General features: G+C 60.5%; 54 protein-coding genes (1 of these 54 only partly in view). 24 read left to right on the top strand and 30 right to left on the bottom strand.

Annotation, left to right across the window (positions count from 1 at the left end; genetic code table 11):
* Nucleotides 1–52: 52 nt before the first annotated feature.
* From JH25_RS06780 to arcD (JH25_RS06730), 11 genes are all read right to left on the bottom strand, one after another.
* Nucleotides 53–274 (bottom strand): cold-shock protein, encoded by a 222-nt coding sequence (locus JH25_RS06780; RefSeq protein ID WP_014719702.1) that lies wholly within the window; start codon nt 272–274, stop codon nt 53–55.
* Nucleotides 275–668: 394 nt separating this feature from the next.
* Nucleotides 669–1,793 (bottom strand): glycine cleavage system aminomethyltransferase GcvT, encoded by a 1,125-nt coding sequence (gene gcvT / locus JH25_RS06775; RefSeq protein ID WP_005790848.1) that lies wholly within the window; start codon nt 1,791–1,793, stop codon nt 669–671.
* Nucleotides 1,794–1,832: 39 nt separating this feature from the next.
* Complete coding sequence (locus JH25_RS06770; protein WP_005790847.1) at nt 1,833–3,209, bottom strand: L-serine ammonia-lyase; 1,377 nt, start codon at nt 3,207–3,209, stop codon at nt 1,833–1,835.
* Between the two features lie 159 nt (nt 3,210–3,368).
* The gene (gene gcvP, locus JH25_RS06765) at nt 3,369–6,206 is read right to left on the bottom strand and encodes an aminomethyl-transferring glycine dehydrogenase (RefSeq protein WP_032879721.1); all 2,838 of its coding nucleotides are present in this window, start codon (nt 6,204–6,206) and stop codon (nt 3,369–3,371) included.
* 10 nt (nt 6,207–6,216) lie between these two features.
* Nucleotides 6,217–6,600, bottom strand: a complete 384-nt coding sequence (gcvH, locus tag JH25_RS06760; RefSeq protein ID WP_032879722.1) for a glycine cleavage system protein GcvH — start codon at nt 6,598–6,600, stop codon at nt 6,217–6,219.
* A gap of 410 nt (nt 6,601–7,010) precedes the next feature.
* Nucleotides 7,011–8,519 (bottom strand): sigma-54-dependent transcriptional regulator, encoded by a 1,509-nt coding sequence (locus JH25_RS06755; RefSeq protein ID WP_005790844.1) that lies wholly within the window; start codon nt 8,517–8,519, stop codon nt 7,011–7,013.
* A 185-nt stretch (nt 8,520–8,704) separates the two neighbouring features.
* Nucleotides 8,705–9,067 carry a DUF5064 family protein gene (locus tag JH25_RS06750; protein WP_005790842.1) on the bottom strand — a complete coding sequence of 121 codons (363 nt, stop codon included), beginning with the start codon at nt 9,065–9,067 and terminating at the stop codon, nt 8,705–8,707.
* Between the two features lie 18 nt (nt 9,068–9,085).
* Nucleotides 9,086–10,015 (bottom strand): carbamate kinase, encoded by a 930-nt coding sequence (arcC, locus tag JH25_RS06745; RefSeq protein WP_032879723.1) that lies wholly within the window; start codon nt 10,013–10,015, stop codon nt 9,086–9,088.
* 151 nt (nt 10,016–10,166) lie between these two features.
* The gene (locus JH25_RS06740) at nt 10,167–11,177 is read right to left on the bottom strand and encodes an ornithine carbamoyltransferase (RefSeq protein WP_005790837.1); all 1,011 of its coding nucleotides are present in this window, start codon (nt 11,175–11,177) and stop codon (nt 10,167–10,169) included.
* Between the two features lie 12 nt (nt 11,178–11,189).
* Nucleotides 11,190–12,446, bottom strand: coding sequence for an arginine deiminase (arcA, locus tag JH25_RS06735; protein WP_005790835.1), 1,257 nt, complete (start codon nt 12,444–12,446; stop codon nt 11,190–11,192).
* A 25-nt stretch (nt 12,447–12,471) separates the two neighbouring features.
* Complete coding sequence (gene arcD / locus JH25_RS06730) at nt 12,472–13,899, bottom strand: arginine-ornithine antiporter (protein WP_032879725.1); 1,428 nt, start codon at nt 13,897–13,899, stop codon at nt 12,472–12,474.
* A gap of 404 nt (nt 13,900–14,303) precedes the next feature.
* Here arcD (JH25_RS06730) and arcD (JH25_RS06725) point away from each other — a divergent pair, with 404 nt between their 5' ends.
* The gene (gene arcD / locus JH25_RS06725) at nt 14,304–15,731 is read left to right on the top strand and encodes an arginine-ornithine antiporter (RefSeq protein ID WP_005790831.1); all 1,428 of its coding nucleotides are present in this window, start codon (nt 14,304–14,306) and stop codon (nt 15,729–15,731) included.
* Nucleotides 15,728–16,591 (top strand): DNA-3-methyladenine glycosylase family protein, encoded by an 864-nt coding sequence (locus JH25_RS06720; RefSeq protein ID WP_032879726.1) that lies wholly within the window; start codon nt 15,728–15,730, stop codon nt 16,589–16,591. Before arcD (JH25_RS06725) ends, JH25_RS06720 begins: the two co-directional genes overlap by 4 nt.
* A 572-nt stretch (nt 16,592–17,163) precedes the next feature.
* Here the strand turns inward: JH25_RS06720 and JH25_RS06715 are convergent.
* The 6 genes from JH25_RS06715 to JH25_RS06690 form a co-directional block, all read right to left on the bottom strand.
* Nucleotides 17,164–18,513 (bottom strand): CoA transferase, encoded by a 1,350-nt coding sequence (locus JH25_RS06715; RefSeq protein WP_032879727.1) that lies wholly within the window; start codon nt 18,511–18,513, stop codon nt 17,164–17,166.
* 40 nt (nt 18,514–18,553) lie between these two features.
* A complete protein-coding gene (locus tag JH25_RS06710) occupies nt 18,554–19,897 on the bottom strand; it encodes a sensor histidine kinase (RefSeq protein ID WP_032879728.1) in 1,344 nt (447 codons plus the stop codon).
* 65 nt (nt 19,898–19,962) lie between these two features.
* Entirely contained in the window at nt 19,963–20,421 is a 459-nt protein-coding gene (locus JH25_RS06705; protein ID WP_005790823.1) for a hypothetical protein, read from the bottom strand.
* A 103-nt stretch (nt 20,422–20,524) separates the two neighbouring features.
* Nucleotides 20,525–21,202, bottom strand: coding sequence for a response regulator transcription factor (locus JH25_RS06700; RefSeq protein WP_032879729.1), 678 nt, complete (start codon nt 21,200–21,202; stop codon nt 20,525–20,527).
* A 100-nt stretch (nt 21,203–21,302) separates the two neighbouring features.
* Nucleotides 21,303–21,602: a YciI family protein gene (locus JH25_RS06695; protein WP_005790820.1), complete on the bottom strand. Its 300-nt coding sequence runs from the start codon at nt 21,600–21,602 to the stop codon at nt 21,303–21,305.
* Between the two features lies 1 nt (nt 21,603).
* Nucleotides 21,604–22,200, bottom strand: coding sequence for a septation protein A (locus JH25_RS06690; RefSeq protein WP_005790819.1), 597 nt, complete (start codon nt 22,198–22,200; stop codon nt 21,604–21,606).
* 87 nt (nt 22,201–22,287) lie between these two features.
* On the opposite strand from JH25_RS06690, the gene JH25_RS06685 reads away from it, so the two are divergent.
* The 6 genes from JH25_RS06685 (at nt 22,288) to rluB (ending at nt 27,226) form a co-directional block, all read left to right on the top strand.
* Nucleotides 22,288–23,151 carry a PHP domain-containing protein gene (locus JH25_RS06685; RefSeq protein ID WP_032879730.1) on the top strand — a complete coding sequence of 288 codons (864 nt, stop codon included), beginning with the start codon at nt 22,288–22,290 and terminating at the stop codon, nt 23,149–23,151.
* Between the two features lie 13 nt (nt 23,152–23,164).
* Nucleotides 23,165–23,794 (top strand): L-threonylcarbamoyladenylate synthase, encoded by a 630-nt coding sequence (locus tag JH25_RS06680; RefSeq protein WP_003193796.1) that lies wholly within the window; start codon nt 23,165–23,167, stop codon nt 23,792–23,794.
* 120 nt (nt 23,795–23,914) lie between these two features.
* Nucleotides 23,915–24,613 carry a segregation and condensation protein A gene (locus tag JH25_RS06675; RefSeq protein WP_164365898.1) on the top strand — a complete coding sequence of 233 codons (699 nt, stop codon included), beginning with the start codon at nt 23,915–23,917 and terminating at the stop codon, nt 24,611–24,613.
* Nucleotides 24,614–24,625: 12 nt separating this feature from the next.
* Nucleotides 24,626–25,540, top strand: coding sequence for an SMC-Scp complex subunit ScpB (gene scpB / locus JH25_RS06670; RefSeq protein WP_032879731.1), 915 nt, complete (start codon nt 24,626–24,628; stop codon nt 25,538–25,540).
* A 129-nt stretch (nt 25,541–25,669) separates the two neighbouring features.
* Complete coding sequence (locus tag JH25_RS06665) at nt 25,670–25,861, top strand: DUF1289 domain-containing protein (RefSeq protein WP_032879732.1); 192 nt, start codon at nt 25,670–25,672, stop codon at nt 25,859–25,861.
* A gap of 144 nt (nt 25,862–26,005) precedes the next feature.
* Nucleotides 26,006–27,226: a 23S rRNA pseudouridine(2605) synthase RluB gene (rluB, locus tag JH25_RS06660; RefSeq protein ID WP_005790814.1), complete on the top strand. Its 1,221-nt coding sequence runs from the start codon at nt 26,006–26,008 to the stop codon at nt 27,224–27,226.
* Between the two features lie 190 nt (nt 27,227–27,416).
* Here the strand turns inward: rluB and JH25_RS06655 are convergent, their stop codons facing one another.
* Nucleotides 27,417–28,376 (bottom strand): hypothetical protein, encoded by a 960-nt coding sequence (locus JH25_RS06655; protein ID WP_032879733.1) that lies wholly within the window; start codon nt 28,374–28,376, stop codon nt 27,417–27,419.
* Between the two features lie 73 nt (nt 28,377–28,449).
* Nucleotides 28,450–28,587: a hypothetical protein gene (locus tag JH25_RS28745; RefSeq protein ID WP_003237751.1), complete on the bottom strand. Its 138-nt coding sequence runs from the start codon at nt 28,585–28,587 to the stop codon at nt 28,450–28,452.
* 647 nt (nt 28,588–29,234) lie between these two features.
* Here JH25_RS28745 and JH25_RS06645 point away from each other — a divergent pair.
* Together JH25_RS06645 and arfB are read left to right on the top strand one after the other, a co-directional pair.
* Entirely contained in the window at nt 29,235–30,653 is a 1,419-nt protein-coding gene (locus tag JH25_RS06645; protein ID WP_032879735.1) for an amino acid permease, read from the top strand.
* 109 nt (nt 30,654–30,762) lie between these two features.
* On the top strand, nt 30,763–31,176 hold the full coding sequence (gene arfB / locus JH25_RS06640) for an alternative ribosome rescue aminoacyl-tRNA hydrolase ArfB (protein ID WP_003193787.1): 414 nt from the start codon (nt 30,763–30,765) through the stop codon (nt 31,174–31,176).
* Here arfB and JH25_RS06635 read toward each other — a convergent pair.
* The 3 genes from JH25_RS06635 to JH25_RS06625 all read right to left on the bottom strand — a co-directional run bounded on the left by JH25_RS06635 (nt 31,173) and on the right by JH25_RS06625 (nt 33,400).
* The gene (locus JH25_RS06635; protein WP_032879736.1) at nt 31,173–32,369 is read right to left on the bottom strand and encodes an MFS transporter; all 1,197 of its coding nucleotides are present in this window, start codon (nt 32,367–32,369) and stop codon (nt 31,173–31,175) included. The two genes, arfB and JH25_RS06635, sit on opposite strands and share 4 nt — an antisense overlap.
* A gap of 103 nt (nt 32,370–32,472) precedes the next feature.
* On the bottom strand, nt 32,473–32,655 hold the full coding sequence (locus tag JH25_RS06630) for a hypothetical protein (RefSeq protein WP_032879737.1): 183 nt from the start codon (nt 32,653–32,655) through the stop codon (nt 32,473–32,475).
* Nucleotides 32,656–33,088: 433 nt separating this feature from the next.
* A complete protein-coding gene (locus JH25_RS06625) occupies nt 33,089–33,400 on the bottom strand; it encodes a DUF962 domain-containing protein (RefSeq protein ID WP_005790802.1) in 312 nt (103 codons plus the stop codon).
* A 161-nt stretch (nt 33,401–33,561) separates the two neighbouring features.
* Between JH25_RS06625 and JH25_RS06620 the strand changes: the two genes are divergently transcribed.
* Nucleotides 33,562–34,620, top strand: coding sequence for an AraC family transcriptional regulator (locus tag JH25_RS06620; protein WP_032879739.1), 1,059 nt, complete (start codon nt 33,562–33,564; stop codon nt 34,618–34,620).
* Here the strand turns inward: JH25_RS06620 and JH25_RS06615 are convergent.
* The 6 genes from JH25_RS06615 to JH25_RS06590 all read right to left on the bottom strand — a co-directional run bounded on the left by JH25_RS06615 (nt 34,577) and on the right by JH25_RS06590 (nt 41,738).
* Nucleotides 34,577–36,031, bottom strand: coding sequence for a TrkH family potassium uptake protein (locus JH25_RS06615; RefSeq protein WP_032879741.1), 1,455 nt, complete (start codon nt 36,029–36,031; stop codon nt 34,577–34,579). The two genes, JH25_RS06620 and JH25_RS06615, sit on opposite strands and share 44 nt — an antisense overlap.
* Nucleotides 36,032–36,267: 236 nt before the next feature.
* Nucleotides 36,268–37,596 carry an imelysin family protein gene (locus JH25_RS06610; protein WP_032879743.1) on the bottom strand — a complete coding sequence of 443 codons (1,329 nt, stop codon included), beginning with the start codon at nt 37,594–37,596 and terminating at the stop codon, nt 36,268–36,270.
* 126 nt (nt 37,597–37,722) lie between these two features.
* A complete protein-coding gene (locus tag JH25_RS06605; RefSeq protein ID WP_032879745.1) occupies nt 37,723–39,774 on the bottom strand; it encodes a putative bifunctional diguanylate cyclase/phosphodiesterase in 2,052 nt (683 codons plus the stop codon).
* 229 nt (nt 39,775–40,003) lie between these two features.
* Nucleotides 40,004–40,213 carry a hypothetical protein gene (locus tag JH25_RS06600; RefSeq protein WP_146097885.1) on the bottom strand — a complete coding sequence of 70 codons (210 nt, stop codon included), beginning with the start codon at nt 40,211–40,213 and terminating at the stop codon, nt 40,004–40,006.
* Nucleotides 40,214–40,363: 150 nt separating this feature from the next.
* Nucleotides 40,364–40,960, bottom strand: coding sequence for a superoxide dismutase (locus tag JH25_RS06595; protein ID WP_003212997.1), 597 nt, complete (start codon nt 40,958–40,960; stop codon nt 40,364–40,366).
* A gap of 178 nt (nt 40,961–41,138) precedes the next feature.
* A complete protein-coding gene (locus JH25_RS06590; RefSeq protein WP_032879749.1) occupies nt 41,139–41,738 on the bottom strand; it encodes a LysE/ArgO family amino acid transporter in 600 nt (199 codons plus the stop codon).
* Between the two features lie 100 nt (nt 41,739–41,838).
* Here JH25_RS06590 and JH25_RS06585 point away from each other — a divergent pair, with 100 nt between their 5' ends.
* The 10 genes from JH25_RS06585 to JH25_RS06540 all read left to right on the top strand — a co-directional run bounded on the left by JH25_RS06585 (nt 41,839) and on the right by JH25_RS06540 (nt 53,086).
* The gene (locus JH25_RS06585) at nt 41,839–42,732 is read left to right on the top strand and encodes a LysR family transcriptional regulator ArgP (protein ID WP_032879751.1); all 894 of its coding nucleotides are present in this window, start codon (nt 41,839–41,841) and stop codon (nt 42,730–42,732) included.
* Between the two features lie 52 nt (nt 42,733–42,784).
* Nucleotides 42,785–43,783: an NAD-dependent epimerase/dehydratase family protein gene (locus JH25_RS06580; protein WP_032879753.1), complete on the top strand. Its 999-nt coding sequence runs from the start codon at nt 42,785–42,787 to the stop codon at nt 43,781–43,783.
* Nucleotides 43,784–43,909: 126 nt separating this feature from the next.
* The gene (locus JH25_RS06575; RefSeq protein WP_032879754.1) at nt 43,910–44,734 is read left to right on the top strand and encodes an ATPase; all 825 of its coding nucleotides are present in this window, start codon (nt 43,910–43,912) and stop codon (nt 44,732–44,734) included.
* A gap of 185 nt (nt 44,735–44,919) precedes the next feature.
* Entirely contained in the window at nt 44,920–46,179 is a 1,260-nt protein-coding gene (locus JH25_RS06570; RefSeq protein ID WP_032879755.1) for a D-mannose isomerase, read from the top strand.
* Nucleotides 46,180–46,283: 104 nt separating this feature from the next.
* Nucleotides 46,284–47,570 carry an ABC transporter substrate-binding protein gene (locus JH25_RS06565; protein ID WP_032879756.1) on the top strand — a complete coding sequence of 429 codons (1,287 nt, stop codon included), beginning with the start codon at nt 46,284–46,286 and terminating at the stop codon, nt 47,568–47,570.
* A gap of 166 nt (nt 47,571–47,736) precedes the next feature.
* Nucleotides 47,737–48,645, top strand: a complete 909-nt coding sequence (locus JH25_RS06560; protein ID WP_003193765.1) for a carbohydrate ABC transporter permease — start codon at nt 47,737–47,739, stop codon at nt 48,643–48,645.
* Nucleotides 48,638–49,483 (top strand): carbohydrate ABC transporter permease, encoded by an 846-nt coding sequence (locus JH25_RS06555; protein WP_005790778.1) that lies wholly within the window; start codon nt 48,638–48,640, stop codon nt 49,481–49,483. The genes JH25_RS06560 and JH25_RS06555 overlap by 8 nt, the downstream gene beginning before the upstream one ends.
* Nucleotides 49,484–49,485: 2 nt before the next feature.
* A complete protein-coding gene (locus JH25_RS06550) occupies nt 49,486–50,649 on the top strand; it encodes an ABC transporter ATP-binding protein (protein WP_032879757.1) in 1,164 nt (387 codons plus the stop codon).
* A 137-nt stretch (nt 50,650–50,786) separates the two neighbouring features.
* Complete coding sequence (locus JH25_RS06545; RefSeq protein ID WP_032879758.1) at nt 50,787–52,142, top strand: carbohydrate porin; 1,356 nt, start codon at nt 50,787–50,789, stop codon at nt 52,140–52,142.
* A 98-nt stretch (nt 52,143–52,240) separates the two neighbouring features.
* On the top strand, nt 52,241–53,086 hold the full coding sequence (locus tag JH25_RS06540; RefSeq protein WP_005790774.1) for a D-hexose-6-phosphate mutarotase: 846 nt from the start codon (nt 52,241–52,243) through the stop codon (nt 53,084–53,086).
* Between the two features lie 121 nt (nt 53,087–53,207).
* On the opposite strand, the gene JH25_RS06535 is transcribed toward JH25_RS06540, so the two are convergent.
* Nucleotides 53,208–54,068 carry a MurR/RpiR family transcriptional regulator gene (locus JH25_RS06535; protein WP_169856377.1) on the bottom strand — a complete coding sequence of 287 codons (861 nt, stop codon included), beginning with the start codon at nt 54,066–54,068 and terminating at the stop codon, nt 53,208–53,210.
* Between the two features lie 219 nt (nt 54,069–54,287).
* Between JH25_RS06535 and zwf the strand changes: the two genes are divergently transcribed.
* Genes zwf through JH25_RS06520 form a run of 3 tightly spaced genes read left to right on the top strand, consistent with a single transcriptional unit; the run spans nt 54,288 to nt 57,137 of the window.
* Entirely contained in the window at nt 54,288–55,754 is a 1,467-nt protein-coding gene (gene zwf / locus JH25_RS06530; RefSeq protein ID WP_032879759.1) for a glucose-6-phosphate dehydrogenase, read from the top strand.
* Entirely contained in the window at nt 55,741–56,454 is a 714-nt protein-coding gene (pgl, locus tag JH25_RS06525) for a 6-phosphogluconolactonase (protein ID WP_032879760.1), read from the top strand. The genes zwf and pgl overlap by 14 nt, the downstream gene beginning before the upstream one ends.
* Nucleotides 56,455–56,471: 17 nt before the next feature.
* A complete protein-coding gene (locus tag JH25_RS06520) occupies nt 56,472–57,137 on the top strand; it encodes a bifunctional 4-hydroxy-2-oxoglutarate aldolase/2-dehydro-3-deoxy-phosphogluconate aldolase (RefSeq protein ID WP_032803689.1) in 666 nt (221 codons plus the stop codon).
* Nucleotides 57,138–57,339: 202 nt separating this feature from the next.
* On the opposite strand, the gene JH25_RS06515 is transcribed toward JH25_RS06520, so the two are convergent.
* Nucleotides 57,340–57,417, bottom strand: the 3' end of a protein-coding gene (locus JH25_RS06515; protein WP_032879761.1) for an aminotransferase class V-fold PLP-dependent enzyme. Its footprint extends 1,098 nt past the window's final position; only the last 78 of its 1,176 coding nucleotides appear in the window; its start codon lies beyond the right edge, outside the window; its stop codon occupies nt 57,340–57,342.

Consider the following 57,417-nt stretch of genomic DNA (forward strand, 5'->3'; position numbering starts at 1 on the left):
CCCATAAAAAAGCCCCTGATGTCATATCAGGGGCTTTTTGTCGCAGCAAGGATCAGCCTTCTGCTTGAACTTCGTCAGCTTGCAGGCCTTTCTGGCCCTGAACTGAAACGAAGGTGACCTTCTGGCCTTCCTTCAGGCTCTTGAAGCCATTGCCCTGAATAGCGCGGAAATGCACGAACAGATCCGGGCCGCTTTCAGGAGTGATAAAACCAAAACCTTTTTCGTCGTTGAACCACTTGACGGTACCGCTCTGACGTCCACCTTTATCCGACATTTTCTTCTTTCCTTTGACGCTAAAAATTAATGACAGCCCCTTTCACACGAAAGAGTACTGGGCTGGGTTGCAGGAAAGTTAAGAGACGTCGAACGGGTTGTAGCAAACTACTTGAGCTACTGCCCAGGTCCAGGTTCCAAGCGACCCATGCAAACACAGTGAGCAAACTCTACGCCAACTAATATGAAAAAAACAAGCCCTGCGCAAGGCCCCGGTTTTACTGGGGTGCATGACACTTTGTTGAATACTGAGCAGCTGACTTATTCGATAGAGTAGTTCACTTGTTATAGGGCTATTCCTTTAAAAATGACTATCGCAAATGCACTGTTTTATGGCGGTTGCGTTACAGTTTAGTGCACGTTCACGCAACCGCGTTACTTATGGAAACAATCCGTCAGCCGCGATAGTAACGTTGCGGCACAAATGGCATTTTACTTACACGTAGTGGCACCTTTTTCCCACGCACCAACGCAGACACTTCGGTATCAAGCGCAGTGAAGGCCGTGTCCAGGTAACCCATGGCCAGCGGGCCCCCCAGGCTCGGGCCAAAACCGCCGCTGCACACGGTGCCGATCACGGTGCCGTGTTCGTCGACAATCTCTGCACCTTCACGCACCGGGGTGCGCTCCTGAGGCAGCAGGCCCACGCGCTTGCGGCTGACGCCAGCTTGTTGCTGAGTGAAGATCCGGTCGGCGCCGGGGAAAGCGCCGGCACGCGGGCCATCGGCACGCCGGGCCTTGGAGATCGCCCACAACAGGCTGGCTTCGATCGGGGTGGTGTCGGTGTTCATGTCGTGGCCGTACAGGCACAGGCCGGCTTCCAGGCGCAGAGAATCGCGGGCGCCCAGGCCGATAGCCTGTACTTCGGCTTCGGCCAGCAGGCTGCGTGCGAGGCTTTCGGCATTTTCAGCCGGCACGGAGATTTCGAAGCCGTCTTCACCGGTATAGCCGGAGCGGCTGACATAGCAGTCCACGCCCAGCAAACGCAGGGTGGCGAATTGCATAAAGGTCATCCGGGTGACTTCAGGTGCCAACCGCGCCAGCACCTTCACCGCAGCCGGGCCTTGCAGGGCCAGCAGGGCGCGTTCTTCGAACAGCGGTTCGATGGTGCATTGGTCGCCGATGTGTTGACGCAGGTGTGCCAGGTCCTGGTCCTTGCAGGCGGCATTGACCACCAGGAACAGTTCGTCGTTGCCCAGGTTGGCCACCATCAAGTCGTCGAGGATGCCGCCTTGCTCGTTGGTGAACATGGCGTAGCGCTGCATGCCCACCGGCAGGTCGATGATGTCGACCGGCACCAGGGTTTCCAGGGCCTTGGCGGCATTGGCACCGGTCAGGCGGATCTGGCCCATGTGCGACACGTCGAACAACCCGGCCTGATCACGGGTGTGCTGGTGTTCCTTCATCACACCCAGCGGGTACTGCACCGGCATGTCGTAGCCGGCGAAGGGCACCATGCGTGCGCCCAGTTCGAGGTGCAGGGCGTGCAGAGGGGTTTTCAACAGGGTTTCGGTGGACATATTCAGCTCCTGAAAAACGTGCCGACGCGCTTGTGGGCGTCAGCACTCGATAATGTTGACCGCCAAACCGCCACGGGCGGTTTCCTTGTATTTGCTTTTCATATCGGCGCCGGTCTGGCGCATGGTGCGGATGACCTTGTCGAGGGACACAAAGTGCTGGCCGTCGCCGCGCAGGGCCATGCGCACGGCATTGATCGCCTTCACCGAGCCCATGGCATTGCGCTCGATGCACGGCACCTGCACCAGCCCGCCAATCGGGTCGCAGGTCAGGCCGAGGTTGTGTTCCATGCCGATCTCGGCGGCGTTTTCCACTTGGGACACGCTGCCGCCCAGCACTTCGCACAGGGCGCCCGCGGCCATGGAACAGGCCACGCCCACTTCACCCTGGCAGCCGACTTCGGCGCCCGAGATCGAGGCGTTTTCCTTGTACAGGATGCCGATGGCGGCGGCGGTGAGCAGGAAGCGCACCACGCCGTCTTCGTTAGCGCCCGGGATAAAGCGCATGTAGTAATGCAGCACCGCCGGCACGATCCCCGCTGCACCGTTGGTGGGCGCGGTGACCACGCGCCCGCCATTGGCGTTTTCTTCGTTGACCGCCAGGGCGTAGAGGTTGACCCAGTCCAACACCGACAGCGGGTCGCGCAGGGCGGACTCGGGGTTCTTGCACAACTGCCTGTGCAGCGCCGCCGCCCGGCGCTTGACCTTCAAGCCTCCGGGCAAGATGCCTTCGTTGCGACAGCCGGCGTCGACGCAGTCCTGCATGACCTGCCAGATTTTCAACAGGCCGCTGCGGGTTTCGGCTTCAGGGCGCCAGGCGCTTTCATTGGTCAGCATCACCTGGCTGATAGACAGGCCATAGGTGGTGCAATGGCCGAGCAGGTCCTTGGCGTGCTTGAACGGGAAGGTCAAGGGCGTGGCGTCTTCGACGATCCGGTCGGCGCCGGCAGCGTCTTCATCCACCACAAACCCACCACCGACCGAGTAGTACTCGCGGCTGCGAATCTGGATACCGGCGGCGTCAAAGGCGCGGAAGATCATGCCGTTGGGATGATAGGCGAGGGGTTTGCGAATCATCGCCAGGTGTTCTTTCTCGTTGAACGCAATGCTGTGTTCACCGAGCAGGTTGAGGCGCCCGTCACTGCGCATCTGCGCCAGGCGGGCAGCTACGGTTTCGGTATTGACGGTGTCCGGGTGTTCGCCTTCCAGGCCCAGCAGTACGGCCTTGTCGCTGCCGTGGCCTTTGCCGGTGGCGCCGAGCGAGCCATAGAGTTCCACTTTGATGCCGGTGGTGGCGCTCAGCAGGTTGTCACGCTTGAGGCCCTCGACGAATCGAGCCGCCGCACGCATCGGGCCGACGGTGTGGGAGCTGGAGGGGCCGATGCCAATCTTGAACAGGTCGAACACGCTAAGGGACATGGTTGTTCTCCGGTTTCTTATTATTCTTGAGGCCGTACTCGGTCAAGTGTGGGAGGGGGCTTGCTCCCGATGGCGGTGCGTCAGTCACCAGATCTAATAACTGACCCTCCGCTATCGGGAGCAAGCCCCCTCCCACATTTAGACTGAGTACCTCTTCAGTTATGCATAGCTCTCGATCGACGGGCACGCACACACCAGGTTGCGATCGCCAAACACGTTGTCGACCCGGCCAACCGGTGGCCAGTATTTGCCTTCGATCAATGACGGCACCGGGTACACCGCTTGTTCGCGGGTGTATGGATGCGTCCACTCGCTCACCAATTCAGCCGCGGTGTGTGGTGCGTTTTTCAGCGGGTTGTCGTCCTTGTCCAACGTGCCGTTTTCCACTGCACGGATCTCTTCGCGGATGGCGATCATGGCATCGCAGAAGCGGTCCAGTTCTTCCTTGGATTCACTTTCGGTCGGCTCGATCATCAAGGTGCCGGCCACCGGGAACGACATGGTCGGCGCATGGAAACCAAAATCGATCAGGCGCTTGGCCACGTCGTCCACACTGATGCCGCTGCTGTCTTTCAACGGGCGCAGGTCGAGGATGCATTCGTGGGCCACCAGGCCGTTGCTACCGGTATAGAGCACGGGGTAATGCTCTTCGAGGCGACGGGAAATGTAGTTGGCATTCAGGATCGCCAACTGCGACGCGCGCTTGAGGCCGGCGCCGCCCATCATGCTGATGTACATCCAGGTGATCGGCAAAATGCTCGCGCTGCCGAACGGTGCGGCGCATACCGCGCCTTCCTTGCGTTCCATGGCCGCGTGGCCGGGCAGGAACGGCGTGAGGTGCGACTTGACGCCAATCGGGCCAACACCCGGGCCGCCACCGCCATGGGGGATGCAGAAGGTCTTGTGCAGGTTCAGGTGGGACACGTCGCCGCCGAACTTGCCCGGTGCGCAGAGGCCGACCATCGCGTTCATGTTGGCGCCGTCGATGTACACCTGGCCGCCGTTGTCGTGGATGATCCCGCAGATTTCGCGGATGCCTTCCTCGAACACACCGTGAGTGGACGGGTAGGTGATCATCAGCGCGGCGAGGTGCTCACGGTGTTCGATGGCCTTGGCGCGCAGGTCTTCGATGTCCACGTTGCCGCGCGCATCGCAAGCGGTCACCACTACGCGCATACCGGCCATGTTGGCGGTGGCGGGGTTGGTGCCGTGGGCCGACGACGGGATCAGGCAGATGTCGCGACGTTCTTCGCCACGGCTCTGGTGATAGGCGCGGATGGCCAGGAGGCCTGCGTATTCACCCTGGGAACCAGCGTTGGGCTGCAAGGAGATCGCATCGTAGCCGGTGGCCGCGCAGAGCATGGCTTCCAGTTCGGTGGTCAGTTGCAGGTAGCCGGCGCTTTGTGCGGCGGGGGCGAAAGGGTGCAGGGCACCGAACTCGGCCCAGGTCACCGGGATCATTTCGCTGGCCGCGTTGAGCTTCATGGTGCACGAGCCCAGCGGGATCATGGTGCGGTCCAGGGCCAGGTCCTTGTCGGCCAGCTTGCGCAGGTAGCGCATCAGCTCGGTTTCCGAGTGATAACGGTTGAACACCGGGTGGCTGAGGATCGGCGACTGGCGCAGCAGGGCGCTCGGCAGGGTGCTTTGGGTTGCAGCAAAGGCCGGCAGGGTTTTGCCGTCGGCGAAGATGGCCCACAAGGCCTGGATATCAGCCTGGGTGGTGGTTTCGTCGACCGACAGGCCAACACGCTCGGCGTCCACGACACGCAGGTTGATGCGCTGGGCGCGGGCCTTGTCATGCAGGGCGGCGGTGTGGGTGCCGGTGTTGATTGTCAGGGTGTCGAAGAAGTGTTGCTGCTCGACTTTCAAGCCTAGGGCCGTCAAGCCCTTGGCCAGGATCGCGGTCAGTTGGTGAATGCGCTGGGCGATCTGGGTCAGTCCCTTGGGACCGTGGTACACGGCGTACATGCTGGCGATGTTGGCGAGCAGCACTTGGGCGGTGCAGATGTTGCTGGTGGCTTTCTCGCGGCGGATATGTTGCTCGCGGGTCTGCATCGCCAGGCGCAGGGCCGGCTTGCCGAAGCGGTCGACGGAAACACCGACCAGGCGCCCTGGCATATCACGCTTGAATGCATCCTTGGTGGAGAAGTACGCCGCGTGCGGGCCACCGAAGCCCAGCGGCACGCCGAAGCGTTGTGCGCTGCCAATGGCGACGTCGGCGCCGAATTCACCCGGCGGGGTCAGCAGGGTCAGGGCCAGCAGGTCGGCGGCCACGGCTACCAGTGCGTTGGCGGCGTGGAAGCGCTCGGTCAGTTCGCGGTAGTCGAATACATCGCCGTTGCTGGCCGGGTATTGCAGCAGGGCGCCAAAGAACGCGCTGACATCGGTCAACTCGCGCTCATCGCCGACCACCACCTCGATGCCCAAGGGTTCGGCACGGGTGCGCAATACGTCGAGGGTTTGCGGGTGGCTGTGCACCGAGGCGAAGAAGGCGTTGCTGCCTTTGTTCTTGCTCAGGCGCTTGCAGAAGGTCATGGCTTCGGCGGCGGCGGTGGCTTCGTCGAGCAGGGAGGCGTTGGCGATCGGCAGGCCGGTAAGGTCGCTGATCAGGGTCTGGAAATTGAGCAGCGCTTCCAGGCGGCCCTGGGATATCTCGGGTTGATATGGCGTGTAAGCGGTGTACCAGGCCGGGTTTTCCAGCAGGTTGCGCAGGATCGGCGACGGTGTATGGCAGTTGTAGTAGCCCTGGCCGATGTAGGTTTTGAACAGTTGGTTCTGCCCGGCAATGGCCTTGATCTTGGCCAGGGCCTCGGCTTCGCTCAAGCCGTCTTCCAGGCCGAGCACGCTGGTGCCCTTGATGCTTTCCGGGATCACGCTGGCGCTGAGGGCTTCGAGGGAATCAAAGCCCAGGCTGGCGAGCATTTGCTGCTCATCTTCCTGGCGCGGGCCGATGTGGCGGGCGATGAATTCGTTGGCGGTGGTCAGATTAACGGTCATGGCGCGCTCCTCAAGCTTCAGCGTTGGCTTTGATCAGGCGGTCGTACGCATCCTGATCCAACAGCTTAGCCACTGCCTCGGCGTCGGCTGGTTTAAAGCGGAAGAACCAGCCTTCGCCCATCGGGTCTTCGTTGACCAGTTCCGGGCTGCCATCGAGTTTGTCGTTAACTTCCAGCACTTCACCGTCCAGCGGCATGTAGACGCCGCTGGCGGCTTTGACCGATTCCACGGTGGAGGCTTCGGCGCCCTTGTCGTAAGCCTGCAACTCCGGCAGTTGCACGAAAACCACATCACCCAGCGCGTTCTGCGCAAAAGCGGTGATACCCACGGTGACGCTGCCATCGGCTTCGGCGCGCAGCCATTCGTGATCTTCAGTGAAACGCAACTCGCTCATGGAAACTCCTCAGGGCCAGAATCGTCTGGTGGACGGGATTGGAATAATGGGGAGTTGCTTAGCAATATTGCGGCCAAGGTTATTAATTCGTTATAAATCAACAGGTTAATAAAATCGGTTATGACGTTAGTGCATTTTGCTGTAGCGATTTCGCTACAGTCGAGTGCTTGAAAAAAAGCCTATGTGGATCAAAGCCTTGCATGGCGCGTAAAAAACAGGGTTGTAGCGATATCGTTACGCTGTAGCGCTTTCAGTACACTGAATGTCGTTCCTGGACCAAATTTTGGAATGCTCTCCAAATGTGGGAGGGGGCTTGCTCCCGATAGCGGTGTATCAGTCAAAGATTTATGGCTGACACACCGCTATCGGGAGCAAGCCCCCTCCCACATTTGTTTGTATTCCAACTTGAATCAGGGCTTGTTGGGGATGCCGTACTTGCGCAAGCGATGGGCAATCGCCGTGTGGGAAGTCTGCAACCGGCTGGCGAGCTGGCGCGTCGAGGGGTAGCTGGCGTAGAGCTTTTCCAGCAGATCGCGCTCGAAGTCTTCCACCGCCTGTTCCAGGCTGTCGACTTCGCCATCGCTCTGGCGCGCCACCGACGTACCGGCGATGTCCAGGTCGCCGATGTCTACCAGGCTGCCCTCGCAGATGGCGGCGGCGCGGAAGATCACGTTTTGCAGCTGGCGCACATTGCCCGGCCAGCGGTTGCCCAGCAGCGCTGGATAGGTGCCGGGCGCCAGGCGGCAGACCGGGCGCTGGATCTGCGCGCAGGCTTGCTGCATGAAATAGCGGGCCAGCAGCAGGATGTCCTGGCCGCGTTCGCGCAGTGGCGGCACTTCAACGTTAAGCACGTTGAGGCGGTAGAACAGGTCTTCGCGAAAGGTGCCCTCACTGACCATTTTTTCCAGGTCGCGGTGGGTGGCGCTGAGGATGCGCACATTGACCTTCACCTCACGGTCACCGCCCACCCGACGAAAGCTGCCGTCATTGAGAAAACGCAGCAACTTGGCTTGCAGGTACGGTGACATCTCGCCGATCTCATCGAGAAACACCGTGCCCTGGTTCGCCAGTTCCATCAGCCCTGGCTTGCCACCGCGCTGGGCGCCGGTAAAGGCGCCAGGGGCGTAACCGAACAACTCGCTTTCGGCGAGGTTTTCCGGCAGCGCCGCGCAGTTCAACGCCAAAAACGGTGCACTGTGGCGCGTGCTGATCGCGTGACAGGCGCGGGCCACCAGCTCCTTGCCGGTGCCGGTTTCGCCCTGGATCAGCAGCGGTGCATCCAGCGCCGCCACCCGTTGTGCCCGTGCCTTGAGGGTGCGGATCGCCGGGGATTCGCCCAGCAGAGCATCAAAACCTTCGGCATGGTCGTGGTGCAGCGCCGATAGCTGTTCGCCGATGCGGTTGGGCTGGTAGAGGGTGAGCAGGGCTCCGGCGTCGGTGATCGGCGTGGCGTCCAGCAGCAGGGTCTGGCCATTGACGCTGATCTCGCGCAACGGCAAGCGAAAGCCATGCTCCAGCAAGGTCTCCAGCAGCGCGGGGTCGTTGAACAGCTCGGCGATGCTTTCGCCGGCCGGTTCGCGCCCGTACAGCGCGATCAATGCCGGGTTGGCCAGCAAAATCTTGCCCGCGCTGTCCAGGGCCAGCACCGGGTCGGTCATGGCTGCCAGCAGGGCGTCCAGTTGCAGGTGGCGGCGTTGGCCCGGAAGGATGTCGACCACCTTCACCGCTTGCACGCCGTGCACGCTGAACAGCGCATCGCGCAGTTCTTCAAGCACCTCGGCGCTGAGGGTGGGTGCGTCGATATAGACGTTGGGCGGCACCATCTCCACCGCATCCAGGTTGAGATTGCGCCCACCGAGCAAGGCCAGGACTTCCTGGGTGATGCCGACGCGGTCGATGAAGCTGACGTGGATACGCATGGGGTGCTAGCAATTCTGGAGAGCAGAGGCGGCAAGTATGCCTTGGCGCGGGGCGCAGGTGAAATCTGACAAATGATGGAGATCAAAATGTGGGAGGGGGCTTGCTCCCGATATAGGTGGATCAGCCAATCAACCTGTGGCTGACACACTGCTATCGGGAGCAAGCCCCCTCCCACATTTTGAACTTACTCCAGGTGTTCGGGTTTGACCGGGTCGCCTGGCTTCACATCCAACTGATGCCGCACGTCCTCAAACATCAAGTCGTACTGCTTGTGCATCGAGCCGTTCAACACCGCGACCTTCGGCATGCCGTATTTCTGCGCGATGTTCATCGCATGCCGCGCAAAGTCGAATGCCTGGTCCTTGGGCAGGAAGAACTCCTCCTTGAGGTCCTTGCCCTGCACCGAACCGTGCAGTTTGAATAACATGCCTTTGCCTTCCTTGGGGTCCTGGCTGACTTCATAGTCGATGCACAGGTTGTAGCTGTAGTCGTCCTTGTTGAGCGCGTGACGTTCGACGTGCAAGTGACCGGGTTCAAAGATAGCCATAGGCGTTTCTCCTCTACTTCACAGATAGGTGATGCCAGGTTTGGCCGTGCTGATGCGAGTGCCGGCGCTGCCCTGGACGATGGCTTCGATATCCGAGAGTGAACCGATCACCGCAGTTTTGCCAGTCTGGCGGGCGAACTCGCAGGCTGCCTGTACCTTGGGGCCCATGGAGCCCGCGGCGAAGCCGAGTTTTTCCATGTCGTCCGGGTGGGCCTGGCCGATGGCCTTCTGGGTTGGCTTGCCGAAGTCGATAAAAGCGGCATTGACGTCGGTGGCGATTACCAGCAGGTCGGCGTCCAGTTGCGCGGCCAGCAAGGAGGAGCACAGGTCTTTGTCGATCACCGCTTCAATGCCGCGCAGCTTGCCGTCTTCGCCATACATCGTCGGGATGCCGCCGCCGCCGGCGCAGATCACGATGGCTTTTTTCTCCAGCAGCCACTTGATCGGGCGGATTTCAAAGATGCGTTTGGGGCGCGGGCTGGCAACCACACGGCGGTATTTGTCGCCATCGGGTGCGATGGCCCAGCCTTTTTCGGCGGCGAGTTGTTCCGCTTCGGCTTTGGTATAAACCGGGCCGATAGGCTTGGTGGGGTTCTGGAAGGCGGGGTCCTTGGCGTCCACTTCCACCTGGGTAAGCAGGGTGGCGAACGGCACTTCAAAGTCCAGCAGGTTGCCCAGTTCCTGTTCGATGATGTAGCCGATCATGCCTTCGGTTTCAGCGCCCAGTACGTCCAGCGGGTAGGGTGAGACGCTGGTGTAGGCCGCCGCCTGCAACGACAGCAGGCCGACTTGCGGGCCATTGCCGTGGGCGATCACCAGTTCGTTGCCGGCGTGGATCTTGGCGATCTGTTCGGTAGCGATGCGGATATTGGCGCGTTGGTTGTCCGCGGTCATGGGTTCACCACGGCGCAGGAGGGCGTTGCCGCCCAGGGCTACGACGATGCGCATAATGCAATCCTTTTAGGGTGTGAGCAGAGCCCAATGTGGGAGGGGGCTTGCTCCCGATGGCGGCAGGACAGTCAATCTATCTATAGCTGAGCCACCGCTATCGGGAGCAAGCCCCCTCCCACATTTTTGAACCCTGTTCCGACAGTGAGAGTTAGATATCCGCCAACGCCGACACCAGGATCGCCTTGATGGTATGCATGCGGTTTTCCGCCTGCTCAAACGCGATATTGGCCGGCGACTCGAAGACTTCCTCGGTCACTTCCACACCATTGGCCAGGTGCGGATAGCGCGCAGCGATGTCCTTGCCGACCTTGGTTTCGCTGTTATGGAACGCCGGCAAGCAGTGCATGAATTTCACCCGGGGGTTGCCCGAGGCTTTCATCATCTTGGCGTTGACCTGGTACGGCAGCAGTTGCTCGATACGCTCGTCCCACGCTTCCACCGGCTCGCCCATGGACACCCAGATATCGGTGTGGATGAAGTCCACGCCCTTCACTGCTTCTTTCGGGTCTTCGGTGATGGTGATGCGCGCGCCGCTTTCCTCGGCAAAGGCCTGGCACTGTTTGATGAAATCTTCATGGGGCCACAGCGCTTTCGGCGCGCCGATGCGCACGTCCATGCCGAGCTTGGCGCCGATCATCAGCAGCGAGTTGCCCATGTTGTAGCGGGCGTCCCCCAGGTAGGCGTAGCTGATGTCATGCAGCGGCTTGTCGCTGTGTTCGCGCATGGTCAGGGTGTCGGCGATCATCTGGGTCGGGTGGAATTCGGCGGTGAGGCCGTTGAACACCGGCACACCGGCGAACTTGGCCAGCTCTTCGACGATTTCCTGTTCAAAGCCACGGTACTCGATGGCATCGAACATCCGGCCCAGGACGCGGGCGGTGTCTTTCATGCTTTCTTTGTGGCCGATCTGCGACGACACCGGGTCGATATAGGTGACGTGGGCGCCCTGGTCATGGGCCGCGACTTCGAAGGCGCAGCGGGTGCGGGTCGAGGTTTTTTCGAAGATCAACGCGATGTTCTTGCCTTGCAGGTGCGGACGCTCGGTGCCGGTGTATTTGGCGCGTTTGAGGTCGCGGGACAGGTCCAGCAGGTAGTTCAGTTCGCGAGTAGTGTGGTGCATCAGCGACAGCAGGCTGCGGTTGCGCATATTGAAAGCCATGATGGAATCTCCTTAATAGTCGATAGGGTCGCGGATGATCGGGCAGGTCATGCAGTGGCCGCCGCCACGGCCACGGCCGAGCTCACCGGCGCTGATGGTGATGACTTCCACACCGGCCTTGCGCAGCAAGGTGTTGGTGTAGGTGTTGCGGTCGTAACCGATCACCACGCCGGGTTCCACGGCCACTACGTTGTTGCCGTCATCCCACTGCTCGCGTTCGGCGGCGAAGCTGTTGCCGCCGGTCTCGACCACGCGCAGGGCCTTGAGGTTGAGCGCTGCGGCGACGGTTTCGAGGAAGTTGGTTTTCTCCCGTTGAATGTCGATACCGTGAGGCTTGCTTTCGTCAGGGCGCAGGGTGAACGGCACGATCTGGTTGACCACTTCCGGGAAGACGGTGACCAGGTCGCGGTCGCAGAAGCTGAACACGGTGTCCAGGTGCATCGCTGCGCGGGATTTGGGCAGGCCGGCCACGATGACGCGCTCCACCGCTTTGTTCTTGAACAGGTTGCGCGCCAGTTGGCCGATGGCTTGGTGGGACGAGCGCTCGCCCATGCCGATCAACACCACGCCATTGCCAATCGGCATCACGTCGCCGCCTTCCAGTGTGGCAGCGCCGTGCTCCTGGTCGGGGTCGCCGTACCAGATCTGGAAGTCCGCGTTGGTGAACTCCGGGTGGAACTTGTAGATGGCGGAGGTCAGCAGGGTTTCCTGGCGTCGGGCCGGCCAGTACATCGGGTTGAGCGTTACGCCGCCATAGATCCAGCAGGTGGTGTCGCGGGTGAACTGGGTGTTGGGCAGCGGCGGCAGGATGAAGCTGGCGTGGCCGAGGAAGTCGCGGAACATCTCGATGGTCTTGCCACCAAAGCTGCTCGGCAGGTCATCGGCCGATACGCCACCGATCAAATACTCGCTGATCTTGCGCGGCTCCAGGCTACGCAGCCACGAGCCGACTTCGTCGACCAGGCCCAGGCCCACGGTGTTGGCGGTGATCTTGCGTTGCAGGATCCAGTCCAGCGCTTCGGGGATGGCGACGATATCGGTGAGCAGGTTGTGCATTTCCAGCACATCAATATCCCGCTCGCGCATCTTGGTCACGAAGTCGAAGTGGTCGCGTTTGGCCTGGGCCACCCACAGCACGTCATCGAACAGCAGCTCGTCGCAGTTGTTGGGGGTCAGCCGCTGGTGGGCCAAACCTGGGGAGCACACCATGACTTTGCGCAGTTTGCCGGCTTCGGAATGTACGCCGTACTTAACTTTTTCCGTGGTCATTACAGATCCTCCAGTGAACATACAATTACAGAGTCAGGAAGCCGTCGTAGAGCCCATAGGCCGCCACCAGGGCGCCAATGACCACTGCGGCGAAAATCAGCTTCTCGACGTTGGTGAAAATCGGTTTGCCCAGTTCACGCTTGGCCTTGGCGAACAGGATCGCGCCGGGGGCGTAGAGCAGGGCGGAGAGCAGCAGGTACTTGGTGCCGCCGGCATAGAGCAGCCAGATCGCGTAGATCAGGGCGACGGCGCCGATGAACAGGTCTTTCTTGCGCTCCTTGAGCGCGTTTTCGTAGGTTTCGCCGCGCACCGCCAGCAGCAGGGCGTAGGCCGCTGACCACAGGTAAGGCACCAGGATCATCGAGGTGGCGAGGTAGATCAGCGACAGGTAGGTGCTCGCGGAAAACAGGGTGATCACCAGGAATATCTGAACCATCGCGTTGGTCAGCCACAGGGCATTGACCGGCACATGGTTGGCGTTTTCCTTGCGCAAGAACTCCGGCATGGTGTGGTCCTTGGCGGCGGCAAACATGATCTCCGCACACAGCAGCACCCACGACAGCAACGCGCCCAGCAGCGAGATGATCAAGCCGACGCTGATCAGCACCGCACCCCAGTGGCCCACCACATGCTCAAGCACGGCAGCCATCGACGGGTTCTGCAACTTGGCCAGTTCCGGTTGGGTCATGATCCCCAAAGACAGCACGTTCACCAGCATCAGGAACAGCAGCACGGTGATAAAACCGATCACGGTGGCCTTGCCCACGTCGCTGCGTTTCTCGGCACGGGAGGAAAAGATGCTCGCGCCTTCGATGCCGATGAACACCCACACAGTGACCAGCATCATGTTGCGCACCTGGTTCATCACGCTGCCCAGGTCAGGGTTTTTTACGCCCCAGATGTCTGCGGTGAAGATGTCCAGCTTGAACGCGAACAGGGCGATGAGCACGAACAGCAGCAGCGGCACCACCTTGGCAACGGTGGTCACCAGGTTGATGAACGCTGCTTCCTTGATGCCGCGCAGCACCAGAAAGTGCACCGCCCACAGCAGTACCGAGGCACCTATCACCGCCGCTGGCGTGTTGCCTTCGCCAAAGATCGGGAAGAAGTAACCCAAGGTGCTGAACAAGAGTACGAAGTACCCGACGTTGCCCAGCCAGGCACTGATCCAGTAACCCCAGGCCGATGAGAACCCCATGTAATCGCCAAAACCGGCCTTGGCGTAGGCGTACACCCCGCCGTCGAGATCGGGCTTGCGGTTGGCAAGGGTCTGGAACACGAATGCGAGGGTCAACATGCCGATGGCGGTGATCACCCAACCAATCAACACGGCGCCTACGTCGGCACTGGCGGCCATGTTTTGCGGGAGTGAAAAGATCCCGCCGCCAATCATTGAGCCCACGACAAGTGCAACCAGCGCACCAAGCCTAAGTTTTCCGGGAGAATCAGACATTGCGTGACTCCAATGCAGGAGAAGAGAGATCACAGAATAATTCCGTGCGCTAATAAAACAGCTGACTCAGATCAGTTCATTGGCACATTCCATTGTGAATTAACGACTTAGGGTGGCAGTTGCGGGGCGACACGGCCTGTGCAAAGGCGCTCGCTAGAGCGGTCTCCTACAATGTGGTTAATCATTTGGTCCGGGGCATGGGTGTTGACGCTAGTTCGTATTTGCGAATGTGCAAACTTTTTGTATGTTGCCTGACGAGCGCTTCATAATTGCCGTATTTAAATTCTAAATAAGCCTAAACTTCCGGCGTTTACATACCCTTATGTTATGAAACGCTAGCGTCATTAAATTGAATTAGTTGAGTGCGCGGTGGTCGGCTCAAACATTTATTGCGAGGAACCTGCATGTCCCAACCAGCCCAGAAACTTCGGCTCAGTGCCCTGATCGCCCTGGTAGTAGGTTCGATGATCGGCGGCGGGATCTTCTCGCTCCCGCAAAACATGGCGGCCCGCGCCGAAGTAGGCGCGGTGCTGATCGGTTGGGCCATTACCGCGGTTGGCATGTTGACCCTGGCGTTTGTGTTCCAGACCCTGGCCAACCGTAAACCGGAACTGGATTCCGGGGTGTATGCCTACGCCAAGGCCGGCTTCGGCGATTACATGGGGTTCTCGTCGGCCTGGGGCTACTGGATCAGTGCGTGGATGGGCAACGTCGGCTATTTCGTGTTGCTGTTCAGCACCCTGGGTTACTTTTTCCCGGCGTTCGGTCAGGGCAATACACCACTGGCCATCGGTTGTGCATCGCTTTTGCTGTGGGCGGTGCATTTTCTGGTGATGCGCGGAATCAAGGAAGCGGCATTCATCAACCAGATCACCACCGTGGCGAAGATCGTGCCGCTGCTGATGTTTATCGTGATCGCCGCCGTGGCGTTCAAGGCCGACATCTTCACCCGTGATATCTGGGGCCTGGGCAATCCGCAGATGGGCAGCGTGGTCGAGCAGGTGCGCCACATGATGCTGGTCACGGTGTTTGTGTTTATCGGTATCGAAGGCGCCAGTGTGTACTCGGCGCGGGCCGAGAAACGCTCGGATGTGGGGCGCGCGACGGTGATTGGTTTCCTGGGCGTGCTGGCGCTGCTGGTGCTGGTGAATGTGCTGTCGTTGGGCATCATGGGCCAGCCGGAACTGGCGCAGTTGCAGAACCCGTCCCTGGCGGGCGTGCTGGAACACATTGTCGGGCCCTGGGGAGCGATATTGATTAGCCTCGGCCTGGCCGTTTCGCTGCTCGGGGCATTGCTTTCGTGGGCGTTGCTCTGCGCGGAAATCCTCTATGCCACTGCCCATGACAAGACCATGCCGGCGTTCCTGAAAAAGGAAAATGCCAATCAGGTGCCGGTTAACGCGTTGTGGCTGACCAATGTGATGATCCAGGCATTTCTGGTGATCACGCTGTTTTCGGCCAGTACCTACACCACCCTGATCTACCTGGCGTCGTCGATGATTCTGGTGCCGTACCTGTGGTCGGCGGCCTATGCGGTGCTGTTGAGCGCGCGCGGCGAAACCTATCAAGGCGCTCAGCGCCGACGCATGAAGGATCTGCTGGTAGGCTTGATTGCCCTCGGTTACGCGGTGTGGCTGTTGTATGCGGGCGGTTTGAAATATTTGCTGCTGTCGGCGCTGCTGTATGCACCGGGTGTGATCCTGTTTGCCCTGGCCAAGCGGGAGCAGGGCCGCCCGTTGTTTACCTCGCTTGAAAAAGGCATTTTCGGTTGTGTGATCGCGGGCGCCGGGTTGGCTGCGTACGGGCTGTATAGCGGGGTATTGTCGCTGTGAGGTTGGCGTATCAACCGCCTTACGACTGGGCGGCGATGGTGGAGTTCTTATCGGCCCGGGCAATCACCGGGTTGGAAACCGTGGTGGCCGGAGTGTATCGACGCAGCATCAGTGTGGCCGGGCGACATGGCTGGATCAGCGTCGCGCCGGGGGCGGGGGATTGGCTGGAGGTGACGGTCGACTTTCCCGAGCCGGTCGCGCTGCCCGAGATCGAGCGGCGCCTGCGCAGGATGTTCGATCTGGATGCCGTGCCCGCCGTGATCAACCTGCAATTGGCCAAGGACCCGTTGATGGCGCAACTGGTTGCGGCTCGACCAGGGCTGCGGTTGCCGGGTACATGGGACGGCCTGGAGTTGGCCATTCGCGCAGTGCTGGGCCAGCAGATCACGGTGGCGGCGGCGATCCGGTTGGCGGGCAAGCTGGTGGCGCAGTATGGCCAGCCGTTGCAAACCCCCCACGCCGGTATTACTCACCTGTTCCCGGCACCCGAGGTGCTGGCGGCGGCGGACCTGGCGGCCCTGGGCATGCCCAAGGCGCGAGGTCGCACCTTGTCCGGTGTGGCCCAGGCGTTGTTGGATGACCCTCGGATTTTCGAGCCCAAGGCCAGTCTCAAGGACGGTGTTGCACGGTTGGTGGCACTCCCGGGGATTGGCGATTGGACCGCGCAGTACATCGCCATGCGCCAGTTGCGCGAGGCGGATGCGTTTGCATCGGGGGACATCGGCTTGATCAATGCGCTGGCGGCGCTGGAAGGCGGGCCGGTGTCGGCACGGCAGTTGCTGGCGCGGGCAGAGGCGTGGCGGCCGTTGAGGGCGTATGCGGCGCAGTATTTGTGGACGTCGTTGAACCGCGGGGATTGATGGGGGCTGTACTGGCCTCATCGGGACATGGGTATCTACACAACTTCTGGTATGGCGCTGTAGCTGTGGGAGGGGCGGTGCGACGATTCGACTTGCTCCCGATGGCGGCCTTAGGGCCGACCAGGATGCCGGATCAAACCGAGTACATATCCGTTATTTAGGTAACGGCCACTTAGGGTTCCGCTCTTACAGCGGCTCACTTTTGGAAGGACCCAAAAGTAAGCAAAAGGTCCTCGCCCCATCACTCGGCACCTCGCTCAGGCTCGGTGTGCCCGTAATCCGACAGGGATTTGGGGGGCCGCCGCCACGCGCCATCCATGGCGCGGGGCGGCTAAACCGGCATCCCTGCCGGTTTACCCCCCAAATCCCTGTCGAATTCCGGCCAGCGTGGTTTAACGGGGCGCCCAAGATCAAAAACAGATCAAGAGCGGCTCGCTTCGCATCGTGGTTACTGGTGACTGCTACGAAGTTGTGTAGATACCCATGCTCATCGGGGGCAAGCCCCCTCCCACATTTGATGTGTGAATACATTCAAAAGTGGGAGGGGCTTGCCCCCGATGGCGGTCTTCAGTTCACCACTGAGGCCGGTGCGCGCCCAATTCCCCTGCCGGCAAATCCCACTGCAACGGCGTGCCACTGATGCTCAGCGGCGCCAGTAACCGATGGGCCTGGCCCCAGGTGGTCTGCTCTACCACCAAGCCTTGATCATTGATGTCTTCGCCGCGCAACGCTGCCTGCTGCGGCACCTGCCCTGCGTCCACCAGCAACTTGGCCGTGCGCGCCAGTGACAACCGCGCCGAACCGCCCCGACCTGACGCAAACCGCTCGCTCAAGGCCTGGATCGCACTGGCGGCCATCAGGTAACCGGTAGCGTGATCCAGCGCCTGCACCGGCAGCGGCACGGGCTTATCCGCTTGCTTGCAGGCCATGCCCGCCTCGGCGATCCCGCTGCTCATCTGCACCAGGCTGTCAAAACCGCGACGGTTACGCCACGGGCCACTCCAGCCATAGGCATTGAGGCTGACGTCAATCAGGCCGGGGGCGATATGTTGGCGCTCGCCGAGGGTGTAACCCAGCTGTTCCAGTGCATCGGCGCGGTAACCATGGAACAGTACGTCGGCGTCCTTGAGCAAGGCTTCGAATACCTGCCGGCCTTCAGGGCTTTTCAGGTCGAGGCGGGCACAGCGCTTGCCCAGGGTCATTTCCGGTACCACGCCCGGTTCGTTCCAGGTTGGCGAATCGATGCGCAGTACATCTGCACCCAATCCGGCGAGGAAACGACTGGCCACGGGGCCGGCCAATACGCGGGTCAAGTCCAGCACCTTGATACCCGCCAGCGGGCGCGCAGGTGAGCCAAGCCAGGGTTTGTCGATACCAGGGTCGAAGACCTGACGCTGTATCAACTCTTCGGCATTCACCGCCAAGCCTTGCGGATGCTGCTGCCAGGCTTGCCACGTACGCATCTGCGCCGCACAACCGCCGGCGTCGACAATGGCCTGTTCCAGTTCTGCGGCGTTCCATGTAGCGACTTTGATCGCCATCTCGGCGCGGTCGGCCACAGGCCCAAGCACCCGTTCGGCCGCTGCACGGTGATGGGGTGCGTTGGTGTGCAGACGAATCCAGCCCTCGGCGCTGGCGTAGTCACCGGCCACTGGGTCCCACAGCGGCGGTACTTGCCAACCCACTGGGCGAATCGACGAAGAAAACCACAGCGAGGCGAGACGCCGATCCACGCTGACGCTGGGCAGCCGCCCGGTCTGTTGCTGGATCAACTGGGCAACAGCCTGGCCAGCGGCGCCGATGCTGGCGACGGCCAGGTCGGTCACGGCGAAGGACGAGGGCAGCGCGCCTGCCGAGGTCTCGGGCAGCGCAATGTGCGGTAAATCGAGTGCAGCTTGGATGGGAGTCAGCAGGTCAGTCATCTAAGGCCCTCCGTAAGAGAAGGGCCACTATAGAAGAACATCACACCGGTGTGGCAGCCCCTGGGACCAAGGGCAGTTCGATGCTGGCGACAAAACCGCCGTCGGGATGATTGGCCAGGATCAGGGTGCCGCCATGGCGCTCGGCAGCACGGCGGGCGATGGCCAGGCCCAGGCCATGACCTTGCGCAGTCTGGCCCGGCGCACGGTAAAACGGCTCGCCCAGTTGGCCCAGGTGTTCGGTTTCAACGCCGGGGCCGTGGTCGCGTACGCTGATCAGAATGCGCCCGTTTTGATGCTGGGCCTGCAATTGAATCGGTTGGCCGGCCGGGTTGAAGCGTTGGGCATTGCGCAGAAGGTTATCCACGGCGCGCTCGATCATGGTCGGCCAGCCCTTGAGCCGCAGGTCGACGTCGGTGCTGAGGTGCACCACTTGCTCGGGCGCGCCGAGCTGGGCGTCCTTTTGCAGGGTCTTGAGCAATGGGTTGAGGTCAATGTCTTCGGCGCTGGCGTTGTCGGCGTCGACCCGCGCCAGGACCAGGATTTCGCTGATCAAGGCTTCCAGGCGGTCGCATTCGCGGGTCAGGCGCGGCCAGAGTTTTTCCCGCTCTTCGGGGCTGGCGCGCTCGGCCAGGGCCAGGGCGATACGCAAGCGTGCCAGGGGCGAGCGCAGTTCGTGGGACACGTCGCGCAGCAACTGGCGCTGGCTACCGATCAGGCTTTGCAGGCGCGCGCCCATGCGGTTGAAGTCATTGGCCAACACACCGAATTCGTCGCGCCTGTTGGCCAGTTGCGCCAGGCTGTTTTGTTGATAGGTGGTTTGCCCCAGGTCATGCACCGCGCCGCGCAGGCGGCTGAGTGGGCGGGTGATGGACAAGGTCACCAGCAGGCTGAACAGGGTCAACACCACCAGGGTGATTGCCAGGGCACTGAGTGGCCACAGCAGGCTACTGCGGTGCCAGGCTTCCAACTCCGGGTGGGGAATGCGGTAGATCAGCAGGTAGGTGTCGCCGGTTTTGTCGCTGGTGTACTCGGCGGTCAGGCGCCGCCAGGGCAGGTGGCCGTCCTGGCTGTCATTCTGCCGGGCTTCAAAGGCGGCGGCGCGACGCGGGAAGGTACCGCGCACCACCGGCTCACCGCTCTCGTTAAGCACTTGCACATCGATGTGGTACTGGCGTTTGCGCTGTTGCAGCAAGTCCTGGGCGGCGTCCTCACCCTGGGCTTCGTAGAGTTGCGTCCACTCTTGCGCCAGGTTGTTCAGGCCTGGGTGGCGGCTGAGAATCCAGGCGTCCTGGTTGAGCATATGCCCAAGCAGAATCGACAACCCGCCAACCAGGGCGATGGCCAGCCAGAAACTCGCCAGGATACGCCAGAACAATGAACGCACAGGAAACCCTCAAACAGGAAAAGCCCAGTGGTGTGAACCACTGGGCCGTAGGCATTACGTTTGCATTATTGCGCTTTTTGCGCTTGCTGGGCTTTCCATTCCTGGAATTGCTTCCACTCGGCGCGGCGCTCGGCTTGCTTTTTGACGATCTCGTCGTATTGCTTCTGCTGGTCAGGCTTGAGCACGGCGCGGATATTGGCCTGGGTTTTCTGCTTGCCGGCGGCGATCTCGTCCTGCATGGCTTTCTGGTCAGCGGCCGGGAGTTTGTCCAGGTACTTTTGGGTCAGGTCTTTGCGAGCGTGCCATTGGTCACCCATCAGCTTGCGGATCTGCTCACGCTGTTCCTTGCTCAAGTCCAGCTGGCTGAACGGGCCGCCTTTACCACGCGGGCCGTGTTCACCGTGGCCCGGGCCGCCCATCATGTGGCCTTCGTGGCCGCCCATCGGGCCTGGGCCTTCAGGCATGGCCATGGCAACGGTAGGCAGTGCAGCGGCGAGCATCAAAGCGATAAGGGTCTTGCGCATGGTGATTCTCCTGTCTCTATTCCGGTGAGTCCGGATGTGAGTAGGTTACGCAGCGCAAGGTCAGCCGCCGTCAGCGGAGGGTAAAGATTTGGTAAGGCTGCCTCTAGAGGCTGTAGTAGTAGCCGCGACTGCGCAGCGCCACGATCCGCGGCCGGCCATCCGGGTGCGGGCCGATCTTTTTGCGCAGGTTGCTGACGTGCATGTCCAGGCTGCGATCGTAAAGGGTCAACTTGCGACCCAGGGCGATCTGCGCCAGTTCCTGTTTATCGAGGGGCTCGCCGGGCTGGCGCAGCAAGGCTTCGAGCAGGCGGCTTTCGGAGACGGTCAGGGTGAACTCCTGGTCATCGATGCTCACCACGCCGCGCACCGGGCTGAAGCACAGGTCGCCCAGCTCAAGCTGGGTCGAGACCGCGGTCGGGTGGCTGCGGCGCAATACGGCACGCAGGCGGGCGGTCAGTTCGCGCGGATCGCAAGGCTTGGCCAGGTAGTCGTCGGCGCCCAGCTCCAGGCCGAGGATGCGGTCCAGGGGTTCGCCCCGCGCCGAGAGCATCAGCACCGGCAGTTCCGGGTGGTCGTTGCGCAGTTGCTTGAGCAGCTCCAGGCCGCTGCCGTCGGGCAGCATCACGTCGAGCACCACCGCCGCCGGGGCGGCTTCGGCCAAGGCTTTGCGGGCGCTCAGGCCATCGTGGCAGGCGCGCACCTGGAAGCCTTCCTGGCTCAACCAACTGCTCAGCAGCTCACAGAGCTCCTGGTCATCATCTATCAGTAACAGCTCGCTCATGACTCACTCGATTTAGCCATTGTCGACGGCGACGACCCCACCGGTGCCGCCGTGAGCCATTAGGAGTGCGCCGAAACGATTAGGTTCGACGCAGCCGGGTTCAAGGCAGGACTTGCTTGAACGGCTTGATCACCACATCAGCGTAGACGCCTGCTGCGACATAGGGGTCGGCCTTGGCCCAGGCCTGGGCGTCGGCCAGGGAGGCGAACTCGGCGACAATCAGGCTGCCGGTGAAACCGGCGTCGCCCGGGTCATTGCTGTCGACCGCCGGGTGCGGGCCGGCCAGTACGATACGGCCTTCGGCTTGCAGCTGTTTAAGGCGCTCGACGTGGGCGGGGCGTACGCTCAGGCGTTTTTCCAGCGAGTTGGCAATATCGGTGGCAATGATGGCGTAGAGCATGTCAGTCCTCGGTTTTCGGCGTGGTAGGCGCGGTGTCATGCAGGTGACGCGACAGGTAGATCCCTTGGCCGATCAGGAACAATACGGTCATGCCCAGGCTACCGAACACCTTGAAGTCGACCCAGTAGTCCTGGAAGGTAAAGGCCACGAACAGGTTGGCGGCACCGCAGAACAGGAAAAACACGATCCAGGCCACGTTCAGGCGCACCCACACCGGTTCCGGCAAGGTCAGCGCGTGGCCCATGATCCGCTTGATCAGCAGGCGGTCACCGATGAAGTGGCTGCCGATAAAGACCAGGGCAAACAGCCAGTTGACCACCGGGGCTTTCCATTTAAGGAAGGTTTCGCTGTGGAAGGCCAGGGTCAGTCCGCCAAAGACCAGGCAGGCGATAAGGGTCAGCCATTGGCTTTTTTCCAGCTTGCGCTGGGAGATGAAGATGGCGCCGTAGACCACGATGGAGCTGATGATCAGTACGGCAGTGGCACTGTAGATACCCCCGAACGACAGCTCGTGACCGGCGATTTCGATGACCCTGGGGTCGAGTTTGGTAACGATGAAAAACAGCAACAGCGGGATGAAGTCGATGAATTGTTTCACAGTAAGAGCCAGAAGCTGGATGTGGCGGCATAATAACAAACATCCTTGGTTGCGATAGCGCCAGCTGACTTGAGGTTACATACCCACGTGAATGTTGATTTGCACTGCCACAGCACGGCCTCCGACGGCGCCCTGGCGCCCGCGGTACTGGTTGCGCGTGCGTTTGAAAAAGGCGTGCAAGTGCTGGCGTTGACCGACCACGACACCCTCGAGGGTCTCGATGAAGCCCGCGAAGCCGCGCATTCTTTGGGCATGCAACTGGTCAACGGGGTGGAATTGTCCTGCACCTGGGGCGGCGCCACCATTCATGTACTTGGCTACGGTTTCGATCAGAATGCCCCGCCGTTGGTGGCGGCCATTGCCCAATTGCACGATGGCCGCTGGCTGCGGTCCGAAGAAATAAGCCGCAAGCTCAGCCTTAAAGGTATGCCCGGCGCCCTCGACGGCGCTCGTGCCATCCAGCAGGAACTGGGGGACAGCGGCAACGCACCGGCCCGTCCGCACTTTGCTGACTGGATGGTGCGCGAAGGCTATGTCAAGGATCGCGCCGAAGCCTTTCGCAAATGGCTGGGGGCCGGCAAGTTGGGCGATGTGAAGCTGCATTGGCCGACCCTGGAAGACACCGTCCAGACTTTGCGGGCTTCCGGGGCCTGGGTCAGCCTGGCGCATCCCTGGCATTACGATTTCACCCGCAGCAAGCGCCGCAAGCTGATCAGCGACTATATTTGTGCGGGTGGCCACGCGATCGAGGTGGTCAACGGGCATCAACCGGCGGAACAGGTCGGCAGCCTGGCGATCCTTGCTCGCGAATTTGGTCTGCTGGTCAGTGCCGGCAGTGATTTTCATGGCCCAGGCGGCTGGTCCGAGATTGGCGAGTATCGCCAGGTCCCGGAAGATCTGCCGCTGTTGTGGGGGCGATTCAAGCATGACCCCATTATTGCCACCGTCTGAACAGGTAGAGCACGTGAGTCAATTCTTCCAGATTCATCCGGAAAACCCTCAGGCGCGCCTGATTAAACAGGCCGTGGAGATCATCCGAGCCGGCGGCGTGGTGATCTATCCAACTGATTCGTCCTACGCCATCGGTTGCCAGATCGGCGACAAAGGCGCGGTCGAGCGTGTAAGGCGCCTGCGCCAGCTGGACGACAAGCACAACTTCGCACTGATTTGCAGCGACTTGTCTCAACTGGGCCTGTTCGCCAAGGTCGACACCGGTACGTTCCGCCTGCTCAAGGCCCATACGCCGGGGCCTTATACCTTCATTCTCAATGCCACCCGCGAAGTGCCGCGCCTGTTATTGCACCCCAAGAAGCGCACCATCGGCCTGCGCGTGCCGGAACACCCGATAGCCCTGGCGCTGTTGGCCGAGCTGGGTGAGCCGCTGATGAGCGTGTCGTTGATCCTGCCCGGTGAAACCGAACCGTTGTACGACCCTTACGAAATGCGGCGCCTGCTGGAAAAGCATGTCGACCTGATCATCGATGGCGGCTACGGCGGCAACAAAGCCTCGACGGTGATCAACCTGGCTGACGGCGAGCCTGAAGTGGTGCGTGTGGGCTGTGGCGATCCGGCGCCATTTATGGTCGAGGCCTGAATGTCGGCCGTGGAAACCGCTGATCCCCAGGCCGGCGCCCAGCAGGAACTGCCGTTCGCCATGGTCTATGGCCAGGCGGTCATGGAAATGCCCCTGGACCTGTACATTCCACCGGATGCCCTGGAGGTCTTCCTGGAAGCCTTCGAAGGCCCGCTGGACTTGCTGCTGTACCTGATCCGCAAGCAGAACATCAATATCCTCGACATCCCGGTGGCAGAAATCACCCGTCAGTACATGGGCTACGTCGAGCTGATGCAGTCGGTGCGCCTGGAGCTGGCCGCCGAGTACCTGGTGATGGCCGCCATGCTCGCCGAGATCAAGTCGCGCATGTTGTTGCCGCGTTCGGAGACCGTCGAAGCCGAAGAGGATGACCCGCGCGCCGAACTGATCCGCCGCTTGCAGGAGTACGAACGCTTCAAGGCCGCCGCCGAAGGCATTGACGGCCTGAGCCGCGTGGGCCGTGATGTGGTGGTGCCCAAGCTCGACGCACCCGAGGCCCGTGCGCGCAAATTGCTGCCGGACGTGAGCCTGGAAGAATTGCTGATGTCCATGGCCGAGGTGCTGCGCCGTGGCGATATGTTTGAAAGCCACCAGGTCAGCCGCGAAGCGCTGTCTACCCGCGAGCGCATGAGTGATGTGCTGGAGCGCCTCAAGGGTGGTGGGTTTGTGCCGTTTGTCGAGCTGTTCACCGCCGAAGAAGGCCGACTAGGTGTGGTGGTGACCTTTATGGCGATCCTCGAACTGGTCAAGGAATCCTTGGTCGAGCTGGTGCAGAATGAGCCTTTTGCGGCTATCCACGTGCGGGCGCGAGCCGAATAACGAGCTGAATCGATGAATCTGACTGAACCCCGCGAACTGGCACCCTTGCTGGAGGCCTTTCTCCTGGCCTCGGGTAAACCGCAATCCCTGGAGCGCCTGTTCGAACTCTTTGAAGAAGCTGAACGCCCGGAGCCGCCGGTATTCAAGAAGGCGCTGGAGATCCTGCGCAAGTCCTGCGACGGCCGTGCCTTTGAGTTGCGCGAAGTGGCGTCGGGTTATCGCCTGCAGATCCGTGAGAAGTTTTCGCCGTGGGTGGGGCGCTTGTGGGAAGAGCGGCCGCAGCGTTATTCGCGGGCAATGCTGGAGACCATGGCGCTGATCGCCTATCGCCAGCCGATTACCCGTGGCGAAATCGAGGACGTGCGTGGTGTGGCGGTCAACAGCCATATCGTCAAGACCCTGCTGGAGCGCGAGTGGATCCGCATCGTGGGTTACCGCGACGTGCCCGGCAAACCGGCGATGTTCGCCACCACCAAGGTGTTCCTCGATCATTTCAACCTGAAGAACCTCGACGACCTGCCGCCCCTGGCTGAACTGCGCGAAATGGAGGCCGAGCCGGTGCTCGACTTCGACGATGCGCCGGTGCCGCAAAGCCTGCAGGAACTGGCCGATGCCAGCGCCGAGCCGGAGGAGCCCAAGGACGAAACCAGCTTCCATACGCTGCTGTTGGAGCTCGATGATATGGAGCAAGGGATCAAGACTGATTTTGACGACCTGTTGCGTGATGCTGCCGACGAGCCGCAGACCGAGGTGAACGTTGAACCCGAGCCCGAAGTCGAAGAAGACATCCTCGGCGTCGCCGATGCCCGGGAAAAACTGCTGGCCGCCGTCGCCGCCCTGGAACAGCCGCCGCTGAGCGACGAAGAAGACGAAGCCCGGGCGCTGGCCGAAGCCATCGAAAACGAACGCCGCCAACTCGAAGACTGACGCAATAAAAACTGTGGGAGGGGGCTTGCTCCCGATAGCGGAGTGTCAGGCAGCAGATGCATCAACTGATCCACTGCTATCGGGAGCAAGCCCCCTCCCACATTGGATCTCCACTGTCTGGGAGAAAACATGAGTTCCACCAAAGACCCGTGCATCAGCATCTGCAAGTTCGCCGACGACATCTGCGTCGGCTGTGGCCGCAGCAAGCGCGAAATCCGTGCCTGGAAGAAGCTCGACAAAGTCGACAAGCGCACGGTGCTGGCTGAAGCCGAGCTGCGATTGCTGGCGCTGGGTGCCACCGGTCGGCGGAAAAGCAAATGACTTGGACGTTATCGACTAGTCTGTGATGCGCAACACGCGCCATGCGCGTATGATTCGCGACCCCTTGCCGACCTATTCGGCCAAGGCCCCGCTTTCAAGACCCCTCAGGCCAGGCCTGAATCGACCCACCGGGAGGTGCTTACGATGAATGACCAAGACCAGAAAGACCAGGAAATCGGCCCAGCAGGCGAAAAGCTGCAAAAAGTGCTGGCGCGTATCGGCGTGGGCTCGCGCCGCGACGTCGAAGCCTGGATTACCCAGAAGCGCATCAAGGTCAACGGCGTCGAGGCTACCCTCGGCCAGCGCGTCGACCTGCACGATGCAATCACCATTGATGGCAAGGTGATCAAGCGTGAAGAGGCCGCCGAATCGGTGCGCCGCGTGATCATGTACAACAAGCCCGATGGCGAAATCTGCACCCGTGACGACCCGGAAGGCCGTCCGACCGTGTTCGACAAGATGCCCAAGCCCAAGGAAGGCCGCTGGATCAACATCGGTCGTCTGGACATCAACACCACCGGCTTGCTGATGTTCACCACTGACGGCGAACTGGCCAACCGCCTGATGCACCCGTCGTACGAGATGGATCGTGAATACGCCGTGCGTGTACGCGGTGAAGTCGATGACGAGATGATCGAACGCCTCAAGGCCGGCGTGGTGCTGGAAGACGGCCCGGCCAAGTTCACCGACATCAAGCAGGCGCCAGGCGGCGAAGGTTTCAACCACTGGTACCACTGCGTGGTGATGGAAGGGCGTAACCGTGAAGTGCGTCGCCTGTGGGAGTCCCAAGGGCTGGTGGTCAGCCGCTTGAAACGCGTGCGTTTTGGCCCGGTGTTCCTGAACTCCGACCTGCCGATGGGCCGCTGGCGCGAAATGAGCCAGTACGAAGTCGACATCCTCAGCGCCGAAGTTGGCCTGACGCCGGTCGCCATGCCGCAGATGAACGCCAAGAGCAAAGACAAGCTTGAGCGTATGCAGCGTAAATCGTCGCGCCCTGTTGCGCGTACCGAGCGCGTGGCTCGCACCCTGCGCCCGGCGCTGAATGCACCGGCAACCGGCGGTCGTATTTCTCGCGAGCCGCAGATCGAAGGTGAGCGTCGCCCAACCGCACCGTCCCGCCAGGAAGGTGATCGTGCACCACGCACACCGCGCCCGGCCCGTGGCGAAGCGCCAAGCGGCGGTCGCAGCAACCGTGGTGAAGCCGATCGCCCGGCCGACAATGCCAGTACCAAGCGTCCAGCCAAGCCAGCGGCGAACAAGCGCCCTGGCCCGAAACTGGTAGCTGATGAGCCGTCGGGCAAGCGCCGTGGCGCCCCGGCAGGTTCGGGTCAGCGTCCTGGTTTTGGTCGCAAGAAGCCGCAGTGATGCGTTAAGCGCTGCATAAAAACGCCAACCCTAGGGTTGGCGTTTTTTTGATCTGAATTTGAAATGCAATCAACTGTGGGAGCTGGCTTGCCTGCGATAGCGGTGTGCCAGTCACCTTTGTGCTAACTGACCCACCGCTATCGCGGGCAAGCCCGGCTCCCACAGGGATATCTACACGTCTGATGATCTTTTAAAAGGCAAAGGAGCCATCAAACACCGGCTTGTCATCCAGCGCCAACACCCCACTGGCAAAGATCAAATCCAAGTGATGACTGCCTTTCTGCCCGCCGCCCAGGCCCAGGTGCAGCCCGCAATGGCGCTCCTCGAACCCGGCATTGCGCGCATACAGATCCTTGACCCCTTCGTTGGTGCCAATCCCTAGCTCCTCCACCCGACGGTTGGACGGGTTGGCATTCAGGTACTTGTTGAAATCATCCGCCAGCCCCGGCACGTCGCTGGCCACGCTGCAAATGGTCGAGTTCTCGATCCACAATTCCAGCGGTGATTGCAGCACGCCGTATTTGCGCGCAAACGGAATAGTGCTGAGGAAGGTACCGACAAACCGCACCTGGCCGTTGATGGCTTCACTGTGGGTGGCGATTTCGCCGGGGGCCAGGTCGTGGTTGCCGACGCCGTTGATATTGGTCCACTTCTTGATGCTGCTCATCGGCGCTTCAAGACGTGAACCGTGCTTGTCGGTAAAGCTCAGTACATTGGCCTGGGACATGCGTCGGATCAGCGTGGCGTTAAGGTCGGCAATACGCTGTGGCTCGACGCTGAAGGTGTCGTAGAAGTAATCACCATAATCCTTGAATAGCAGGGATTTCTTCCAGTGCTCGGCCATCACGCCGTGCAGGGCGCGGATAAAGTCCGGGCCTTCGGCGCGTGGGTTGGGCAGGGTGGAGGAGTCGTAGAGAAACAGGTACAGGTCACAGTCTTCGATGGCTTGCACCAGGGCTTCGCTGGGAGCCAGGTCCAGGCGTTGCAACTGGAAGTTGAAGCGGGCGGCGCTGCCGTGGGTGATTGCCTGGGCGATGGCGTCGTAGCGTTCGGTATGGCCCAGCAGCACGGTGGGGCGACTCAGGCCGCTGAGGGCTGGGTGGTGTGCGAGGTAGTAGAGAAAGTGTTCGACGGCGCGGGCCTTGTCCATGACGGGTGTCCTTCTGTGCCTTGGGTAAGGGGGCAGGTGCCGTGCACAGCACCTGCCGGATGCCTGCCGGGTATTAGAAAGGCCACATCGCGGTGCCGAAAGGCACAACGGCATCGGCTTGCATCATTTCAACGGCGGCCTCATGGGTCGGCGCTTCAAACCAATCGTCGAGTTGCAGTTCGGTTTCCAGGTCTTTTTCCAGTGCTTGCATGGTGTATCTCCTAGAGGACGTTGATTGAGAACGGCTTGCCCGCGGGCTTCGTGGGCAAGTGGAAAGAACCTAGAAGAGAGTGTTTCAAAATGCAAAAAAAATATTGACACGGTTTCATTTGGATTTTTTCTTCTGTTTTTGGCGAGCTATTTTTTATTCAGAAAAAACAGCGTATTGGCTGAACCGTTTATTCAGAAAATCCCCACTGACAATTTTCCGTTGGCTGTCCATAAAACCTGGCTGTAACGCAGTGTTTCCGCATTGTAACGATAAGTTTACGAATTTGCCCCGGGAGTCTTGGGCGACCTGTAGCTGTAAGGATTGGCTGACAGTTTGTCGCGTGCACTCTGTTGGGGCGTGCCGAAGCTGTCGAGCGGTGTACAATGCGCCGCGTTTTACTGTGACCCCCCTTGCGTACCCACGCAAAAGGCCAAGACCTCAGGGTTCGATCCCCCTGATCATTCCGCCTGGCCACGAGCCGGACGGGTTCGATTTCGTCACAGATAAAAACAAACAGGTGACGTATGACCATTAGAAAGACGCTGTACTCCTGGTGCCTGCGCTGGGGTTTGAACGGCGCTGCTTGAGTTGGTAATTCAAGGCAGCAACCTGCATTCATATCCTCAAACCTTGCGTGAGACCCTTTCATGAGTGGAACCCATTCCTCTTCAGGCGAGCTGAAACGCGGCCTGAAAAATCGGCATATCCAGTTGATCGCCCTCGGTGGCGCCATCGGTACCGGCCTGTTCCTGGGCTCGGCCGGGGTGCTCAAATCCGCCGGCCCGTCGATGATCCTGGGCTATGCCATCTGCGGCTTTATCGCCTTCATGATCATGCGCCAGCTCGGCGAGATGATCGTCGAAGAGCCGGTAGCCGGTTCGTTCAGCCATTTTGCCCACAAATACTGGGGCGGTTTCGCCGGCTTTCTGTCGGGCTGGAACTGCTGGATTCTTTACATTCTGGTGGGTATGTCGGAGCTGACCGCTGTCGGCAAATACGTGCACTACTGGTGGCCGGAGATCCCGACCTGGGTGTCTGCGGCGGCTTTCTTCGTGCTGATCAACGTGATCAACCTGGCCAACGTCAAGGTCTTCGGTGAAGCCGAGTTCTGGTTTGCCATCATCAAGGTGGTGGCAATTGTCGGCATGATTGCCTTGGGCAGCTACCTGCTGGTCAGTGGCAGCGGCGGCCCGCAAGCCTCGGTGAGCAACCTGTGGGACCACGGCGGGTTTTTCCCCCATGGTGTTGGCGGGTTGGTGATGGCCATGGCGATCATCATGTTCTCGTTCGGCGGCCTGGAAATGCTTGGTTTTACCGCCGCCGAAGCCGATCAACCACGCACCGTGATCCCCAAGGCGATCAATCAGGTGATCTACCGCATCCTGATTTTCTACATCGGTGCCCTGGTGGTGCTGTTGTCGTTGACGCCGTGGGACAGCCTGCTGGCGACTCTCAACGCCTCCGGCGATGCCTACAGTGGCAGCCCGTTCGTGCAGGTATTCTCGATGCTGGGCAGCAATACCGCCGCGCATATCCTCAACTTCGTGGTGCTGACGGCGGCGCTGTCGGTGTACAACAGCGGCACCTACTGCAATAGCCGCATGTTGCTGGGCATGGCCGAGCAGGGCGACGCGCCCAAGGCCCTGGCGAAGATCGACAAGCGTGGCGTGCCGGTGCGCTCGATCCTGGCCTCGGCGGCGATAACCCTGGTGGCGGTGCTGATGAACTACCTGATGCCCCATAACGCGCTGGAACTGCTGATGTCGCTGGTGGTGGCCACGCTGGTGATCAACTGGGCGATGATCAGCTTCTCGCACTTCAAGTTCCGCCAGCACATGAATCGCACCGGCCAGGTGCCGCTGTTCAAGGCGCTGTGGTATCCGTATGGCAACATTATCTGTGTGGCGTTCGTGGTGTTTATCCTGGGCACCATGTTGATGATTCCAGGCATTGACCGCTCGGTGTACGCGATCCCGGTGTGGGTGGCGTTCATGGGGGTGTGTTACTGGATCAAGAACAAGCGGGCGCAGCAGTCCGTGGATATGGCGGTCCCCGCGGTGAAGTAAGCGTCAATGTTGTTAAGCAGACCCGGCCTTGTGCCGGGTTTGTTGTTTGAGGGGATGGCCAAGGTGCATTCGCGTATCCTAGGGCTTCTTCCGGAGGACCGTGTTACTCATGCTGGTGATTTCCAATAACGTACAGCTGCCCGATGCCGAGATCGAGCTGACCGCCATTCGCGCCCAGGGTGCCGGTGGTCAGAACGTCAACAAGGTGTCGAGCGCAGTGCACCTGCGTTTTGACATTCCTGCCTCGTCCTTGCCGGAGTTCTACAAGGAGCGCCTGCTGGCGCTGCGCGACAGCCGTATTACCAGCGAAGGTGTGCTGGTGCTCAAGGCCCAGCAATACCGTACCCAGGAGCAGAATCGTGCCGATGCGTTGGAGCGCCTGGTGGAGTTGATCCAGAGCGCCACCAAGGTCGAGAAAAAGCGCCGTCCGACCAAGCCCACCCTGGGGTCCAAGAAGCGCCGCCTGGAGTCCAAGACCAAGCGCGGCAGCATCAAGGCCGGGCGTGGCAAGGTCGACTTCTAGGCCTCGCGTGTTTCCCGGGCCTTGGGTGCCTGGCGGTACAGGTACAGACTCAGCAGCAAACCGGCGGCGGCGGCGAGGGCGGCGAACAGGAAGATCGATGCAAAGCCGAAACCTGCTGCCACGGCGCCCGCCAGTGGCCCGGTGATGCCCAGGGACAAGTCGATAAACAGCGAATAGGCGCCTACCGCCGAGCCACGGCTGGAGGCGGGCACCAGGTTGACCGCCTCCACGCCCAGCGCCGGAAATACCAGGGAAAAGCCGAAGCCGCTCAACGCCGCGCCAGCCAGCGCCAGTTGGGCATCCGGCGCCAGCCACAGCAACAGCAGGCCGAGGACTTCCACCGACAGGCAGGCAATCGCGACGCGAAAGCCGCCAATGCGGTTGATCAAATTGCCAAACAGCAAGCGTGCGCCGATAAAACTGGCGCCGAACAGGCTCAAGGCCCACACCGCGTTATCCCAGTGCTGGGTGGTGTAATACAGGGTGATAAAGGTGGCGATGGTGCCAAAGCCGATGGAGCCCAGCGCCAGCGCGCAACCGTGTGGCAACACGCGGCCCAGCACATTCATGAACGGCAGACGTACGCCGGGTACAATCGGCGCGGCTTGTTTTTTCCAGGCCAACAACACGCCCAGCACGGCGAGCAGAATGATGCTCACGCCCATGCTCCACAGCCCGAACCGGCTGACCAACAGCACCCCCAATGGTGCGCCGACCGCCAGCGCGCCGTAGCTGGCGATACCGTTCCAGGAGATGACTTTGGCGGTGTTCGCCGCGCCAACGCGGCCGATGCCCCAGCCGATCGCGCCTGAACCCACCAGGCTTTCGGCGCTGCCCAGCACCAGTCGACCGATCAACAGGCTGCCCAGGCTCACTGCCGGCAGGCTGGAAAACCACGCCGCCAGCAACATGAACACGCCACTTGAACCGCAGCCCACCAGGCCAATCAGCACGGCGCGCTTGCTGCCCAGGTTGTCGATAATCTTGCCGGCATAGGGGCGGCTCAACAGGGTCGCCAGGTATTGCACGCTGATGACCAGCCCGGCGATCACGGCGCCATAGCCCAATTGGCTATGCACATAGCCCGGCAGTACAGCCAGGGGGATGCCGATATTCAGGTAGCCGATAAAGGTAAACAGCACGATGGAAACGACTTGCAGCGTGACGGCCATGGGTCGCTGGGTATCTGGCATGGGAGAGGTCCACTGTCGCAGCAGGTAAAGATAGGCTGCTAATGATACCGGCGCGCAGGCCGGGCAGGGCGGCAAAAATGTAAAACCTCGGATCAAAGATGCATCAGGCTTGGGCGGGAGCCAGCAATTGAGTCGTCACCAGGGCTGCCAGGGCATTTTCCTGGGTGCCGAAGCGCTTGAGCAGTGCGGCTTGCTTGTCTGCACTGAGGCGGTTCCAGACTTCGACCATCTGCAAGGCAGCGTCGAGCACGGCGGCATCCGGCGTATCGGGAAGGGTTGTGGTCATGATGAGCGTCTCGAATGATTCAGGCAGTGTGGAAAGCGCTCAAAGGTGCGCTTTCCACACGGTCTGGTACGGCGTCAGTCTTGGCGTTTGCTGTCGACTGGTTTTGCTTCTTTGGTCGCAGGCTGCTTGTTGCTGGCCTGCTGCGGTGTTGGCTGCTCGGTTGGGTGCAGGCTTGGGAAGGGGAGATTAGGTATCTCGTGCATCGTCGTCGCTCCTCGCAAGGTCTGTTTTCAATCGCAGGTGATTGCGCGCTCTCAAAAAGCCTTGGCAGGATACAGCACCGTAAATGACAAAAAGACTTTTATCTCGGCGGATGCACAATTTTTCATACTTGCGACGCAAGTGACATGAGGTCACACCTAGGGGCGTTCTCAATTAGTTTCCCCGCCGCGTTGTCGCCCGGCGCGACGGGGAAACTAATTGAGAACGCCCCCTAGAACGGTACCTTGCCCAGGATCATGTCGCGGTACATCACGAAATCCCCCAGCAAGCTATAGAACGGGTGCTGAAAGGTCGCCGGACGGTTCTTTTCGAAAAAGAAGTGGCCAATCCAGGCAAAGGTGTAGCCAGCGATTGGCAAGGCCAGCAACAGGAGCAGTGACCCCCGGCCTATGGCGTACGCGAGGATACCGATCACCAGGGTGGTGCCGATGAAATGCAAGCGCCGGCAGGTGCTGTTGCCATGTTCGCTCAGGTAGTACGGGTAAAACTCGGCAAAGCTGTTGAATTTCCTGGTGTTTTCCACGGTGGCCGGCCCTCTGGTTGTTGTGCCGCCCAACAGGTGTTCGGCGGGGAGCTTATTTGAGTCTAGAGTGATCAGTGGTATCAGCCAGTGACAATAGATGCCACTTTAGTATCCTTGGCTTCCTGGCTGCCGTTTGAGCCTGCTTTCAATAAGAAGACGCCATGAGCGAACGAACAACTTCTGCAAGCTGGGCGATGGGGATAGTCAAGGCGTTGGAAATGGACGGCCTGGATTGCCGTGCGTTGTTCAAGCAACTGGGCCTGGACTATGCCGCCCTCAGTGACCCGGACGCGCGTTTTCCCCAGGATTCCATGACCCGCCTGTGGCAGCGGGCGGTGGAGGTGTCAGGCAACCCGGCGATTGGCTTGAACATGGGCAAGGTGGTGCGGCCGGCCTCGTTCCATGTTGCCGGTTATGCACTGATGTCCAGCAACACTCTGGCTGAAGGCTTTATGCGATTGGTGCGCTACCAGCGCATCATCGCCGAAAGCGCCGACTTGAGCTTCCGACTCTTACCCGAAGGCTATGCGTTGATTCTGACAGTGCATGGCGATCATCTGCCGCCGACCCGGCAAAGCGCCGAAGCCTCGCTGGCCAGTGCGCTGGCGCTGTGCGGCTGGCTTACCGGGCGCACCCTGCAACCGCGCAAAGTGCTGCTGCAGGGCGATCAACCAGCGGACCTGGCGCCGTACAAACAGGCCTTCCATGCGCCGCTGCAATTCAATGCGCCCTATGACGCGCTGATCTTCGAGCAAGCCGACATGGATGCACCGCTGCCCACGGCCAACGAGGCCATGGCGCTATTGCATGATCGTTTTGCCGGTGAATACCTGGCGCGTTTCTCTGAAAGTCGCGTCACCCACAACGCGCGACAGGTGTTGTGCCGCCTGTTGCCCCAGGGGGAGCCCAAGCGCGAAGCGGTGGCCCAGACACTGCATCTGTCCCAACGTACCTTGCAAAGACGTTTGCAGGAGGAGGGCACCAGTTTCCAGGCCTTGCTCGATGACACCCGCCGCGAGCTGGCCGAGCAATACCTGGCGCAGCCAAACATGACCTTGCTGGAAATTGCCTACCTGCTGGGGTTCGCCGACCCGAGCAACTTCTTCCGCGCGTTTCGCCGCTGGTTCAATGCCACGCCCGGCGAGTACCGGGCACGGCTGCAGGAAATGTCGTCGGTCAGTGGCGCCAAAATGCCGGAATACACAGCACAAACACGGTAATGATCTCCAGTCGACCCAGCAGCATGCCCAGCGACAGAATCCACTTGGCTGCATCCGGCAGGGTGGCGAAGTTGCCGGCCGGGCCGATGGTTTCACCCAGGCCCGGGCCGACGCCGGACACGGTGCTGGCGGCACCGGTCAGCGCGGTCATCCAGTCCACGCCCAGCAGTGACAAGGCCAGGGCGATGGTGCAGATGGTAATGGCAAAGAAAAATGAAAAGGTCAGGATCGACCGCACAATTTCTTCGTCGAGGCGATGACCGTTGTACTTTTGCTTGATCACCGCACGTGGGTGGATCAACTGGTTCAAGTTGGCCTTGAGCAGGATATAGGCGACCTGGAAACGGAAGATCTTGATGCCGCCGGCCGTGGAGCCCGAGCAGCCGCCGATAAAGCCCAGGTAAAAGAACAGCATCAGTGAGAAGTTGCCCCACAGGCTGTAGTCCCCCAGTGCAAATCCGGTGGTCGTCATTACCGAAGTCACATTCAGCGCCACATGGCGCAAGGCATCGAGCCAATGCAGGTCGGTGGTCCACCAGTACCAGGTGCCGAGCACCAGCCAGGTCACGAGCAATAGGCCGAGCAAGCCTTGCACCTGCTGGTCCTTGATCAGCGCTCGACGGTTGCCGCGCAACGTGGCCACATACAGGGCGAACGGCAAGCTGCCGAGGATCATCACCACCACCGCGACCCAGTGCACGGCCGGTTGTTTCCAGTGCGCGAGGGACTCATCCGAGGTGGAGAACCCGCCGGTGGAAATCGCCGACATTGCGTGGTTGATCGCATCGAACAAACCCATTCCGGCCCACCAGAATGCCAGGCTGCCGAGGATGGTGATGCCCACATACGCCGCCACGATCAGCCGCGCCACCATGTGCGAGCGGGGCATGACCTTTTCCGAGCGGTCCGAGGATTCGGTCTGGAACAGGCGCATACCTCCAATACGCAGCAGCGGCAGGATCGCCACCGCCATGCCGATAAAGCCGATACCGCCGAGCCAGTGCAGCAGCGAACGCCACATCAGGATGCCCGGCGACATGCTGTCCAGGCCGCTCAGCACGGTGGAGCCGGTGGCGGTGATGCCGGACATGCTTTCAAAGAACGAGTCGGTGTAGCTGATGTGCTGGGTCAGCAAAAAGGGCAGGGCGGCGAAGATGCACACCACCACCCAACTGCTGACGGTCAGCAGGTACATGTCCCGGGGGCGCAAGTGCACATGCTCCGGGCGACCGGGGATGACCAGGGCCAACCCGGCGATAAAGGTGATCAGGCTGGCCCACAGGAATGAGGGCAGGTCGCTGGTGCGTTCGAAGATCACCAGGGTGGCCATCGGGATGACCATGGCGACGGCAAGGGTGATCAGGAAGATGCCGATGATGAAACCGATGATACGTAGGGTCGGCAACGCCATGAAGTTCGCTCGGGTGATTGGGCAGAGGCGCCATTCTACCGACGGTGCTGGGCATGTAAACCAGAGTGCTTGAGGTTATACGCAGCAAAATGTGGGAGGGGCGGTGCGACGGTTCGACTTGCTCCCGATAGCAGCTGATCAGAGCAGAATGTATCTGCTGATCCACCGCTATCGGGAGCAAGTCGAACCGTCGCACCGCCCCTCCCACAAGGTCGCCTTTTTCAGTACCGCAGGGATCAGAACTCGTGATCAGCGCTGTCCGGGTTCAGGTCACCGATGCCCAGCTTGCCGGCAGCGGCCTCGATCGAACCGGTCTGCTTGACCAGGGCGGCAATCGCGTCGCGTACGATCTGGTTGCCCTTGTCGTTGCCTGCGGCGATCAACTGGTCGTAGTGCTCGCCGGCGTTGGCGCGGTCGACCATGACCTGGATCTTCGCTTCGGTTGCCGCCAGGTCCGCCTTGAGGGCGGCATCGGCAGCCGGATCGGCCTTGGCTACCAGGGACGACAGGCTGGCGCCGGTCAGCTTGGTGCCGTCAACGCGGGTGTATTCACCCAGATAAACGTTGCGGATGCCCTTGGCGTCGTAGAACTGCGAGTTGTGGGTGTTATCGCTGAAGCAATCATGTTCGTCTTCCGGCGAATTGGCTTCCAGGGACACCTTCATGCGCTCGCCGGCCAGCTCGCCCAAAGACAGGCTGCCCATGCCGAACAGCATTTTACGCAGGCCGTCGGTAGCCGGATCCGACTCCAGGGTGGCGCGGTAGTTGTCTTCGACGTTGGGTTTCCAGTTGCCGACCATTTCTTCCAGGTCGCTGACCAGCAGTTGAGTCACTGCGCGCAGGTAAGTGCGGCGGCGCTCATTGTGACCGCCGGTGGCACCGTCACCCGTCAGGTAGTCAGAGGCCGGACGGTTGCCCGCGCCTGGGCCGGTGCCGTTGAGGTCCTGGCCCCAGAGCAGGAATTCGATGGCGTGGTAGCCGGTGGCAACGTTCGCCTCGGAACCGCCCAGCTCATTGAGGCTGGCGAGTTTTTCCGGGGTGATTTCCTTGACGTCGATCTTGTCTTCGCCGACCTGGATCTCGCTGTTGGCAATGATGTTGGCGTTGGCGCCCGGGTTACCCAGGGCATGCTCGTAGGACTTGTCGACGTAGTCGATCAAGCCTTCGTCCAGGGGCCAGGCGTTCACTTGACCTTCCCAGTCGTCGATGATGGTGTTGCCGAAGCGGAACACTTCACTTTGCAGGTACGGGACGCGCGCGGCGATCCAGGCGGTACGGGCCGCTTTCAGGGTTTCGTCGTTCGGGTTGGCGAGGAAGGTATCGACCGCGGTCTGCAGGGTTTTTGCGGTGGATTCGGCATCGCTGTATACCGCAAACACCATGTCTGCGTAGTGCGCGACAACCGCCTTGGCGGCTGCTTCGTCGACCTGGCCGGCAGCCGGTGCGGTTGTGCTGGCGGCGGCGGGTGCTTGAGGCGCGGCGGCCTTGTCTTTACCTTCGCCACAACCGGCGAGAGAAATGGCAATGGCCAGCAGACTGGCGGTGGCCAGGGGCATACGAATCATGGCGAACATCCTGCTTCGAGTGTGAATAGGGCGCGCGGGGAGCGCAAAAGCTGCGACATAATGCGAAAGATTTGCATTTTGTGTAAAGGCTTATACGCGGGAAATATTTGGTATTGGTTGGTTAATTCACAGACTCACCGCGCTATTGCGCTCGGACTGCTTCAAATAAGCCGCCAACTCCCGCGCCTGCAGCGGTTTGCTGTAGTGATAACCCTGACCCTCATGGCAGCCTTCGGAGATGATGTACGCCTCTTGTTCGGCGGTCTCCACGCCTTCGGCAATTACTTGCATACCCAGGCTTTTGCCCAGTTGGATAATGGCGCGCACGATCGTTGCGTCATCGTCATCATCCTGCAGGTCCTGGACGAAGCTTTTGTCGATCTTGATCTTGTCCAGCGGCAAGCTTTTCAGGTAGCTCAGGGATGAATAACCGGTGCCGAAGTCATCAATGGCGATCAGCGCCCCGGAGCGACGCAGGCTCAGCAGGTGCTGGGCGGCGGTGCTGATGTCTTCCATCAGGCCGGTCTCGGTCACTTCCAGTTCCAGGCTGCGGGGCGGCAAGCGATAGATCTGCATCAGGTTGTTGACCACCCGCGGCAACTCGGTGTGGTGCAGTTGCACGGTGGACAGGTTGACGGCGATGCGCAGCGTGGTGAAGCCCTGATCGTGCCATTCGCGCAGTTGCCGGCACGCCTGGTCCAGCACCCATTCGCCGATCGGGATGATGGTGCCGTTCTGTTCCGCCAGCGGAATAAACAGATCCGGCGGTACCAGGCCGTGTTCCGGGTGTTGCCAGCGCAACAGGGCCTCTACGCCGACTACGCGATGGTCGCGGTAGCTGATTTGCGGCTGGTACACCAGGTGGAACTGGTCGCGGCTCAGCGCATCGCGCAGGTCCTTTTCCAATTCGCGGCGCCGGCGCATTTCGCTGTCGACGCTGGCGATGTAGAACTGATAGCGGTTGCGCGAGCGGCTCTTGGCCAGGGTCATGGTCTGCTCGGCTTTTTGCAGCAACTTCTCGGTGCTGTCGCCATCTTCAGGGAATAGCGTGATGCCGATGGTGGCACGCAGCCTGATCAGGTCATGCTCAAGTGCGAACTCCGCCTCCAGGTCATCCAAAATGCTTTGCGCCAGTTCGGCGGCTTCGTAAGGCTGGTCGATATCGGCCTGCACCAGGGCGAACTGGTCGCCGCCCAAGCGGGCAAGCGTGCCGAGGCGTCCGCTGTGGGCGCGCAGGCGATCGGCCAGGGCCAGTAGCAGTTTGTCGCCGGCCTGGTAGGTGAATTGTTCGTTGACGCTCTTGAAATCATCCAGCCCAACGCACAAGACCGCCACCCGGCGCTGCCTGCGGCCGGCGTCAGTGAGGATCTTGTCCAGCTGTTCCTGCAGCTTCTGGCGGTTGGGCAGGCCGGTCAGGAAGTCATATTGGGCCATGCGCAACAGGCTGGATTCGGCCTCGTGGCGCAGGTGGGTATTGCGCTCGATGGACTCGAGCAACTGGTTGGCGGTGTTTATCCACTGCCCCAGTTCGTTGCGTTCGTGGCCCTTGAGCTGAGGGATCTTGTGTGCGCTGGGGCGGTCCGGGTTGATCGATGTCAGGTGCTGGATAATCCGTGACAGCGGTTTGGTCAGCATCCAGTGATACACCAGGTACAGCACCAGCCCCATGGCCAGGGCGCGCAATACGCCCGAGATAAAGATGATGACCGAGCTGACCAGAAAACCTCTGCCATAGGTGGCGGTATCCAGGGTGATACTGAGGTCGCCGTAATATTCGCTGTAGGGGCCTTTGCCGACCAATGCGGTGGTAAAGGAGCGTTCCTGGCCCAGAATCAGGTCGGTCAACCAGCGGCTGGGGGATTGCTGTAACGCGCGGCTTTTTTCCGCCAGCATGGTCTCGTTGGGATGACCGATGGAGGCCATGCGCACGGCGTCGTCCTGGAACAACCCTTCGATCACTTGCATACCCATCTCGCGGTCCAGGCTGTAGACGGCCTGGGTCGAGGGGTCGCGAAACATGTCGAGGATACGTTGCGCATCGCCAGCCACAGCCTGGCGCGTCTTGTAGGCATCAAAAACAATCTGCGCCACGCTCAACGCCACGCCGACGATCAAGGCCGACAGCAGCACAACCCGTAGCAACTTCACCGACAAGCTGTTTTTGAGTTCCAGCTTCAAAGGGGCATTCCTTGTCTCATGCGGGTGGCCGTCAATATGCCATGAGTATTGGCAATCTGAGGATGGCAGTCAAAGGGACATTGGGGGCTGAGCTCAATTGAGGTTTGAGCTGGATAAACGCAGGTGGGCGCCCGCGGATATTCGGGCTTGTCGTAAACAGGAAAGGCTAGGGGCTGCACGCTCGGCAGGAGAGAAGGCGGAGGAGATCCGCCTTCGAGTGGGTGACGATTTAAGAAAAATTGATCTGACCCTGGGGCTTTGGCTGTTCCCCACCGATCCTGGCGCCTTCACCGACCATGTCCAGGACTTTGTTTGCCATGTCCAGGACTTTGTGTCCCGCGCCCATTGCGCCGTTTGCCAGATCCATCCCTTTATCAGCAATACCCGCCACCATTGGGATTGCACCCATAACCCCTGCTGCCATCGAAATAGGATCCATCGTCATTCTCCACATTGGTTTAGGAGGTTTATTCCTCCTGGCGTTTGTGTGGTGAATTGTTACTGTTGAGTTCCGCTATTTCTGGGCGGTCTGCCTGGCGAGCACAAAAAAGCCCGGCAATCGCCGGGCTCTTTTTACTGAACGCGCTGCTTAGGCAGTGAAGGTCTTGCCTTCGAACTGCTCAGCCACGAACTTCCAGTTGACCAGGTTCCAGAACGCTTCCACATACTTTGGACGCACGTTGCGGTAGTCGATGTAGTAGGCGTGTTCCCATACGTCGCAGGTCAGCAGCGGGGTGTCGCCGCTGGTCAGCGGGTTGCCGGCGCCGATGGTGCTGGCCAGGGCCAGGGAACCGTCAGCCTTTTTCACCAGCCAGCCCCAACCGGAACCGAAGGTGCCGACGGACGTCTTGGTGAACTCTTCCTTGAACTTGTCGAACGAACCGAACGCGGCGTTGATGGCCTCAGCCAGTGCGCCGGTTGGTTGGCCGCCGGCGTTTGGCGCCAGGCAGTTCCAGTAGAAGGTGTGGTTCCAGACCTGAGCGGCGTTGTTGAAGATGCCGCCCGAGGAAGACTTGACGATTTCTTCCAGGGTCTTGCCTTCGAACTCGGTGCCAGGCACCAGGTTGTTCAGGTTCACGACATAGGTGTTGTGGTGCTTGTCGTGGTGGTATTCCAAGGTTTCCTTGGAGATGTGCGGCTGCAGGGCATCGTGTGCGTAGGGCAGCGGCGGCAATTCGAAAGCCATGATGATTCTCCTAATCAGGTCAGTTGCGGTGAGCGCAAGGCCGATCACGGGCGGCCAAACATGCGCCGGGGAGTTTGTACTCTTTGCGGCGCAGGGGGCCGATCATAGCACCGGGGGTGCGGCATAACCACGCAACAACTGTGTGGGATAGAGGTTCCAGCGCGTTTTCAACTATTGGTCAGGCGCTGATCAATTGGTAGGCCACCGAGAACATCATCACCGCCACCAGCAAGTCCAGCAGGCGCCAGGTGGCCGGGCGTGCGAGCCAGGGTGCCAGCCACGCCGCGCCGAGTGCCAGGGTGGTGAACCACAGGAACGAAGCGCTGGCGGCACCGGCCACGTAAGCCCCCGGCTGCGTTTGTTGCGCGCCCAGGGAACCGATCAGCAGCACGGTGTCCAGGTACACATGGGGATTTAGCAGGGTCACCGCCAGCGCGCTCAACAGGACCGCGCGCAATGAGCGGGTCTTGAGAGTGGCATCCTGATCCAGGCTTTGTTTCGAACAGGCCCGGCGTAGCGCACATGCGCCATACCACAGCAGGAACGCTGCGCCGCCCCAGCGTGCCACCGCAAGCAGTATCGGGCTCTGGGCCAGCACGGTGGCCAGGCCGAACACCCCGGCGGCCACCAGCAGCGCATCGCAGATCACGCACAATGCCGCGACGGGCAAGTGATGCTCGCGGCGCAGGCTTTGCGCGAGGACGAACGCGTTCTGGGTGCCGATTGCCATGATCAGCCCGAGGGCCACCAGCAAGCCGTTCATATAGCTCTGCCACATACTGAAGGATCCTTGTTGATGCTTAAACGATGCTGGCTATGGTGCGGGTCGGACCTGTATAAGAAAAACCAATATTGCTGATCGCTCATTAGGAAAACTGATGTTCGACTATAAGTTGCTTTCCGCCCTGGCGGCGGTGGTGGAACAAGCCGGCTTCGAGCGCGGTGCCCAGGTGCTGGGGCTGTCGCAGTCGGCGATCTCCCAGCGCATCAAGCTGCTGGAGGCGCGTATCGGGCAGCCGGTGCTGGTACGGGCCTCGCCCCCAACCCCGACCGACATCGGCCGACGCCTGCTCAACCATGTGCAACAGGTGCGTTTGCTGGAGCGTGACCTGCAAAGCCAGGTGCCGGCGCTGGACGAGGAGGGTATGCCCGAGCGCTTGCGCATCGCCCTGAATGCCGACAGCCTGGCCACATGGTGGGCCGAGGCCATCAGCGACTTCTGCGCCGAACAGCACTTGCTGCTGGACCTGGTGGTCGAAGACCAGACCGTGGGCCTCAAGCGTATGCGCGCCGGTGAGGTTGCGGCCTGTATCTGTGCCAGCGAGCGCCCGGTGGCCGGTGCTCGCAGCCTGTTACTGGGCGCCATGCGTTATCGGGCGCTGGCCAGCCCGGCGTTTATTGCCCGGCATTTCCCGGCGGGCGTGCGCGCCGATCAATTGGCGCGCACGCCGGCGCTGGTGTTCGGCCCGGATGATTTCCTGCAACACCGTTACCTGGCTTCCCTCGGGGTGAACGGAGGTTTTGAGCACCATCTATGCCCGTCGTCCGAAGGTTTTATTCGCCTGACGGAAGCCGGTCTTGGGTGGGGCCTGGTGCCCGAGTTACAGGTGCGCGACCAGATGGAAACCGGCGTATTGGTGGAGTTATTGCCAGATAAGCCCATCGATGTGCCGCTGTACTGGCATCATTGGCGCAGTGGCGGGCAACTGTTGGGCTTGTTGACCGACCATCTGGCCCAGGTTTGTGGCCACTGGTTGGTGCCGTTGAAGTGATGGCGGGCGTCAAGGCCACAGCGATGAAAAACGAAAGAACACGGAGTACTACATGAAAATTCTGGTCACCGGCGCAAGCGGCTTCATCGGCGGGCGCTTTGCGCGTTTTGCCCTTGAACAGGGCCTGGATGTGCGGGTCAACGGGCGACGCGCCGAGGGTGTCGAACACCTGGTTCGGCGCGGTGCCGAGTTTATCCAGGGTGACTTGAATGATGCCGACCTGGTGCGTGACCTGTGCCGCGACGTTGAAGCCGTGGTGCATTGCGCCGGCGCCGTCGGGTTGTGGGGCAAGTATCAGGACTTTCACCAAGGCAATGTGCTGGTCACTGAAAACGTGGTCGAAGCCTGCCTCAAGCAGCGCGTGGGGCGCCTGGTGCACCTGTCGTCGCCGTCGATCTACTTCGACGGCCGCGACCATTCAGGCATCACCGAAGAGCAGGTGCCCAAGCGTTTCAAGCATCCTTATGCCGCCACCAAATACCTGGCCGAGCAGAAGGTCTTCGGTGCCCAGGAGTTCGGTCTTGAGGTGTTGGCGTTGCGCCCGCGTTTTGTCACCGGTGCCGGCGACATGAGCATCTTCCCGCGGCTGTTGAAGATGCAGCGCAAGAACCGCCTGGCCATTGTCGGCGACGGCCTGAACAAGGTCGACTTCACCAGCGTGCACAACCTCAATGAAGCGTTGCTCAGCAGCCTGCTCGCACCCGGCTCGGCGCTGGGCAAGGCGTACAACATCAGTAACGGCGCACCGGTGCCTATATGGGATGTGGTCAATTATGTGATGCGGCAAATGGAGCTGCCCCAAGTGACCCGTTATCGGTCTTACGGTTTGTCCTACAGCGTGGCGGCCTTGAATGAGGCGTTCTGTGCGATGTGGCCGGGGCGGCCGGAGCCTTCGTTATCGCGTTTGGGCATGCAGGTGATGAACAAAGATTTCACCCTCGACATCAGCCGTGCCAGGCATTATCTGGACTACGACCCCAAGGTCACCCTGTGGGCCGCGCTCGATGAGTTCTGCAGTTGGTGGAAAGCCCAGGATCCGGGCCTCAAGTAAGTTCATAACCAGCAACACATCGGGAACCGAATTCGCCGGACCGTGTCGACCTATGCGTCTGGAGCACGGTTTATACTTGCGCCGCTCGGCCTCTGAGCAGCCACCTCATTGATTCAAGGTAGATTCATGCGTAACGATGCAAAAGACGACTTCGACAACGTGCCCAGCCTGCGGGCAGACCTCGGGGACGACGATGATTTCGTGCCGACTGCCGCCACTTCGGTGCGCTCGCGAACCACACCAGTGGTCAAAGTTAAAAGTGCCAGCACCGGCCCGTTGTGGGCGTTGGTAGGCGCATTGCTGATTGCTTTCGCCGGCCTGGCCTGGTGGAGCTTCCAGCAGATTTCCCTGATGGGCCAGCAGCTGGTCGCCACCCAGGAAAGCTTCGCCCGCATCAGCGAGGAAGCGGCGGGGCGCCTGCAGGATATTTCCGGCAAGGTCGTGGCCAGCGAAGCCAGCGTGAACAACGGCAGCGAGGCGCTGAAATTGCAGATCAAGCAGTTGCAAGCCCAGTTGCAGGAGCAGGGCAAGCAACAGTTGGGCGTCGCCGGCCAAGCCACCGAGCTGGACAGTCGCCTGGCCCAGATGAGCGCCAGTACCACCGAACTGACGGCTGCCAATGCCAAGCTGCAAGGCCAGGTGCAGGCCCTGACCGACGCTGTCGCCAGCCTCAAGGCGGCCCAAGGTGAGATCAAGGACTTGTCCACTGATGTGGCAGCCTTGAAGAAGCAGGGCAATCCAGGCGCCGCCATCGCCCGTCTTGAGCAGGATTTGCTGGTACTCAAGAGTGCCCAGGAAAACCAGCCTGCCAACGTCGATGCGCCGACCAACAAGGAGTTTGATGTGTTCCGCATCCAGACCACGCGCAATATCACCACCTTGCAGAGCCAGGTGCAGAATCTGAACCAGCGCCTCAATGCGCCTGCTGCGGCCACACCGCTGGGTCAATGAACGAAGTTATGGCCTTTGAATGAGATCTAAATGTAGGAGGGAGCAAGCCCCCTCCCACATTTTGGATTTTCACTTGGAGATTGATTGTCACCAGATAGTGACATTTCTTCTCCCCTTCGTTACTTGCCCCTACCGCGCCCTTGTTTAGACTCCGGTCATCCCACAAAAAACAATAAGGGCCACCCATGACCACCCATCCACTGCCTGCCAGCAGTTGGCTGAACGCACCTGCCCACCACGCCTGGCTCGCCGCTGAAGGCCAGCGCCTGTTGGCGTTCGCCAAGGCATCGCGCCTGCCGGACGGGTTCGGCAACCTCGACGATAAAGGCCAGTTGCCCGCCGATGCCCGCGCCGAAACCATGAACACCGCCCGTATGACCCACAGCTTCGCCATGGCCCATGCGATGGGGCTGCCCGGTTATGCCGAGCTGGTGGCGCATGGCGTGACGGCTCTCAGCGGCCCGCTGCGCGACAGTGAGCACGGTGGCTGGTTCGCCGCGCCCCAAGCCCTGGATGGCAACACCGGCAAAGCAGCGTACCTGCATGCATTCGTGGCCCTGGCCGCCAGCTCTGCGGTGGTGGCTGGCGCGCCGGGTGCGCAAACCTTGTTGAACGACGCCATTCATATCATCGACCAGTTCTTCTGGAGCGAGGAGGAGGGCGTCATGCTTGAATCTTTCGCCCAAGACTGGAGTGGTGTCGAAGGCTATCGCGGCGCCAACAGCAACATGCACGCCACCGAGGCCTTCCTGGCCCTGGCCGATGTCACCGCTGACAGCCGTTGGCTGGACCGTGCGCTGCGCATCGTCGAGCGGGTGATCCACACCCACGCCGCCAGCAACCAGTTCATGGTGATCGAGCACTTTGATGCGCAGTGGAAACCTCTACTGGGCTACAACGAAGATAACCCCGCTGATGGGTTTCGCCCCTACGGCATCACCCCCGGGCACGGTTTCGAATGGGCGCGGCTGCTACTGCACCTGGAAGCTGCGCGCCTGCAGGCCGGGCTGGATACGCCGGCTTGGTTGGTTGACGACGCCAAAGGGCTGTTTGCCAGCGCCTGTGAATATGCCTGGGCCGTGGATGGTGCACCGGGCATTGTCTACACGTTGGATTGGAGTCGGCGCCCGGTTGTACGCGAGCGCTTGCACTGGACCCACGCAGAAGCCAGCGCCGCTGCTCAGGCACTGCTCAAACGTACCGGTGAACTGCATTACGAGATCTGGTATCGACGCATCTGGGAGTTTTGTGAAACCCACTTCATCGATCGGCTCCATGGCAGTTGGCACCACGAACTCAGCCCGCACAACCAACCCAGCAGCAAAATCTGGGGCGGCAAACCTGATCTGTACCATGCCTGGCAAGCGGTCGTGCTGCCTGCGTTACCCTTGGCACCCAGCCTGGCCAGTGCATTGGGCAACGGGCGTTATGTCACCAAGTGGTGACATTTGTGCGTCCCTTTGTTACCTGCGCCTGGAAAATCCCTGTTTAAACTCCGTGCAGCGCAAGCTCTAGACTTGCATGCATAACAACAAGAAAAGGTACTCAGATGAACGCGATTAATCGCCTCGCCGTCGCTATTTCCATTGCCTCGTTGTTTCCCCTCAGTGCATTTGCCGCCGACTCCAAAGGTACGGTGGAAGTGGTGCATTGGTGGACTTCCGGTGGTGAAAAAGCGGCTGTGGATGTCCTGAAGGCCCAAGTTGAGAAAGACGGCTTCACCTGGAAAGACGGTGCCGTTGCAGGTGGCGGTGGCGCCACGGCCATGACCGTGCTGAAAAGCCGTGCGGTTGCCGGCAACCCACCGGGCGTAGCCCAGATCAAAGGCCCCGACATTCAGGAATGGGCGTCCACTGGCCTGCTCGATACCGACGTGCTCAAAGACGTCGCCAAAGAAGAAAAGTGGGATTCCCTGCTCGACAAGAAAGTCTCCGACACCGTGAAGTACGACGGTGACTACGTAGCCGTACCGGTGAATATTCACCGCGTGAACTGGCTGTGGATCAACCCGGAAGTCTTCAAGAAAGCCGGTATCACCAAGAACCCAACCACCCTCGAAGAATTCTACGCAGCCGGCGACAAGCTCAAAGCTGCAGGTTTCATTGCGCTTGCCCACGGCGGCCAGCCTTGGCAGGACAGCACCGTTTTCGAAGCGGTAGTGCTCTCGGTCATGGGGGCTGATGGCTACAAGAAAGCCCTGGTCGACCTGGATAACGGCGCGCTGACCGGCCCGGAAATGGTCAAGGCACTCACCGAGCTGAAGAAAGTCGCGACCTACATGGATGTCGACGGCAAAGGCCAGGACTGGAACCTCGAAGCCGGCAAGGTCATCAACGGCAAGGCCGGTATGCAGATCATGGGTGACTGGGCCAAGTCCGAGTGGACTGCCGCCAAGAAAGTCGCCGGCAAGGACTACGAGTGCGTAGCGTTCCCGGGCACCGACAAAGCTTTCACCTACAACATCGACTCCCTGGCGGTGTTCAAGCAGAAAGACAAAGGCACTGCTGCTGGCCAGCAGGACATCGCCAAAGTCGTGCTGGGTGAAAACTTCCAGAAAGTGTTCAGCATCAACAAGGGCTCGATCCCTGTGCGTAACGACATGCTGACCAAGATGGATTCCTACGGCTTCGACTCCTGCGCCCAGACCGCCGCCAAGGACTTCCTGACCGACGCCAAGACGGGCGGCCTGCAGCCAAGCATGGCGCACAACATGGCCACTACCCTGGCGGTGCAAGGTGCGTTCTTTGACGTAGTGACCAACTACATCAACGACCCGAAAGCCGACCCGGCCGACACCGCCAAGAAGCTGGGTGCTGCGATCAAGTCGGCCAAGTAACACTTGGTAGCGGATTTTTGTGGGAGCCGGGCTTGCCCGCGATGCAGACAACTCGGTGTACCGGTGACACCGAGGTGATGCCATCGCAGGCGAGCCAGCTCCCACACAAACCGCGTTCGACAAGAGACTCACCTTGTAGTCCTTTTTCCCTGTAGTGGATTTTCCCATGAGTTCTGTTGCTGTGTTCAGCAAGGCCTCGCCGTTCGATGTGCTGCAACGCTGGCTACCCAAACTGGTGCTGGCGCCGAGCATGTTCATCGTGCTGGTAGGCTTTTACGGCTACATCCTGTGGACGTTCGTGCTGTCGTTCACCACTTCCACGTTCCTGCCCAGCTACAAATGGGCGGGCCTGGCGCAGTATCAGCGGCTGTTCGACAACGACCGCTGGTGGGTGGCGAGCAAGAACCTGGCCGTATTCGGCGGCATGTTCATCGGCATCACCCTGGTGATCGGTGTGCTGCTGGCGATTTTCCTCGACCAGAAAATCCGCCGCGAAGGCTTTATCCGCACCATTTACCTGTACCCGATGGCGCTTTCGATGATCGTCACCGGTACCGCCTGGAAATGGCTGCTCAACCCGGGCATGGGCCTGGACAAACTTCTGCGGGATTGGGGCTGGGAAGGCTTCCGTCTCGACTGGCTGATCGACCCCGACCGCGTGGTCTACTGCCTGGTGATCGCCGCTGTGTGGCAAGCCTCGGGCTTTATCATGGCGATGTTCCTGGCTGGCCTGCGTGGGGTTGATCAATCGATCATCCGCGCCGCCCAGATCGACGGTGCCAGCCTGCCGCGCATCTATTGGAGCGTGGTGCTGCCAAGCCTGCGTCCGGTGTTCTTCAGTGCAGTGATGATCCTGGCGCACATTGCGATCAAGAGCTTCGACCTGGTGGCGGCGATGACCGCGGGTGGCCCGGGCTATTCGTCCGATCTGCCGGCGATGTTCATGTACTCGTTCACCTTCAGCCGTGGCCAGATGGGCATGGGCTCGGCCAGTGCAATCCTGATGCTCGGTGCGATCCTCGCGATCATCGTGCCGTACCTCTACTCCGAGCTGAGGACCAAACGTAATGACTAGTCTCGCCTCCAAACCTGCCATCAGCCTGAGTCGTATCGCGATCTATGCGGTGCTGATCCTCGCCGTGCTGCTGTACCTGGTGCCGCTGGTGGTGATGCTGCTCACCAGCTTCAAGACTCCCGAAGACATCAGCAGCGGCAACCTGCTGAGCTGGCCGACCGTGGTCAGTGGCATCGGCTGGGTCAAGGCCTGGGCCACTGTGGATGGTTACTTCTGGAACTCGATCAAGATCACCGTTCCAGCCGTGCTGATTTCCACCGCCATTGGGGCCTTGAATGGCTATGTGTTGTCGTTCTGGCGCTTCCGAGGTTCGCAACTGTTCTTTGGATTGTTGCTGTTCGGCTGCTTCCTGCCGTTCCAGACCGTGCTGCTGCCCGCGTCGTTCACCCTCGGCAAGATGGGCCTGGCGAGCACCACCACCGGCCTGGTGTTTATCCACGTGGTCTACGGCCTGGCGTTCACCACGCTGTTCTTCCGTAACTACTACGTAAGCATCCCGGATGCGCTGATCAAGGCGGCACGCCTGGACGGTGCGGGTTTCTTCACCATCTTCCGGCAGATCATTCTGCCGATGTCGACGCCGATCATCATGGTCTGCCTGATCTGGCAGTTCACACAGATCTGGAACGACTTCCTGTTCGGCGTGGTGTTCTCCAGCGGCGACTCGCAGCCCATCACGGTGGCGCTGAACAACCTGGTCAACACCAGCACCGGGGCCAAGGAATATAACGTGGATATGGCGGCGGCGATGATCGCCGGGCTGCCGACCCTGCTGGTCTATGTGATCGCAGGCAAGTATTTCGTGCGCGGCCTCACGGCCGGCGCGGTCAAGGGGTAATCATGGCTACGCTTGAACTTCGCAATGTAAACAAAACCTACGGCGCCGGCCTGCCCGACACCTTGAAGAACATCGAACTGTCGATCAAGGAAGGCGAATTCCTGATCCTGGTCGGCCCTTCGGGGTGCGGCAAGTCCACGCTGATGAACTGCATCGCCGGCCTTGAGACCATCACCGGCGGCGCGATCATGATCGGCGACCAGGATGTCAGCGGCATGAGCCCCAAGGACCGCGACATCGCCATGGTGTTCCAGTCCTACGCGCTGTACCCGACCATGAGCGTGCGCGAGAACATCGAATTCGGCCTGAAGATCCGCAAGATGCCGCAAGCCGACATCGACGCCGAAGTCGCACGCGTGGCCAAGCTGCTGCAGATCGAACACCTGCTCAACCGCAAGCCGGGCCAACTGTCCGGTGGCCAGCAGCAGCGTGTGGCCATGGGCCGAGCGCTGGCGCGGCGGCCGAAGATCTACCTGTTCGACGAACCGCTGTCCAACCTCGACGCCAAATTGCGCGTCGAGATGCGCACCGAAATGAAGCTGATGCACCAGCGTCTGAAAACCACCACCGTCTACGTCACCCACGACCAGATCGAAGCGATGACCCTGGGCGACAAGGTGGCGGTGATGAAGGACGGCATCATCCAACAATTCGGCACGCCGAAAGAAATCTATAACGACCCGGCCAACCTGTTTGTGGCAAGCTTTATCGGTTCACCACCGATGAACTTCGTGCCTTTGCGCCTGCAACGCAAGGACGGTCGTCTGGTCGCGCTGCTGGACAGCGGCCAGGCCCGTTGCGAGCTGCCGCTGAGCATGAACGACGCCGGGCTTGAAGACCGCGATGTGATCCTCGGCCTGCGCCCGGAGCAGATCGTGCTGGCGGCGGGCGAGGGCAATGGCTCCTCGAGTATTCGTGCCGAAGTACAGGTGACCGAGCCCACCGGCCCGGACACGCTGGTGTTTGTGCAGCTCAACGACACCAAGGTCTGCTGCCGCTTGGCGCCGGACGTCGCGCCGCAGGTGGGCGAGACCCTGACGCTGCAATTCGACCCGACCAAGGTGTTGCTGTTTGACGCCAAGACCGGTGAGCGATTGGGGACTGCTGGCTCACTGGGGGCATCTGTGGGAGCCGGGCTTGCCCGCGATGGTGTCACCGCGTTGTAACTGCAGGACTGAGGCGCCTGCATCGCGGGCAAGCCCGGCTCCCACAGGAAAAAGAAGATAACTAGTTGTTTTAATTAAAAAATGTAACCCGCGTTAGATAAAAACAGTTTAATAACAATAAAGACGAGGATGTAGGGATGAAAAAGCAACACAACAACACCCGGCTGATCTGCCAGCTGTCAGCGGTAGCAGCCCTGGTTTTGTCCGCCAATGCGATGGCGGATGAAGCCTTCAGTGCCGATTCCAAGTGGATGACCGGCGATTGGGGCGGCGAGCGTACCAAGCTGATCGAGCAAGGTATCGACATCAAGGCCGACTACGTTGGGGAGATGGGCTACAACGCTCACGGTGGCTACAACGACGACAAGACCGGTCGCTACTCTGACCAGTTTGGTCTTGGCGTGGCACTGGACCTGCAAAAACTGTGGGGCTGGGATAACACCCAGGCCAAGATCCAGTTGACCAATCGTAATGGCCAGAACATTTCCAATGACCGTGTTGGTGATTCCAGCAGAGGTCCGGCGACTTTGAGTTCCTCTCAAGAAGTCTACGGTCGCGGCCACATGGTGCGACTGACCCAATTGTGGATCCAGCACCAATTCCTCGATGGCAAGTTGGACGTTAAAGCCGGTTACTTCGGTGAAGGCGAAGACTTCAACACTTTCCCCTGCGATTTTCAGAACCTGGCGTTCTGCGGCTCCCAAGTGGGTAACTGGGCCACCAACATCTGGTACAACTGGCCGGTCAGCCAGGCCGCTCTGCGTGTGAAATACCACATCACGCCTGAGCTGTATGCGCAAATTGGCGCGTACAACCAGAACCCCTCGCAGCTTGAACACGGCAACGGCTTCAAGCTCAGCGGCAGCGGCACCAAGGGCACTGTATTGCCGGTAGAACTGGTTTGGTCACCCAAGGTCAACGGCCTGCCGGGCGAATACCGTGTGGGTTACTACAAGAGCACGGCTGACGCCAGTGACGTGCGCGAAGATGCTAATGGCAATGACGCTGCGATCAGCGGTGACGGTTATCGCGTTCACAGCAGCAAACACGGCTACTGGGGCGTCCTTCAACAGCAACTCACTACACATAACGGCGACGCCTCTCGTGGTCTGAATATTGCCGCCAACGCGACGTTCCACGATAAAGACACTAACTTCATCGATAACTATCAGTCGCTGATGCTTGTGTACAAAGGCCCCTTCGATGCGCGTCCAAAAGATGACGTCGGTATTGGTTTCGCCCGTATCCACGTTAACGATGATGTGAAGAAAAACGCTGAGTTGCTGAACGCAGGTGGTGGCTTCACCGACTACGACCAAGCCGGTTTCACGCCGGTGCGCAGCACAGAATACAACTACGAAATCAATTACGGCTTCCACGTGACCAACTGGCTGACCGTGCGCCCCAACCTGCAATACGTTACCCACCCAGGTGGCAATGACGAGATCGACAACGCCTTGGTCGCCGGCCTGAAAATTCAGTCTACCTTCTAACGCTGTTGCGATAAGCTCCTCTCTCTGTGCGCATTTGCGGGTAGCCATGGCTATCCGCTTTTTTTTGGCTTGCACTGTGATATTCGGAACCTGTGCACATGCATGAGCAACCGCTGCAACGCTTTTTCAAATCCCTGCGCGAGCGACCGGTGTTCGCCTGGGAGCGCTTTCAGATGCGCGATGTGTTGGTGATCGACCACCCCCTGTGCCAGGCGGTGTTCAGTCGCCAGGGTGCGCAATTGCTGCACTTTCAACCGACGGGCCAGAAGCCGTGGCTGTGGTGTGCCGCCAAATGGCCGCAAGTCGGGGCTATCCGTGGTGGCGTACCGGTGTGCTGGCCGTGGTATGGCCGTCACCCCAGCGAAAACGCGTGGCCGTCCCATGGCTGGGCGCGCCTGATTGACTGGAAGCTGCTCGACAGCAGCACCGATGACGATGGCGTGCGCCTGCACTGGCAATTGCAATTGTGCGACTGGCAGGTGGACTTGCACGCGCACTTGGGCGAAACCCTGGAACTGCGCCTGAGCACCGAGCACCAGGACGAGTTGCCGTGCCAGTTGAGCCATGCTTTGCACGCTTACTGGCGTATTGGTCACGTTGACGAGGTAGCGCTGTCTGGGCTCGACGGCGCGCAAGGTTATGATCAGCTCAACCGTCAGGTCTGCCAGCAGGAAGGTGAACTGCGGGTCGATGGCGGTTGCCAGCGGGTGTTCCAGCATGAGGGCGAACTACAGCTCAAGGACCACGCCTGGCAGCGTGAACTGTGCATCGACACCGGCGACAGCGCCGACACGGTGGTGTGGCATCCAGGTAGCCGACCGCTGTTGGGCGTGAGCTTTAACGAGGCGTCGGGGTTTGTGTGCGTGGAGTCGGCGATGGCCGGTGCGAGCCTGGCGCCGGGGGAGAGGGCGCATTTGAGTCTGCAGGCTCGGGCTGGAGCTTAGCGGTGTGGCTGATGGCGCTATCGCAGGCAAGCCAGCTCCCACATTTGAAGGTATTCACACATCAAACTGTGGGAGGGGGCTTGCTCCCGATGAGGCCAGTGCAGCCAACACAGGTCCAGGCTTAGTTGAACTCATCCCCCACCGGATACCGGCTGTCATTCAAACTCTCTTTGATCTTGCGCAAATGCGGCTGGAAATCCACTCCGCGGCGCAGGGTCATGCCGGTCGCCAGCACATCCAGCACGGTCAATTGGATGATCCGAGAAGTCATCGGCATGTAGATATCGGTGTCTTCCGGCAACGGGATGTTCAGGCTTACTGTACTGGCCTTGGCAAGCGGCGAGTTTTCGGCGGTCACGCCCAACACTGACGCACCGTTTTCCCTGGCGATACGCGCCACTTCCACCAGTTCGCGTGTGCGCCCGGTGTAGGAAATGATCACGAACAGCTCGCCGGTATGCGCCACCGAAGCGATCATGCGCTGCATCAGCACGTCCGCATGAGCGGTCACCGCCAGGTTGAAGCGGAAAAACTTGTGCAGCGCATCCATGGCCACCGGCGCCGAGGCGCCCAGGCCGAAGAAGTGGATCTGGCGCGCCTGGATCAACAGATCCACGGCCTTGCTGATCAGCGCCGGGTCCAGGGCCTGGCAAGCGCTGTCCAGGGACGCAATGGCGCTGCCAAAGATCTTCTGGGTGTAGGCCTCGGGGTTATCATCGGCCTCCACGGCACGGCTGACATACGCGGCGCCACTGGCCAGGCTTTGCGCCAGCTGCAATTTAAGTTCAGGGTAACCGCTGACGCCGAACGAACGGCAGAAGCGGTTGACCGTCGGTTCGCTGACCGAGGCGGCCTGGGCGAGGGCGGCGATCGAGAAGCGTGTAGCCTGCTGCGGGTTGAGCAGGATGACTTCAGCGACTTTGCGCTCGGCCTTGTTTAATTCTTCGAGGCGGTTCCGGATCTGTTCCAGAAGATTTCGCACGCGGTCCATTCAGTCTTTCCTTCGGGCGACGATGCAAATAAAGGGCGGCAACCAATCGACGACTGGCTTTTCGCGGTGGCCTATCCTACTGAGGGTAGCTGAACACCACCACTCGCAATGCGTATTTCCGGAAAATGTTGTGGTTATTACTACATTTTTCCTTGAGTGATGCCTTGAAAAAAGGTATTTGTAGCTTAACTTGATAAAAGAACAAACATCATGCCTTCGATAACCGTAGAACCCTGCACCTTTGCCCTGTTTGGCGCCTTGGGTGATCTGGCGCTGCGCAAGTTATTTCCTGCCCTCTATCAACTCGATGGCGCCGGGCTGCTGCACGACGATACACGCATCCTGGCCCTGGCCCGTGAAGCCGGCAGCGAGCAGCAACACCTGGCCCATATCGAAAAAGAATTGCGTAAATACGTCGGCAAGGAACTCGACGAGGCCGTGGCCGCGCGCTTCCTTGCGCGCCTGGCCTACGTGCATGTCGACTTCATGAAGGCTGACGACTACGTCGCCCTTGCCGAGAAGGTCGGCGGCGAACAACGCCTGATCGCCTACTTCGCTACCCCCGCGGCGGTGTACGGGGCTATCTGCGAGAACCTGTCCAAGGTGGGCCTGGCGGAAAACACCCGCGTGGTCCTGGAAAAGCCCATCGGTTCTGACCTGGAATCCTCGCGCAAGGTCAACGATGCGGTGGCGCAGTTTTTCCCGGAAAACCGCACCTACCGTATCGACCACTATCTGGGCAAAGAAACCGTCCAGAACCTGATCGCCCTGCGTTTCGCCAACAGTTTGTTCGAAACCCAGTGGAACCAGAACTACATTTCACACGTGGAAATCACCGTGGCCGAGCAGGTCGGCATCGAAGGCCGTTGGGGCTACTTCGACAAGGCCGGCCAGCTGCGTGACATGATCCAGAACCACCTGCTGCAGTTGCTGTGCCTGATCGCCATGGACCCGCCGGCCGACCTGTCCGCCGACAGTATCCGCGACGAGAAGGTCAAGGTGCTCAAGGCCCTGGCGCCGATCAGCCCCGAGGGCCTGACCACCCAGGTGGTACGCGGCCAATACATTGCCGGCTACAGTGCGGGCAAAGCCGTGCCGGGTTATCTGGAAGAAGACAATTCCAACACCCAGAGCGACACCGAAACCTTCGTCGCCCTGCGTGCCGATATTCGCAACTGGCGTTGGGCCGGGGTGCCGTTCTACCTGCGTACTGGCAAACGTATGCCGCAAAAGCTGTCGCAGATTGTCATCCATTTCAAGGAACCGTCCCACTACATCTTCGCCCCCGAGCAGCGCCTGCAGATCAGCAACAAGCTGATCATTCGCCTGCAACCGGACGAAGGTATTTCCTTGCGCGTGATGACCAAAGAGCAGGGCCTGGACAAGGGCATGCAACTGCGCAGCGGGCCACTGCAACTGAATTTTTCCGACACCTATCGCAGCGCACGCATCCCGGATGCCTACGAGCGGTTGTTGCTGGAAGTGATGCGCGGCAATCAGAACCTGTTTGTTCGCAAAGATGAAATCGAAGCTGCGTGGAAGTGGTGTGACCAGTTGATCGCCGGCTGGAAAAAGTCCGGTGATGCACCCAAGCCGTATGCGGCGGGGTCCTGGGGGCCGATGAGCTCGATTGCACTGATTACGCGGGATGGGAGGTCGTGGTATGGCGATATCTGAATTGAAACTGCCTCAGGGCGTTACTGCCCATGAGTACCGTACGCCCACGCTGCTGGCCGATGGCCTGGCCCATGACGTGGCCGAACAACTGCGCGCTGCCATCAGCGCCCGTGGCGAGGCGACGCTGGTGGTGTCCGGTGGACGCAGCCCCGTGGCGTTTTTCCAGAACCTGGCCAAGCAGGGGCTGGACTGGTCCAGGGTCACCGTCACCCTGGCCGATGAACGCTGGGTACCGGTCGAACACGCCGACAGCAATGCCGGCCTGTTGAAGCAGCACCTGCTGCAAGGCCCGGCAGCCGCGGCCAGGTTCCTCAGCCTGTACAGTGCCGCCGCCAACCTTGAAGACGCTGCCGAGCAGGCCGATCGGCTGCTGGCCGAACTGCCCGGCATTGATGTGCTGGTGCTGGGCATGGGCGATGACGGCCACACCGCCTCGCTGTTCCCCAACAGCCCCAACCTGGCAGAGGCACTGAAGGCCGACGGTACTCGCCGTTGCTGGCCGATGCTGGCGCCAACCGTGCCGCACCAGCGCCTGACCATGAGTCGTGCGCTGCTGGCGACGGCCAACTACACCGTGCTGTCTATTTCCGGCAGTTCGAAATTGACCACCTTGAGCGCCGCGCTGGCCAGCGACGATGTTGCTGCCATGCCGATTCGCGCGTTTTTGCAACCTACTCTCGAGATTTACTGGTGCCCATGAGCCAAGGATCAGCCGCTATGAAAAGCCCTCAACCGACCGTGTCCATGGCGGATAAAGTTGCCTTGATCGACAGCCTCTGCGCCAAGGCGCGGATCCTGCCGGTGATTACCATCGCCCGCGAGCAGGACATCCTGCCGCTGGCCGATGCCCTGGCAGCTGGCGGTTTGACCGCGTTGGAAGTGACCCTGCGTTCCGAGTTCGGCCTCAAGGCCATTCAGGTCTTGCGTGAGCAACGTCCTGAGCTGTGCACCGGTGCCGGTACCGTGCTTGATCGTCACATGCTCGAAGCGGCCGAAGTGGCGGGCTCGCAATTTATCGTCACCCCTGGCATTACCCGCGACCTGCTGGAAGCCTCGGTACACAGCCCGATCCCGCTGCTGCCGGGCATCAGCAACGCCTCCGGCATCATGGAAGGCTACGGCCTGGGTTACCGCCGCTTCAAGTTGTTCCCGGCCGAAGTCAGCGGCGGCGTCGCGGCCATCAAGGCGCTGGGCGGCCCGTTTGGCGAAGTGAAATTCTGCCCGACCGGCGGCGTTGGCCCGGCCAATATCAAAAGCTACATGGCGTTGAAAAACGTGATGTGCGTGGGCGGTAGCTGGATGCTTGATCCTGAGTGGGTCAGGAACGGCGACTGGGCACGCATCCAGGAAGTTACCGCACAGGCGCTGGCGCTGCTGGACTGAGCGGATTTACAGAATCGTTGTTGCTGTGCTTAACGGCATTTTTGCGGTGCACTTGGTCGGTGTGCCGCTTTTTTTTGCCTGCAGAAACCTCAAGAACACCGATGTTCAACTGTGGGAGCTGGCTTGCCTGCGATAGCGGTGGGTCAGCTGACATCTCTTGCGCTGATACACCGCCATCGCAGGCAAGCCAGCTCCCACATGTTTAATCTGTGCTCAACTGGTTAATGGCGTTGACTAGCACGTCGATGTCCGCTGCCGATGTCACCAACCCTGGTGTCAC

This window comes from Pseudomonas sp. BRG-100 (assembly GCF_000737955.1).
GTDB classification, from domain to species: Bacteria; Pseudomonadota; Gammaproteobacteria; order Pseudomonadales; family Pseudomonadaceae; genus Aquipseudomonas; species Aquipseudomonas synxantha_A.

Coding starts and splice junctions, on each gene's coding strand:
- JH25_RS06780 (WP_014719702.1), bottom strand. CDS start 274: ATGTCGGATAAAGGTGGACGTCAGAGCGGTACCGTCAAGTGGTTCAAC.
- gcvT (WP_005790848.1), bottom strand. CDS start 1,793: ATGTCCACCGAAACCCTGTTGAAAACCCCTCTGCACGCCCTGCACCTC.
- JH25_RS06770 (WP_005790847.1), bottom strand. CDS start 3,209: ATGTCCCTTAGCGTGTTCGACCTGTTCAAGATTGGCATCGGCCCCTCC.
- gcvP (WP_032879721.1), bottom strand. CDS start 6,206: ATGACCGTTAATCTGACCACCGCCAACGAATTCATCGCCCGCCACATC.
- gcvH (WP_032879722.1), bottom strand. CDS start 6,600: ATGAGCGAGTTGCGTTTCACTGAAGATCACGAATGGCTGCGCGCCGAA.
- JH25_RS06755 (WP_005790844.1), bottom strand. CDS start 8,519: ATGCGTATCCACGTCAGCTTCATCGACCGCGTCGGCATCACCCAGGAA.
- JH25_RS06750 (WP_005790842.1), bottom strand. CDS start 9,067: ATGGCTATCTTTGAACCCGGTCACTTGCACGTCGAACGTCACGCGCTC.
- arcC (WP_032879723.1), bottom strand. CDS start 10,015: ATGCGCATCGTCGTAGCCCTGGGCGGCAACGCCCTCCTGCGCCGTGGT.
- JH25_RS06740 (WP_005790837.1), bottom strand. CDS start 11,177: ATGGCTTTCAATATGCGCAACCGCAGCCTGCTGTCGCTGATGCACCAC.
- arcA (WP_005790835.1), bottom strand. CDS start 12,446: ATGACCACGGAAAAAGTTAAGTACGGCGTACATTCCGAAGCCGGCAAA.
- arcD (WP_032879725.1), bottom strand. CDS start 13,899: ATGTCTGATTCTCCCGGAAAACTTAGGCTTGGTGCGCTGGTTGCACTT.
- arcD (WP_005790831.1), top strand. CDS start 14,304: ATGTCCCAACCAGCCCAGAAACTTCGGCTCAGTGCCCTGATCGCCCTG.
- JH25_RS06715 (WP_032879727.1), bottom strand. CDS start 18,513: ATGACTGACCTGCTGACTCCCATCCAAGCTGCACTCGATTTACCGCAC.
- JH25_RS06705 (WP_005790823.1), bottom strand. CDS start 20,421: ATGCGCAAGACCCTTATCGCTTTGATGCTCGCCGCTGCACTGCCTACC.
- JH25_RS06700 (WP_032879729.1), bottom strand. CDS start 21,202: ATGAGCGAGCTGTTACTGATAGATGATGACCAGGAGCTCTGTGAGCTG.
- JH25_RS06695 (WP_005790820.1), bottom strand. CDS start 21,602: ATGCTCTACGCCATCATTGCCACCGATATTGCCAACTCGCTGGAAAAA.
- scpB (WP_032879731.1), top strand. CDS start 24,626: ATGAATCTGACTGAACCCCGCGAACTGGCACCCTTGCTGGAGGCCTTT.
- JH25_RS06665 (WP_032879732.1), top strand. CDS start 25,670: ATGAGTTCCACCAAAGACCCGTGCATCAGCATCTGCAAGTTCGCCGAC.
- rluB (WP_005790814.1), top strand. CDS start 26,006: ATGAATGACCAAGACCAGAAAGACCAGGAAATCGGCCCAGCAGGCGAA.
- JH25_RS06655 (WP_032879733.1), bottom strand. CDS start 28,376: ATGGACAAGGCCCGCGCCGTCGAACACTTTCTCTACTACCTCGCACAC.
- JH25_RS28745 (WP_003237751.1), bottom strand. CDS start 28,587: ATGCAAGCACTGGAAAAAGACCTGGAAACCGAACTGCAACTCGACGAT.
- JH25_RS06645 (WP_032879735.1), top strand. CDS start 29,235: ATGAGTGGAACCCATTCCTCTTCAGGCGAGCTGAAACGCGGCCTGAAA.
- arfB (WP_003193787.1), top strand. CDS start 30,763: ATGCTGGTGATTTCCAATAACGTACAGCTGCCCGATGCCGAGATCGAG.
- JH25_RS06635 (WP_032879736.1), bottom strand. CDS start 32,369: ATGCCAGATACCCAGCGACCCATGGCCGTCACGCTGCAAGTCGTTTCC.
- JH25_RS06630 (WP_032879737.1), bottom strand. CDS start 32,655: ATGACCACAACCCTTCCCGATACGCCGGATGCCGCCGTGCTCGACGCT.
- JH25_RS06620 (WP_032879739.1), top strand. CDS start 33,562: ATGAGCGAACGAACAACTTCTGCAAGCTGGGCGATGGGGATAGTCAAG.
- JH25_RS06615 (WP_032879741.1), bottom strand. CDS start 36,031: ATGGCGTTGCCGACCCTACGTATCATCGGTTTCATCATCGGCATCTTC.
- JH25_RS06610 (WP_032879743.1), bottom strand. CDS start 37,596: ATGATTCGTATGCCCCTGGCCACCGCCAGTCTGCTGGCCATTGCCATT.
- JH25_RS06600 (WP_146097885.1), bottom strand. CDS start 40,213: ATGGATCCTATTTCGATGGCAGCAGGGGTTATGGGTGCAATCCCAATG.
- JH25_RS06595 (WP_003212997.1), bottom strand. CDS start 40,960: ATGGCTTTCGAATTGCCGCCGCTGCCCTACGCACACGATGCCCTGCAG.
- JH25_RS06590 (WP_032879749.1), bottom strand. CDS start 41,738: ATGTGGCAGAGCTATATGAACGGCTTGCTGGTGGCCCTCGGGCTGATC.
- JH25_RS06585 (WP_032879751.1), top strand. CDS start 41,839: ATGTTCGACTATAAGTTGCTTTCCGCCCTGGCGGCGGTGGTGGAACAA.
- JH25_RS06580 (WP_032879753.1), top strand. CDS start 42,785: ATGAAAATTCTGGTCACCGGCGCAAGCGGCTTCATCGGCGGGCGCTTT.
- JH25_RS06575 (WP_032879754.1), top strand. CDS start 43,910: ATGCGTAACGATGCAAAAGACGACTTCGACAACGTGCCCAGCCTGCGG.
- JH25_RS06570 (WP_032879755.1), top strand. CDS start 44,920: ATGACCACCCATCCACTGCCTGCCAGCAGTTGGCTGAACGCACCTGCC.
- JH25_RS06565 (WP_032879756.1), top strand. CDS start 46,284: ATGAACGCGATTAATCGCCTCGCCGTCGCTATTTCCATTGCCTCGTTG.
- JH25_RS06560 (WP_003193765.1), top strand. CDS start 47,737: ATGAGTTCTGTTGCTGTGTTCAGCAAGGCCTCGCCGTTCGATGTGCTG.
- JH25_RS06555 (WP_005790778.1), top strand. CDS start 48,638: ATGACTAGTCTCGCCTCCAAACCTGCCATCAGCCTGAGTCGTATCGCG.
- JH25_RS06550 (WP_032879757.1), top strand. CDS start 49,486: ATGGCTACGCTTGAACTTCGCAATGTAAACAAAACCTACGGCGCCGGC.
- JH25_RS06545 (WP_032879758.1), top strand. CDS start 50,787: ATGAAAAAGCAACACAACAACACCCGGCTGATCTGCCAGCTGTCAGCG.
- JH25_RS06540 (WP_005790774.1), top strand. CDS start 52,241: ATGCATGAGCAACCGCTGCAACGCTTTTTCAAATCCCTGCGCGAGCGA.
- zwf (WP_032879759.1), top strand. CDS start 54,288: ATGCCTTCGATAACCGTAGAACCCTGCACCTTTGCCCTGTTTGGCGCC.
- pgl (WP_032879760.1), top strand. CDS start 55,741: ATGGCGATATCTGAATTGAAACTGCCTCAGGGCGTTACTGCCCATGAG.
- JH25_RS06520 (WP_032803689.1), top strand. CDS start 56,472: ATGAAAAGCCCTCAACCGACCGTGTCCATGGCGGATAAAGTTGCCTTG.